Annotated in this window: 50 protein-coding genes (2 of these 50 running past the window's edge); 26 read left to right on the top strand and 24 right to left on the bottom strand. The window is 65.6% G+C overall.

The annotated features are described in order from the left end of the window. The 3 genes in view from pgsA to J2X38_RS10160 are tightly spaced (at most 7 nt apart) and all read left to right on the top strand, a layout consistent with a single transcriptional unit that may run on beyond the window. On the top strand, positions 1-379 hold the 3' portion of the coding sequence (pgsA, locus tag J2X38_RS10170) for a CDP-diacylglycerol--glycerol-3-phosphate 3-phosphatidyltransferase (RefSeq protein ID WP_037515508.1). 194 nt of this gene lie to the left of the window's left edge; only the last 379 of its 573 coding nucleotides appear in the window; its start codon lies beyond the left edge, outside the window; it ends in the stop codon at positions 377-379. Positions 380-386: 7 nt separating this feature from the next. Further along, positions 387-644, top strand: a complete 258-nt coding sequence (gene moaD / locus J2X38_RS10165; protein ID WP_310253717.1) for a molybdopterin converting factor subunit 1 — start codon at positions 387-389, stop codon at positions 642-644. Next, on the top strand, positions 641-1,081 hold the full coding sequence (locus J2X38_RS10160) for a molybdenum cofactor biosynthesis protein MoaE (protein WP_310253715.1): 441 nt from the start codon (positions 641-643) through the stop codon (positions 1,079-1,081). The genes moaD and J2X38_RS10160 overlap by 4 nt, the downstream gene beginning before the upstream one ends. Positions 1,082-1,183: 102 nt before the next feature. Here J2X38_RS10160 and J2X38_RS10155 read toward each other — a convergent pair whose 3' ends face one another. After that, on the bottom strand, positions 1,184-2,089 hold the full coding sequence (locus tag J2X38_RS10155) for a hydrogen peroxide-inducible genes activator (RefSeq protein ID WP_058538474.1): 906 nt from the start codon (positions 2,087-2,089) through the stop codon (positions 1,184-1,186). A 136-nt stretch (positions 2,090-2,225) separates the two neighbouring features. Between J2X38_RS10155 and J2X38_RS10150 the strand changes: the two genes are divergently transcribed. Continuing rightward, a complete protein-coding gene (locus tag J2X38_RS10150; protein WP_310253713.1) occupies positions 2,226-2,693 on the top strand; it encodes a hypothetical protein in 468 nt (155 codons plus the stop codon). On the opposite strand, the gene trmFO is transcribed toward J2X38_RS10150, so the two are convergent. Continuing rightward, on the bottom strand, positions 2,690-4,036 hold the full coding sequence (trmFO, locus tag J2X38_RS10145; protein ID WP_310253711.1) for a methylenetetrahydrofolate--tRNA-(uracil(54)-C(5))-methyltransferase (FADH(2)-oxidizing) TrmFO: 1,347 nt from the start codon (positions 4,034-4,036) through the stop codon (positions 2,690-2,692). The genes J2X38_RS10150 and trmFO overlap by 4 nt on opposite strands. Before the next feature lie 91 nt (positions 4,037-4,127). On the opposite strand from trmFO, the gene J2X38_RS10140 reads away from it, so the two are divergent. Then, complete coding sequence (locus J2X38_RS10140; RefSeq protein WP_310253709.1) at positions 4,128-4,793, top strand: lysoplasmalogenase; 666 nt, start codon at positions 4,128-4,130, stop codon at positions 4,791-4,793. Here J2X38_RS10140 and J2X38_RS10135 read toward each other — a convergent pair whose 3' ends face one another. From J2X38_RS10135 to J2X38_RS10125, 3 genes are read right to left on the bottom strand one after another with little or no spacing between them, the layout of a single operon-like run. Further along, positions 4,794-5,255, bottom strand: coding sequence for a host attachment family protein (locus tag J2X38_RS10135; protein ID WP_058538477.1), 462 nt, complete (start codon positions 5,253-5,255; stop codon positions 4,794-4,796). It lies immediately after the preceding gene. A gap of 51 nt (positions 5,256-5,306) precedes the next feature. After that, on the bottom strand, positions 5,307-6,149 hold the full coding sequence (locus J2X38_RS10130) for a TauD/TfdA family dioxygenase (RefSeq protein WP_310253707.1): 843 nt from the start codon (positions 6,147-6,149) through the stop codon (positions 5,307-5,309). A 31-nt stretch (positions 6,150-6,180) separates the two neighbouring features. Beyond that, positions 6,181-7,965, bottom strand: a complete 1,785-nt coding sequence (locus tag J2X38_RS10125; RefSeq protein ID WP_310253705.1) for a DUF885 domain-containing protein — start codon at positions 7,963-7,965, stop codon at positions 6,181-6,183. A 258-nt stretch (positions 7,966-8,223) separates the two neighbouring features. On the opposite strand from J2X38_RS10125, the gene J2X38_RS10120 reads away from it, so the two are divergent. After that, on the top strand, positions 8,224-8,784 hold the full coding sequence (locus J2X38_RS10120; RefSeq protein ID WP_310253703.1) for a peroxiredoxin: 561 nt from the start codon (positions 8,224-8,226) through the stop codon (positions 8,782-8,784). 31 nt (positions 8,785-8,815) lie between these two features. On the opposite strand, the gene J2X38_RS10115 is transcribed toward J2X38_RS10120, so the two are convergent. The 3 genes from J2X38_RS10115 to gyrA all read right to left on the bottom strand — a co-directional run bounded on the left by J2X38_RS10115 (position 8,816) and on the right by gyrA (position 14,023). Continuing rightward, positions 8,816-10,885 (bottom strand): amidohydrolase family protein, encoded by a 2,070-nt coding sequence (locus J2X38_RS10115; protein WP_310253701.1) that lies wholly within the window; start codon positions 10,883-10,885, stop codon positions 8,816-8,818. A 154-nt stretch (positions 10,886-11,039) separates the two neighbouring features. Next, on the bottom strand, positions 11,040-11,351 hold the full coding sequence (locus tag J2X38_RS10110) for a DUF952 domain-containing protein (RefSeq protein WP_310253699.1): 312 nt from the start codon (positions 11,349-11,351) through the stop codon (positions 11,040-11,042). Next, positions 11,348-14,023, bottom strand: a complete 2,676-nt coding sequence (gyrA, locus tag J2X38_RS10105) for a DNA gyrase subunit A (RefSeq protein WP_310310926.1) — start codon at positions 14,021-14,023, stop codon at positions 11,348-11,350. Before gyrA ends, J2X38_RS10110 begins: the two co-directional genes overlap by 4 nt. 304 nt (positions 14,024-14,327) lie before the next feature. Here gyrA and J2X38_RS10100 point away from each other — a divergent pair, with 304 nt between their 5' ends. The 3 genes from J2X38_RS10100 to J2X38_RS10090 are packed head-to-tail and all read left to right on the top strand — an operon-like array spanning position 14,328 to position 17,861. Further along, on the top strand, positions 14,328-15,542 hold the full coding sequence (locus J2X38_RS10100; RefSeq protein ID WP_310253694.1) for a hypothetical protein: 1,215 nt from the start codon (positions 14,328-14,330) through the stop codon (positions 15,540-15,542). Between the two features lie 59 nt (positions 15,543-15,601). Then, positions 15,602-16,501, top strand: coding sequence for a hypothetical protein (locus tag J2X38_RS10095; protein WP_310253692.1), 900 nt, complete (start codon positions 15,602-15,604; stop codon positions 16,499-16,501). After that, the gene (locus J2X38_RS10090) at positions 16,494-17,861 is read left to right on the top strand and encodes a HAMP domain-containing sensor histidine kinase (protein WP_310253690.1); all 1,368 of its coding nucleotides are present in this window, start codon (positions 16,494-16,496) and stop codon (positions 17,859-17,861) included. Before J2X38_RS10095 ends, J2X38_RS10090 begins: the two co-directional genes overlap by 8 nt. 58 nt (positions 17,862-17,919) lie before the next feature. Here the strand turns inward: J2X38_RS10090 and J2X38_RS10085 are convergent, their stop codons facing one another. Both J2X38_RS10085 and gltX read right to left on the bottom strand, forming a co-directional pair. Further along, the gene (locus J2X38_RS10085; RefSeq protein ID WP_058538486.1) at positions 17,920-19,203 is read right to left on the bottom strand and encodes a citrate synthase; all 1,284 of its coding nucleotides are present in this window, start codon (positions 19,201-19,203) and stop codon (positions 17,920-17,922) included. A gap of 38 nt (positions 19,204-19,241) precedes the next feature. After that, complete coding sequence (gene gltX / locus J2X38_RS10080) at positions 19,242-20,711, bottom strand: glutamate--tRNA ligase (protein WP_405053450.1); 1,470 nt, start codon at positions 20,709-20,711, stop codon at positions 19,242-19,244. A 56-nt stretch (positions 20,712-20,767) separates the two neighbouring features. Between gltX and J2X38_RS10075 the strand changes: the two genes are divergently transcribed. Further along, the gene (locus tag J2X38_RS10075; protein WP_310253684.1) at positions 20,768-22,927 is read left to right on the top strand and encodes a ComEC/Rec2 family competence protein; all 2,160 of its coding nucleotides are present in this window, start codon (positions 20,768-20,770) and stop codon (positions 22,925-22,927) included. Here J2X38_RS10075 and lexA read toward each other — a convergent pair. The 9 genes from lexA to J2X38_RS10030 all read right to left on the bottom strand — a co-directional run bounded on the left by lexA (position 22,881) and on the right by J2X38_RS10030 (position 32,394). Then, positions 22,881-23,561, bottom strand: coding sequence for a transcriptional repressor LexA (gene lexA / locus J2X38_RS10070; protein ID WP_310253681.1), 681 nt, complete (start codon positions 23,559-23,561; stop codon positions 22,881-22,883). The two genes, J2X38_RS10075 and lexA, sit on opposite strands and share 47 nt — an antisense overlap. A gap of 65 nt (positions 23,562-23,626) precedes the next feature. Beyond that, a complete protein-coding gene (glp, locus tag J2X38_RS10065) occupies positions 23,627-24,817 on the bottom strand; it encodes a gephyrin-like molybdotransferase Glp (RefSeq protein ID WP_310253679.1) in 1,191 nt (396 codons plus the stop codon). Next, complete coding sequence (gene moaC, locus J2X38_RS10060; RefSeq protein WP_310253677.1) at positions 24,814-25,284, bottom strand: cyclic pyranopterin monophosphate synthase MoaC; 471 nt, start codon at positions 25,282-25,284, stop codon at positions 24,814-24,816. The genes glp and moaC overlap by 4 nt, the downstream gene beginning before the upstream one ends. Further along, positions 25,281-26,075: an indole-3-glycerol phosphate synthase TrpC gene (gene trpC, locus J2X38_RS10055; protein ID WP_310253675.1), complete on the bottom strand. Its 795-nt coding sequence runs from the start codon at positions 26,073-26,075 to the stop codon at positions 25,281-25,283. The genes moaC and trpC overlap by 4 nt, the downstream gene beginning before the upstream one ends. After that, entirely contained in the window at positions 26,072-27,070 is a 999-nt protein-coding gene (gene trpD / locus J2X38_RS10050) for an anthranilate phosphoribosyltransferase (RefSeq protein WP_310253673.1), read from the bottom strand. Before trpD ends, trpC begins: the two co-directional genes overlap by 4 nt. Beyond that, entirely contained in the window at positions 27,067-27,657 is a 591-nt protein-coding gene (locus tag J2X38_RS10045; RefSeq protein WP_310253671.1) for an aminodeoxychorismate/anthranilate synthase component II, read from the bottom strand. The genes trpD and J2X38_RS10045 overlap by 4 nt, the downstream gene beginning before the upstream one ends. Positions 27,658-27,827: 170 nt before the next feature. Further along, complete coding sequence (locus J2X38_RS10040; RefSeq protein WP_310253669.1) at positions 27,828-28,892, bottom strand: alpha/beta fold hydrolase; 1,065 nt, start codon at positions 28,890-28,892, stop codon at positions 27,828-27,830. 35 nt (positions 28,893-28,927) lie between these two features. Beyond that, entirely contained in the window at positions 28,928-30,445 is a 1,518-nt protein-coding gene (locus tag J2X38_RS10035) for a chorismate-binding protein (protein WP_310253667.1), read from the bottom strand. A gap of 2 nt (positions 30,446-30,447) precedes the next feature. Then, positions 30,448-32,394, bottom strand: coding sequence for a SurA N-terminal domain-containing protein (locus J2X38_RS10030; protein ID WP_310253664.1), 1,947 nt, complete (start codon positions 32,392-32,394; stop codon positions 30,448-30,450). A 182-nt stretch (positions 32,395-32,576) separates the two neighbouring features. Between J2X38_RS10030 and tpiA the strand changes: the two genes are divergently transcribed. From tpiA to J2X38_RS09980, 10 genes are all read left to right on the top strand, one after another. Then, positions 32,577-33,329, top strand: a complete 753-nt coding sequence (tpiA, locus tag J2X38_RS10025; RefSeq protein WP_310253661.1) for a triose-phosphate isomerase — start codon at positions 32,577-32,579, stop codon at positions 33,327-33,329. A gap of 184 nt (positions 33,330-33,513) precedes the next feature. Then, a complete protein-coding gene (gene secG / locus J2X38_RS10020) occupies positions 33,514-33,960 on the top strand; it encodes a preprotein translocase subunit SecG (RefSeq protein ID WP_310253658.1) in 447 nt (148 codons plus the stop codon). Between the two features lie 108 nt (positions 33,961-34,068). Next, positions 34,069-35,700 (top strand): CTP synthase, encoded by a 1,632-nt coding sequence (locus J2X38_RS10015; protein WP_058538500.1) that lies wholly within the window; start codon positions 34,069-34,071, stop codon positions 35,698-35,700. A gap of 25 nt (positions 35,701-35,725) precedes the next feature. Beyond that, positions 35,726-36,409: a Crp/Fnr family transcriptional regulator gene (locus tag J2X38_RS10010; RefSeq protein WP_037515365.1), complete on the top strand. Its 684-nt coding sequence runs from the start codon at positions 35,726-35,728 to the stop codon at positions 36,407-36,409. Positions 36,410-36,859: 450 nt separating this feature from the next. Continuing rightward, the gene (locus tag J2X38_RS10005) at positions 36,860-38,110 is read left to right on the top strand and encodes a lipoprotein-releasing ABC transporter permease subunit (RefSeq protein WP_137888314.1); all 1,251 of its coding nucleotides are present in this window, start codon (positions 36,860-36,862) and stop codon (positions 38,108-38,110) included. Further along, positions 38,103-38,780 carry an ABC transporter ATP-binding protein gene (locus J2X38_RS10000; protein ID WP_310253651.1) on the top strand — a complete coding sequence of 226 codons (678 nt, stop codon included), beginning with the start codon at positions 38,103-38,105 and terminating at the stop codon, positions 38,778-38,780. The genes J2X38_RS10005 and J2X38_RS10000 overlap by 8 nt, the downstream gene beginning before the upstream one ends. 133 nt (positions 38,781-38,913) lie before the next feature. Next, entirely contained in the window at positions 38,914-39,390 is a 477-nt protein-coding gene (locus tag J2X38_RS09995) for a glutathione peroxidase (protein ID WP_310253649.1), read from the top strand. Positions 39,391-39,429: 39 nt separating this feature from the next. After that, complete coding sequence (dnaE, locus tag J2X38_RS09990) at positions 39,430-42,915, top strand: DNA polymerase III subunit alpha (RefSeq protein ID WP_310253646.1); 3,486 nt, start codon at positions 39,430-39,432, stop codon at positions 42,913-42,915. A 58-nt stretch (positions 42,916-42,973) separates the two neighbouring features. Then, complete coding sequence (locus J2X38_RS09985; RefSeq protein ID WP_310253644.1) at positions 42,974-43,381, top strand: GFA family protein; 408 nt, start codon at positions 42,974-42,976, stop codon at positions 43,379-43,381. A 105-nt stretch (positions 43,382-43,486) separates the two neighbouring features. Next, positions 43,487-45,085, top strand: coding sequence for a long-chain fatty acid--CoA ligase (locus J2X38_RS09980; RefSeq protein WP_310254838.1), 1,599 nt, complete (start codon positions 43,487-43,489; stop codon positions 45,083-45,085). Positions 45,086-45,145: 60 nt separating this feature from the next. Here J2X38_RS09980 and J2X38_RS09975 read toward each other — a convergent pair whose 3' ends face one another. From J2X38_RS09975 to J2X38_RS09955, 5 genes are all read right to left on the bottom strand, one after another. After that, positions 45,146-45,451 carry a GIY-YIG nuclease family protein gene (locus J2X38_RS09975; RefSeq protein ID WP_082639760.1) on the bottom strand — a complete coding sequence of 102 codons (306 nt, stop codon included), beginning with the start codon at positions 45,449-45,451 and terminating at the stop codon, positions 45,146-45,148. 44 nt (positions 45,452-45,495) lie between these two features. Next, entirely contained in the window at positions 45,496-46,584 is a 1,089-nt protein-coding gene (locus J2X38_RS09970; protein WP_310253640.1) for a PA0069 family radical SAM protein, read from the bottom strand. A gap of 117 nt (positions 46,585-46,701) precedes the next feature. Continuing rightward, the gene (gene moaB, locus J2X38_RS09965) at positions 46,702-47,226 is read right to left on the bottom strand and encodes a molybdenum cofactor biosynthesis protein B (protein ID WP_056374727.1); all 525 of its coding nucleotides are present in this window, start codon (positions 47,224-47,226) and stop codon (positions 46,702-46,704) included. Next, a complete protein-coding gene (locus tag J2X38_RS09960) occupies positions 47,216-48,973 on the bottom strand; it encodes a lytic transglycosylase domain-containing protein (protein WP_310253638.1) in 1,758 nt (585 codons plus the stop codon). The genes moaB and J2X38_RS09960 overlap by 11 nt, the downstream gene beginning before the upstream one ends. Before the next feature lie 12 nt (positions 48,974-48,985). Then, positions 48,986-49,750, bottom strand: a complete 765-nt coding sequence (locus tag J2X38_RS09955) for a uracil-DNA glycosylase family protein (protein WP_310253636.1) — start codon at positions 49,748-49,750, stop codon at positions 48,986-48,988. Positions 49,751-49,894: 144 nt separating this feature from the next. Here J2X38_RS09955 and J2X38_RS09950 point away from each other — a divergent pair, with 144 nt between their 5' ends. The 6 genes from J2X38_RS09950 to J2X38_RS09925 all read left to right on the top strand — a co-directional run. Further along, complete coding sequence (locus tag J2X38_RS09950) at positions 49,895-51,550, top strand: electron transfer flavoprotein-ubiquinone oxidoreductase (RefSeq protein ID WP_058538621.1); 1,656 nt, start codon at positions 49,895-49,897, stop codon at positions 51,548-51,550. Positions 51,551-51,629: 79 nt separating this feature from the next. Beyond that, positions 51,630-53,204 carry a tetratricopeptide repeat protein gene (locus J2X38_RS09945; RefSeq protein ID WP_310253633.1) on the top strand — a complete coding sequence of 525 codons (1,575 nt, stop codon included), beginning with the start codon at positions 51,630-51,632 and terminating at the stop codon, positions 53,202-53,204. Continuing rightward, positions 53,201-54,049: a 4-(cytidine 5'-diphospho)-2-C-methyl-D-erythritol kinase gene (locus J2X38_RS09940; protein ID WP_310253631.1), complete on the top strand. Its 849-nt coding sequence runs from the start codon at positions 53,201-53,203 to the stop codon at positions 54,047-54,049. Before J2X38_RS09945 ends, J2X38_RS09940 begins: the two co-directional genes overlap by 4 nt. Then, the gene (locus tag J2X38_RS09935) at positions 54,046-54,777 is read left to right on the top strand and encodes an N-formylglutamate amidohydrolase (RefSeq protein WP_310253629.1); all 732 of its coding nucleotides are present in this window, start codon (positions 54,046-54,048) and stop codon (positions 54,775-54,777) included. The genes J2X38_RS09940 and J2X38_RS09935 overlap by 4 nt, the downstream gene beginning before the upstream one ends. A gap of 59 nt (positions 54,778-54,836) precedes the next feature. After that, complete coding sequence (gene ilvD, locus J2X38_RS09930; RefSeq protein WP_310253627.1) at positions 54,837-56,696, top strand: dihydroxy-acid dehydratase; 1,860 nt, start codon at positions 54,837-54,839, stop codon at positions 56,694-56,696. Beyond that, on the top strand, positions 56,693-56,787 hold the beginning of the coding sequence (locus J2X38_RS09925; RefSeq protein WP_310253625.1) for a hypothetical protein. Its footprint extends 295 nt past the window's final position; the window shows 95 of its 390 coding nt (coding positions 1-95); it begins with the start codon at positions 56,693-56,695; its stop codon lies off the right edge, out of view. Before ilvD ends, J2X38_RS09925 begins: the two co-directional genes overlap by 4 nt.

Below are 56,787 nucleotides of genomic sequence, written 5' to 3'. Positions count from 1 at the left end.
CGTGTCGCGGCTGGGGGCTTTTCTTGACCCGATCGCCGACAAGATCATGATCGCGGCGGTGATCCTGCTGCTGGTTTTCACCCGCGACATTTCGGGCTATCATGTCATCGCTGCGCTGATGATCCTGCTGCGCGAAATCATCGTATCGGGCCTTCGCGAATTCCTCGCGACGCTGCAGGTATCGATGCCGGTGACGCAGCTCGCCAAGTGGAAGACGACGTTCCAGCTCGTCGCGTTCGGGGCGCTGATTCTGGCAGGGGCGCTGCCGCAAATGGCGTGGATCAAGACCGTCGGGCTTGCCTCCTTGTGGGGCGCCGCGGTGCTGACGCTGATCACCGGCTGGGACTATCTGCGCGTCGGCCTGAAGCATATGGATTGAGCATCGGATGCCGCTGGAGATCGCCTATTTCGCCTGGGTGCGCGACCGCATGGGAGTGGCCGACGAGACGGTCGACCTCCCCGCTAGCGTAAGCAATGTGAGCAGCCTGGTTGCATGGCTTGCAGCGCGCGATGCGCGCGGGCAAATCGCTTTTGCCGAACCGCAGCGTATCCGCGCCGCAATCGACGGCGTGATGATGGGCCTCGACGCGCCGCTTGCCGGGGCGCGCGAGGTCGCGCTGTTTCCGCCGGTGACGGGCGGATGATCCGCGTGGCGGTCCAACCGGCGGCGATCGACATCGCCGCCGAACTCGACCTGCACGACGCGGGCGGGCATGGCGCGAGCGCCAGTTTTATCGGGCGGGTGCGCGGCGACGGCGACCTGACCGAGCTGTTCCTCGATCATCACCCCGCGATGACCGCGGCGGGGCTGGCCGATCTGGCGCATGCCGCGGCCGACCGCTGGCACCTTTCGGCGTTGACCCTGATCCACCGCGTCGGCGCGATGGTGCCGGGCGAGACGATCGTGTTCATCCTCGCCAGCAGTCCGCACCGCGCCGAGGCGCTGGCGGCGTGCGAGTTTCTGATCGACCGGCTGAAAACCGACGTCATGCTGTGGAAGCGCGAGACCTTTGCCGACGGGCAAGTCCGCTGGGTCGAACCCCGCGAGGGCGACGAGGTTCGCGCGGATCGCTGGGGCTGACTTCAATTTCCGTTCGTGTCGAGCGAAGTCGAGACACCCATCGGATAGCGCGCGGCCGAGGGGCATCTCGACTGCGCTCGATGCGAACGGGTTTGGTTGGTTTTAATCCGCCTGATGTTTGCGAAAAATGTCCGCGAGCATCCGGAATTCCTCGGCGCGCGGGCTTCCCTTGCGCCACACCAGCGCGATCGTACGCCAGTCATGCTCCGAATCGAGCGGGCGGGTGTCGATGTCGGTGTGGTCGAGGATGCCCGCCTCGATAGCCATTTGCGGCAGCATCGTGATGCCAAGGCCGTTGTCGACCATCTGCACCAGCGTGTGGAGCGAGGTTCCCATCATTCGGGCGCCGGCGCGTAGTTCGGGGCGGTTGCACGCGGCGAGGACGTGGTCCTTCAGGCAATGGCCATCCTCGAGCATCAGCATCTGCGCGGGATCGATCTGGTCGGCGCTGACCATCGCGGGCAGGTCCTCCGACTGGTCGCCCGGGAAAGCGACGAACAAAGCGTCGTCGAACAAATTCTCGGCTTCGACGTCCCCGCACGCGTAGGGGAGCGCGAGCAGGACGCAATCCACGGTGCCGTGGTGCAGCGATTCGCACGCCTGCGCGCTCGGTTCTTCGCGGAGGAAAAGCTTGAGCGACGGGCGTTCCTTGCGGAGCCGCGGCAGCAGGCCGGGGAGGAGGAAGGGGGCGATCGTCGGGATGACGCTCATCCTGAGTTCGCCGACGAGCGGCGCGGCGGCGGCGGCGGCCATGTCGGCTAACTCCTCGGCTTCGCGCAGCACGCGGTGCGCCTTTTCGACGATCGCGTTGCCGAGCCCGGTGAAGCGGACGACGCGGCGGGTGCGTTCGACGAGCGTCTGGCCAAGCAGCGTTTCAAGCTCGCGGATGCCCGCCGACAGCGTCGACTGGGTGACGTTGCAGCCGTCGGCGGCGCGGCCGAAATGGCCGTGTTCGTGCAATGCGACGAGATATTGCATCTGTTTCAACGAGGGGAGGTAATTGTGCATTGATCGGATGTAGCAATTATTGAGAGGATTTTGAACAAGTTTACCGATTAAAATTCGTGGCCATAATGGCGGCGTTTATTGTCGTTTTCCGCGCCGCCGTGATAGCAATCCCCGATCAACCGGCGCGGAGGGGCGTATGGCAGTTTCTCGTTTTCTGATCGGCGGCGTAGCGAGCGCGCTGTTGCTGACCGGCGGGCTCTTCATGTGGAAGGGCTATACGCAGATTGCAGAGGAAGAGGTGCTGCCCGATCCGCCGCCCGCCTTGCCGGCGATTCCGGTCGTGGCAGCGGGGGCACCCAAGCGCGGGCCCGCGCCGCCGGCGCTGCCCGCCGCCAAGGAGGCGTCGCGCGAAGAGCGGCGTTTCAACCGCTTCGACCGCGACCGCAACGACCGGATCAGCCGCGTCGAGCTGATGTCGTCGCGCACCGCGGCGTTCCGCAAGCTCGACAAGGACGGCAATAATCTGCTGACCTTCGAGGAATGGGCCGCGGCGACGGGACAGCGCTTCGCCGGGGCCGATGGCGACAGGTCGGGCGATCTGACGCGCGCGGAATTCTCGACGACGGCGCCGAAGCAGGCGACGAAACCGAAGTGTAGTTGCTAGGCAGCGACCCCGTCGGCCTGCTCGATCCACGCCGCGAGTGAAGCACCGGCGCGCGCGGTATAGCCGAGCTTGCGGTCCTTTTTGCGCACATCCTCGGCAAGTGGCGGGAAGAGGCCGAAATTAACGTTCATCGGCTGGTAGCTCGCGGCATCAGCGCCGCCGGTGATGTGCCCGAGCAGCGCGCCGAGCGCGGTTTCGGGCGGCGGCGGCGCGAGGTCGCGTCCCGCAAGCTCGGCGGCAGCAAAGCGCGCGGCGATCAGGCCGATGGCCGCGCTTTCGACATAGCCTTCGCAGCCGGTGATCTGCCCCGCGAAGCGGATGTGCGGCGCCGATTTGAGGCGAAGCTGCGCGTCGAGCAATTCAGGCGAGCGGATGAAGCTGTTGCGGTGGAGCCCGCCGAGGCGCGCGAACTCGGCCTTTTCGAGCCCGGGGATGGTGCGGAACAATTCGACCTGCGCGGCGTGCTTCAGCTTGGTCTGGAAACCGACCATGTTCCACAGCGTGCCGAGCGCATTGTCCTGACGCAGCTGGACGACCGCATAGGGCCAGCGCCCGGTGCGCGGATTGTCGAGACCGACGCCCTTCATCGGGCCGAAGCGCAAGGTTTCGGGGCCGCGTTCGGCCATCACTTCGATCGGCATACAGCCTTCGAAATAGGGGGTGTCCTTTTCCCAATCCTTGAACTCGGTCTTGTCGCCATCGACGAGCCCCTGGACGAAGGCGTAATACTGATCCTTGTCCATCGGGCAGTTGATATAGTCCTTGCCGTCGCCGATCGGGCCGACCTTGTCCCAGCGGCTCGCCATCCACGCGACATCCATGTCGATGCTGTCGCGGTAGACGATCGGCGCGATCGCGTCGAAGAAGGCGAGGGCATCCTTGCCCGTCGCGGTGCCGATACTCGAGGCGAGGCCGGCGGCGGTAAGCGGGCCCGTGGCGACGATCGTCAGGCCTTCTGACGGCAGCGTATCGATGCGTTCGCGTACGATGGTGACGTTCGGGTGATTTTCGAGCGCGTGCGTCACCCCGCCCGAGAAAAGGTCACGATCGACCGCGAGCGCCGATCCTGCGGGCACCTTGTGGACATCGGCCTCGCGCATGATGATCGAGCCGAGCGTGCGCATTTCGCGGTGGAGCAGGCCGACCGCGTTGCTGTCGCCATCGTCGCTGCGAAAGCTGTTCGAGCAGACCATTTCGGCGAGTGCGTCGCCCTGATGCGCCGGGGTCATGTCGCCGCCGCCACGCATCTCCGACAAACGCACGCGAAAACCCGCCTCGGCGAGCTGCCACGCGGCCTCGGATCCGGCGAGGCCGCCGCCGATGATGTGAATGTCGTAGCTCATTTACGCGCTTTCCAATTAACCTTGGCCGTTGACTTGCACTTGATCCGCCGCGCACTAGGCCCGTTGAAGACAAGATGCAAAGGGACGGATGATGAGCGGGGAGCAAGGTTGGGATCGCGCGCGCTGGTTGTGGCTGTTGGCACTGGCCGGCGGGACCAGCTTTTTCGTCGCGGTTTTCTTGCGGCTCGACGGCCCCGCAATCTGGGCCTGGAAGACAAGCGGCGTCGGCTTGCTCGCGGTTTGGGCGGCGGTGAATGCCCGCGAGAAGACAGGCTGGCTTATCGCGGCCGCCCTCGGCTTTGGCGCGCTCGGCGATTATCTGCTCGATGCGAAGGGGCTCGAGACCGGGGCGGTGGCGTTCGTGGTCGGACATATCATCGCGATCACCCTCTATCTGATGAATAGGCGGGTGCAGATGACGCCGTCGCAGCGCCTGCTGGGCTGGCTGACGATGCCCGCGACGCTGGTGATCGTTTGGGCGATGCTGAGCCCCGCGCCGGGTTGGTGGCACGCCGCCGTCTATTCGCTGTTCGTCGCCGCAATGGCGGCGGCCGCATGGACCAGCCGCTTTCCGCGCTATCGCACCGGGATGGGCGCGATGATGTTCCTGGCCAGTGATCTCTTCATCTTTGCGGGCGAGGGCGCGGTGCTGTCCAAGGACGTGACGATGTGGCTCGTCTGGCCGCTCTATTTCGCGGGGCAGGCGTTGATCGCATGGGGCGTGGTGGGCACCCTCGCGAAAGAAGCGCGCGGCTGATCAGGAAGGCGGCGCCGCTTCGCCGACGAGCAGCGCCTCGATGTCCGAAACCGGGCGATCGGTCATGGCCTTGACATGCTCGCCGACGAGGCGGGCGCTCACCTCCTTGTGCCAGAGCGGGCGCAGTTCGCCCATCGTGCGCGCGGGCGCGATCACGACCAGCGCGTCGAACTTGCCCGCGAGCGCCATCGCGTTGATCTTTTCGGCGAGGTCGCGTGCGAAGCGGTCTTCCTCCTGCTGGTGGAAATCGGGTTCGCCCATCGTGCCGCCGCTAAGGCCGGTCCCGGCGGGGGCGGGCGATTGGCCCGAGGCATCGGTCTTGATGTCGCTATCCTTGCGATCGTCGCGTTCCTGATGTGACGTGGTGCGCAGATCGATCTGCCGCGCGTCGCCTTGATTGCGCAGAAACAGGGCTTTTCGGCCATCGGCGACAAGAACGAGGGTGTTGGGGGCGAGAGTCATGATGTTGCTCCTTCTGCGGCAAGCAACGCATGGGCTATCGCCGAAGTTTCTCTATCCGTCCCACGCCGCAATCGTCGTACGGTGGAGCAGGCGGTCGTAGCCGTCGTAGCCCCCGGTCGCGCGGTGGAGGACCGAGCGATTGTCCCACATGATCAGCATGTCGGGTTCCCATATGTGGCTGTACCGAAATTCCTCGCGCCCCTGCCACTGGATCATTTCGTACAGGAGCGGCAGACCTTCGCTATCGTCGAGGCCGTCGAAGCCGATGATATAGCCCGCGCAGCCGAACAGGCCGGGGCGACCCGTTTCCGGATGTGCGCGGACGAACGGGTGAAGCTGCGTATCGAGCGCCTCTTCACCCGAGCGTATGTCCATGCTCCGATCCTTGTCGTTCGCTCCGTACATACCCGAGGGGGCGTAGCCGGCGCGGGCGCTGTGGATCGCCTGCAGCCCCTCGATGCGCGCGCGAAGGTCGGCAGGCATCGCGTCGAGCGCGGCGTGCTGGTTCGAAAATTCGGTGTTGCCGCCGACGGGCGGGATGGTGATGCCGAACAGGCAGGTGCCCGCGGGTGGTCGCGCCTGAAAACTCCAGTCGCTGTGCCAGTTTTCGGCGAAGAGCGGTGCGGTCTCGTCGGCCTTTCGTTTCACCGCGATGATATGCTCGTGGCCCGGGATCGGGCGGATGAACGGATCGTCGCCGAAGCCGCCGAAATAGCCGGTGAAACGCTCAAGATCGTCCTCGCTCATCTTCTGGCCGGGAAAGGCCAGGACATGATGGTCGAGCCACACCGAACGGATTTCGGCAATGGTTTCGGGCGTGAGCGGCTGCGTCAGGTCGACGCCGGTCACGCGCGCGCCGCACGCCTGACCGCTGGGAGTGATGATGAGCGTCATCGTCAGATGCTGCGCCGATCGGGGCGCGGGGTCAATCGGGCGCGGCGATCCAGCGGTCGATCTGCGCTTCGAGCACCGGCAGCGGCACCGAGCCCCGGCCGAGGATGATCTCGTGAAACATGCGCTGGTCGTATCGTGCGCCCAGTGCCTTCCGCGCGCGGTCGCGCAATGCGAGGATGTGCTGCATGCCGACCTTGTACGAGGTCGCCTGACCCGGGGTGACGAAATAGCGGCGAATTTCGGAGCGGATCTTGGCGATCGGCTGCGGCGAATTGGCGGTGTAAAAGGCCAGCGCCTCCGCCTCGCTCCATCCCTTGGCGTGGATTCCGGTGTCGACCACCAGGCGTATGGCGCGCCAGATCTCGCGACCCAGCCGTCCGAAATCGCTGTAGGGATCGGTGTAGAAACCCATCTCCTTCGAAAGCCGTTCGACATAGAGCGCCCAGCCCTCGCCATAGGCGCCGTAAAAATAATTCTTCCGGAACTCGGGCGTGCCCGTCATTTCCTGCGCGAGCGCGATCTGCATATGATGGCCGGGGTGGCCTTCGTGGTAGACGGTGCCTTCGATTTCATAGGTCGGCGTCGCGCGCGTGTCGGCGAGATGGACATAGAAGATGCCCGGCCGTGACCCGTCGAGCGCCGCGGGCGAATAATGCGCCGCGCCGCCCGGTTCCTCGCGAAACGCCTCGACGCGCTTGACGATCAGGTCGGCCTTGGGCAGCCGTCCGAATTGTTCGGGCAGCCGCGCGCGCATGCTGGCGAGATAATCCTCGGACTTCTTGAGATAGATCGCGCGGCCCGCGTCGTCATTCGCGACATAGAAGCGGTCGTCGCTGCGCAGGAAGACGAAGAAATCCTCGAGCTTTCCTTCAAATCCGATCTTCGCCTTCAGCGCCTCCATCTCGGCGCGGATGCGCGCGACTTCGGACAGGCCGAGCGCGTGGATTTCGTCGGCAGTCATGTCGGTCGTCGTCTGCAGGCGCAGCATCGCGTTATAATAAGCCACGCCATCAGGGAGCGACCCCGCGCCGCGCGGCTCGGCCGACGCCTTGGACCGGTCGGCGGTGAGCCATGCGCGCAGCCGGTCGTAAGCAGGCTTCATCGACCCGGTCATCGCCGCGGCCGCCTGCGCGATGTAGCGCTCGGCCGCGGCGGTGTCGATCTTTCCGGCGGTCACGAGGCCCGTCGCCTTCGTCTTGGCATCGGCGAACAGCGCATTGTCCGCACCAGCGCCGAACGGCGCCCCGGCGATAAGACGCCCGACGAGTTCGATCGACTGGTCATAGGCGAAGCCGGGCATGCGCACGCCCTTCGCCGCCGAGGCCTTGGCGCGTTCGAGATAGGCGTCGAGCGTCGGGCCGAGCGCAGTGACCCGCGCGATATAGGCCTCCATATCGGCCGCCGTGTCGACGCGGTGCTGGTTGATCAGGAAATTGGGCAGACCGGTATGCGGCCCGTTGCGGTCGAAGATGTAATTATGCCCGCGCCATTTCGTCGACGCCTCGGCGCGCTCGAGCTCGAGCACCCACATGTCGTAGGAGACCCGCGCGTCCTCGCCGAGTTTCGCGCGATCGAATTGCCGCTTCATCGCGGCAACATTATCCCGGCGCCACTTGAGCCGCGCCGCCGCCGCCGCATCGCTGGGGTCGGTGAGCCGGTCCTGCTGTTCCTTGCGGCCGAGCTGGGTCAGCTGTTCGGGATCGAGCGCCAGCTCGGCCTCGAAGGCGGCGTCGAGAAAGGCGGTGAGCGCCGCGTCGCCCGTACCGCTCTGGATCGCCGCGCGTGCCGCCGGTGCCGCAACCAGGCTGGCCCCCAACGCCCATGAGAATTCCCGTCGTGATAGCCGCACCGGACCCCTTTCTCTGTTATTTTCAGAATCATCGGTAACGCGATTGGCGTCGCACGGCCAAGGCTAAAATTGCCAGTCGCGGGCAGGCCGCTTATGGTGCGGTCGCGCAGCGCGGACGATCGATGTAGACGCCGCCACTTTTTTCATCATCTTGATCCAGCGCCGCGATCTTGCCCCATGCCGGCGAATATGGACATGCGCCATGTCCAAGCTGGAGAACCGCAGATGAAAACCGTGATGAAGATTGCGATGTCGTTTGGCCTTGGCCTGTCGCTCGCGGCTATTCCGGCGCAGGGCATTGCTGCCCTCAAGCAGGGCGCGACGGCGCCCGACTTCACCCTGAACGCTGCGCAGGGCGGCAAACCCTTCGTCCTGTCATTGAAGCAGGCGCTGAAGAAGGGACCCGTCGTGCTCTATTTCTTCCCTGCGGCCTTTACGCCGGGTTGTACGATGGAAGCGCACCTGTTTGCCGAATCGAGCGACGACTTCAACCGGCTGGGCGCCCGCGTCGTTGGCGTCACCGCCGGTAACATCGAGCGCGTCGCGGAATTTTCCAAATCCGAATGCCGCGACAAATTTGCCGTCGCCGCCGACCCGGGTGCGAAGATCGCCGCGAAATATGATTCAACGATGCGGCGCCCCGACGGCACGACGCTTTCCAACCGGACATCCTATGTCATCGCGCCGAACGGAACGATCCTGCTGAGCTACACCGACAACAAACCGCAGGCGCATGTCGAAAAGACGATGGCGGCGGTTCGCGCGTGGAAGGCCCGGCAGCGCTGATTTGGGTTCGGGCGTCGATAGCGGTCAGCCGCTACTTTGGGGTGCCGCTGTAACCCGCGGCTTTCCGCAGTTCGTTTGCGTCCATCACATAGCCGTCGCTCACGACCGTCACCACGCGGCGGAGCGCGCCGAGGTCGGTCGAGGGGTCGCCGTCGACTAAAACCAGGTCGGCTTCCTTGCCCACCGCGATCGAGCCCGTGCGCTTGTCGGCGCCGACGACGCGCGCGGGGACGATGGTGGCGCTCTGGATGGCTTCGGCGGGGCTGAAGCCGGCCTGCTGGTAGATTTCGAGTTCGCGGATGAGCTCGATCCCCCAGCCGTCGGTGCCCGCGACGATCGGCACGCCCGCCTTGTGCAGCCGGCCGACGAGCTCGACCATTTTCGCATAGCTCTTGCGGTAATCGTCGCGCGTCAGCCCTTCGACCAGCGGATAGCCGCCGGCGGTGAACGTCGAGCGTTCGAGGACGGGCGAGATGATGCCCATATAGGGTGTGTAGGCGGGTTGGGGTTTCCCGCCGTCCTGCGTGAGCATGCCCTCGAAAATGACGATTGTCGGATCGACGAGCGTTTTCTTGGCCGCAAGGTCGGCCACGAAACGCGACATCACGGGTCCGTCGAGATCGACATCCTTGAAATATCGCGCAGGCCCTTCGACGCGTTGCCGCGTGTTCGCCTTGTCGATCACTTCGCGCGGCATCGCCTCCATCACCACGAAATTGAGGTGCGTGAGTTCATCATAGCCCGCGGCGACGGCTTCGCTGGGCTTCATCGTGGCGGGGACATGGCCGTGGACATGCAGGCCAAGGCGGTGCGCCTCCGCCGCGGCGGGCGCGATCCACGCCGGATTCATCGAGGTATAGAATTTGACGCCCCACAGGCCGGCGGCCTTGACGCGCCGCACCGCGGCGACGGCTTCGTCGGCGCTGCTGACCACCTCGGCGCCCTGTGCGGCGAGCGGATCCTTCTTGTCGATGATGACCGAGATGAAGGGCTCGCCCATCAGCAGGCTGCCGTCGGCGCGGCGCTTGGTCGCCTCGACCGCGCGGTCGAAGGTCGTCCCGGGGCTGCGGAAGCTGGTGATCCCGTTGGCCATGTTCGAGAGCACGTCCCAATCGTCGCCGATGTGGAGGTGGCTGTCCCATATGCCCGGAACCAGCGTCTTGCCGCGGCCGTCGATGACCTGCGCTCCCGCCGGTACCTCTAATGATCCAGCGGCGCCGATGGCGGCAATCTTGCCGCCCTGCGCGAGCACCGCGCGAGCGGGAAGAAACACGCCCTTGTCGGCGTCGAACAACTGGACATTGTCGAACAGCACGGGGGCTTTCGCGGCGGGCGACAGGAAGCGTTTGGCGATGCCCGAAACCGCTTCGGCGGTCGCCGCTTCCTGCGCGTTGCGTAGCTGCTTCAGCGCGCCTTCATATCCCGCCGGGATCACCGAGATATAGCTGATGTCGGCGAAATAGCGTTTGTTCTCGTCGAGCCAGACGGGAAGCGGCGAGGGCAGGATGCCGCTGACGAAGGCGAGCTGGACCTTCTTGGGGCCGCCGGGCCCCTGGATCACCTGTGTCGGGCCGAAGGTCATCCGCCCCTTGCCGCTCGGCAGGAAATTCAGCCCGGCGTCGCCCGCCGCGGCGAGCGCGTCGATCAGCGGGGCATTCGCGATGCCGACCCCGCCGGCGGGGATGTACCAGCCACCGGCAGTCGCTTCGCCCGAGTCATTCGCCGTTTTCCAGGTTGCGCGGCCATTCGCGATGCGAAATTCCTCGGCGGCGTCGCCCGACGTCGTGACGCCGCGGACGGTGAGTGCCTCGATCGCGCCGCCGGGGCCGAAGGTCGTCACCTGATCCATCTCGGTGATCCAGCCGCGCAGTTCCTGCGACCAGCGATAGGCGGTGCGGCCGTCGGGGAGCTGCCACTGCCACTGGCTGCCGTGCTGGCCGGCTTCGGACACGACCACATATCGCACCGCGTCGGCGGGCGGCTTCAGCAACTCTTCCTTGGGGACGGGTTTCGATTGTGCAGCGGGGGCGGCCGTCTCGTGCGCGGTCGCTGGGATCGATGCGGCCGAGGCCAGCAGGGCGGCAATCAAAACGAGGCGCATCTTCTATCTCCCCCATGCACGGACGGTGCAAAGCCCGACACTGGTAGGAGTTTTTCGGTGCGCGAAGCAAGATGCGACCAACGCCGACGAGCGTTCGATCAAAAGAGTTCCGCTCGCGTTCTAGCCGTCTCCCTCTTTCAAAAGGGGGCAACGATTATTGGTCGCGTTTCTGCAACCCCACCACCGCATGTATCGGCAGCTCTGCATAGATATGCGGGAACAGTTCGCCGCCGCGGGCCGGCTCCCAGCGGATCGCGTCGCCGAGGCAGATCAGGTCCACCTCGGCGATCATCAGGCAGCTTTGCCCCGCGAAATATTTGGCGATCGTCGCCTCGAGCTGCTCGGCGGTCGACAGGTGGATATAGCCATCGGCGATATCCACCGGTGCGCCGCGAAACACGCGTTCGCGCTCGAAATCGGCCCATTGCTGCTGGGTCAGCACCTTGAAGGCCGTCGCAGCGGTCATTCGGGCGCCGTCTCGGTCGGGGTCTCGGCCTCGGGCGTTGCTTCGCCTTCGGTGCCTTCGACCTCTTCCTCGTCGCTTTCCTCGATGAGCGCCGCCGAGACGACATGCTCGTCCTTGGCGACGTCGAACAGGCGTACGCCCGCCGACCCGCGGCCGATGACGCGCATCGAATCGAGGCCCATACGGATCAGCTTCGCCTGATCGGTCACCAGCATCAGCTGATGCACCTTGGTTGCGGGGAAGCTGGCGACGACAAGGCCGTTGCGCGCGATATTATCGATATTGGTGATGCCCTGACCGCCGCGGCCCGTGCGCCGATATTCATAGGCGGACGAGAGCTTGCCATAGCCGTTGGCACAGATGGTCAGGATGAACTGTTCGCGCGCGGCCAGCTCGGCCATGCGCTCGCCATCGAGCGTCGGTTCATTTTCATTATCTTTCCACGGTGCGGCGCGCAGATAGGCTTCGCGCTCGTCGCCGGTGGTGCCGACGCGGTGCAGGATCGAGAGCGAGATCACCTCGTCGCCCTCGGCGAGGCGCATGCCGCGCACACCGGTCGAATTGCGGCTCTGGAATTCGCGCACGTCGTCGCCGGCGAAGCGTATCGCCTTGCCCTGGCGCGTCGCGAGCAGCACATCGTCGCTTTCGTCGAGCAGCGCGACGCCGATCAGGTGGTCGTCCTCATCCTCGCCCTCGAACTTCATCGCGATCTTGCCGTTCGAGGGCACGTTGGTGAAAGCGTCCATGCTGTTACGACGCACGCTGCCCTTCGCGGTTGCGAACATGACGTGCAGCTTGCCCCATTCGGCCTCGTCCTCGGGCAGCGGCAGCACGGTCGAGATCGTCTCGCCCTGCGCGAGCGGCAGCAGGTTGATCATCGGACGGCCGCGCGTCGCGGGTCCGCCTTCGGGCAGGCGCCACACCTTCATGCGGTACACCTTGCCCGCGGTCGAGAAGAAGAGCACCGGCGTGTGCGTCGAGGTGACGAACAGCTCGGTGACGACATCCTCATCCTTCGTCGCCATGCCGGCGCGGCCTTTGCCGCCGCGGCGCTGGGCGCGGAAGGTGTCGAGCGGCGTGCGCTTGATATAGCCGTCGAGGGTGACGGTGACGACCATCTCCTCGCGCTCGATCAGATCCTCGTCGTCGATGCCGTCGGCTGCGGGCGCGAGCAGCGTGCGGCGCGGGGTCGCGAATTCCTCGCGCACCGCGACCAGTTCCTCGCGCATCACGCCATAAAGTTTGACGCGGTCGGCGAGAATCGAAAGCAATTCCTCAATCTCGGTCGCCAACTCACCGAGTTCCTTACCGATTTCGTCGCGGCCGAGCGCGGTCAGGCGGTGGAGGCGCAGGTCGAGGATCGCCTTCACCTGTACTTCGGACAGGCGATAAGTGGCGCTTTCCTCCATCTCGCCCTCGATCGCTTCGACGAGGCGGATGTAGGGGGCGATTTCGCCGATCGGCCATTCGCGCAAGAGCAGCGCTTCGCGGGCGGCGGCGGGCGAGTTCGAGCCGCGGATGATGCGGACGACTTCGTCGAGATTGCTGACCGCGACGACGAGGCCAAGCAAGATGTGCGCGCGGTCGCGCGCCTTGGCGAGTTCGAACTTGCAGCGGCGGGTGATCACTTCCTCGCGGAAGGTGATGAAGGCCGACAATATGTCCTTCAGCCCCATCATTTCGGGGCGGCCGCCGCGGATCGCGAGCATGTTCGCGGGGAAGCTCGACTGCGCCGGGGTGTGGCGCCAGAGCTGATTGAGCACGACCTCGGCGGTCGCGTCGCGCTTCAGCTCGATGACGACGCGCACGCCCTCGCGGTTCGATTCGTCGCGGATGTCGGCGACGCCCTCGATGCGCTTGTCGCGCGCCGCTTCGGCGATCTTCTCGACGAGGCCGGACTTGCCGACCTGGAAAGGAATCGACGTCAGAACAATCGATTGGCGGTCGTTCCGGCCCTCCTCGATGATATGCGTCGCGCGCATCATGATCGAACCACGGCCCGTGGCATAGGCGTTGCGCGCGCCGCCCTGGCCGAGCATCATCGCGCCGGTCGGGAAATCGGGACCGGGGACGATCGCCATCAATTCCTCGAGCGTGACGGGTTCACCACCTTCGAGCTGGCGGTCGATTATCGCGAGCGTCGCGTCGATGATTTCGCCGAGGTTATGCGGGGGGATGTTGGTCGCCATGCCGACCGCGATGCCGCCGGCGCCGTTGACGAGCAGGTTCGGGAAGCGCGCCGGAAGCACGGTGGGCTCCTCGCGGCTGGCGTCATAGTTGGGCTGGAAGTCGACCGTATCCTTGTCGAGATCGTTCAGCAGCACCATCGCGGTCTTGGCGAGGCGCGCTTCGGTGTAACGCATCGATGCTGGCGGATCGGGGTCCATCGAGCCGAAATTGCCCTGACCGTCGATCAGCGGCACGCGCAGCGACCAGTCCTGCGTCATGCGCGCGAGCGCGTCGTAGATCGCGCTGTCGCCGTGCGGGTGATAGTTACCCATCACGTCGCCGACGATCTTCGCCGATTTCTTGTACGGGCGGCCCGGGATGAAGCCGCCTTCCTGCGCCGCGTAAAGGATGCGGCGATGCACCGGCTTCAGCCCGTCGCGCACGTCGGGGAGCGCGCGGCTGACGATCACGCTCATCGCGTAATCGAGGTATGACGTCTTCATTTCGTCGACGATGTTGATCGGCGAAACGCCATCCTCGGACGGCGGCGTAGGCGTATTTTCTTCGGTCAAGACCCGGCCTTTTTTCTGCTTTTCGGGAGATGATTTTTTCCTAGCCGATGGTGGGTGGAAAGGCCAGCGATTCGGTCATTTTTCCGCTATTTTTTTGCGCGCAGAAATGGCGCGTAAAGTGCGGGAAAACGGGGTGAAGGCGTGACGTCATCGGGCCCTATCGCGGGGCTTGCCAATCGCTTCGTCGTCCCTAAAGCTGCGCGCCGATGACCGCTGTTATATACCCCCGGCACCGATGGCCCTGATTGCGCTGGTCGGCGCCAGCGAAACGCTGGCCGACGGGTCGCTCCGCGCGCTCGTCACTGTGGCGGGCGAGACGCTGATCGAGCGGCAGGCGGCGCGTCTTTCCGACGTCGGCGTGACGCATATCGCGGTAGCGGTCGGCGCGGTCCCCGCCGAATTGCTGACGACGTGCGACCGTATCCGCCGCCGCGGACTGAAGGTGACCGCGGTCCGCGCCGCCGCAGACCTGATGGGGCTGGTCGAGCCCGACGATCGTATCATCCTGGTCGCCGACGGCCTGCGTGCGGGCGGGACGCACTATGCGGCGATCGCCCGGCCCGGATCGCCGGCGATCCTCGTGACCGGCGATACGCCGCTGACGCAGGGGTTCGAGCGCATCGACGCGACCCGCCGCTGGGGCGGACTTGCGTGCATTTCGGAGCCGATGGTCGCCGAACTCGCCGCGATGCCCGGCGAATGGGACATGATGCTGACGCTGCTGCGGCTCGCGGTGCAATCGGGCGCGCGGCGGCTCTATTGCGAGCCCGCGCTGTTCGAACAGGGCGAGATCGCGATCGTCGCCGATCGCCCCACCGCGGCGCTGATCGAGCAGTCGAGCCTGCAACAGGTCGAATATGGCGGCATGGGGCTCGGCCGTTCGGCGATCATGATGCCGCTCATCCGGCTTGTCGGACCCTTGCTGGTCAAATCGCCCGCCACCGCGCGCTATCTGCCCTATGTCACCGCGTTGCTGTGGGTGATCGTTGGGTTGCTGGCGGCGACCGGGCTTGCCGCCGCAGGCGCTTTGGTGGCGATCTTCGGCGGGCTTGGCCTGGCCGCGATGCGTTTCCTGTCGGCGTTTCGCGCCGAAAGCGCGGCGCAGGACCGGACCCGCGAGGTGATCCGCACCTTTGCCTGGGTGCTGCTCGCCATTTTCCCGTGGCTCCTGTCGCTCGCCGGTCCGGAGCACAAAATGCCGCTGTTTTCGGTGGCCGCGATGGCGCCGTGCCTCGCCGCGACGATCCTGCTCGCGCGCTGGCTTTACGAGGATTCGGGCGAGCGCCGGCGATTCCACTGGCTGCTTCCCGACGCCGATCAGGCGTGGATCATGCTCGCCCCCGCGCTGTTGTTCGGCTTCGCACCGCTGATGTTTGCGATCCTGCCTCTGCTCGCGCTGTTCCAGATCCTGCTCTGGCTGCGCCTCGCGCGGCGCCCGGAAACACGTTAAAACATATGCGTTTGAAGGTTTAACGCCTATTAACGCTATGCTGTTATTGGCGGATACGCATGAGTGAATCCGCCTCCTCTCCCGGCATCGACCCGCCGTCGCCGACGCTGTCGGCGCGCCTGCGCGAGCTGGCGGGCTATCTGGCCGCGCCGGCTGCCGGGCGGCTCACCGAGGAGCAGCGCGCGCTGTCCTTGGGCGTCGCGCGCCGACTGGTCGTCGATGTCGCGGCAAGGCTCGATCCCCGTATCGATCCGGGTCTCCTGTGGAACGAGTGGCTTCGCGGCGGATTGCCGTGTGCGGCGCGGCTGGCGGGCGTTTGTTTCGCGCGCGCCGAGGAGCATCGCTGGCGCGAGCAATCGGGGCAACGAACCAGCCCGCCGCCGGTTCTGTCCGAACCCGAAACAACCCACGCCGATGCGCCAGCGGAGAGCGTGCCGCTGTCCGATATCGATCGCGCCTATCTCGCGCTGCAGATCGCCGACCGCCGCCGCTTCGACGCGCTGGGCAATCCCGCGCTTGCGATCGCCGATCTCGACGGCGAAACCTTCCGCGCGCTGTTGCTCGATATCGCCGCGTGGCGGCTGGCCGAGGTGAGCGGCGACAAGCGACGTGCCGCCGATCTGGGCGATGCGGTCCGCATCGCGATCGAACGGCAGGCCGACGAAACCGGTATGGCGGACGCCGGACATGCCTATTACGAGGTTTTGGGTGCTGCATTGCCCGCCGCGGCGGCCGCGGCGATCGCACGCCACAATTGGCCGACGCTGATCGCTCTCGCCGCTGCAGCGCACCGCCGCGCCTATGACGACATGGCGATCACGCTCCTGACGGCCGAAACCGCCGCGCTGCCATCGCTGCTCGCGCCGCTGCGCCTCGATCACGCGGCTCTGGCGCCACTCGAGGCGTCGCTGGTTATGCTGCCCGCGCGCGCGGTGAGCGATGTGAACGACGGTGAGTGAGCGCATCATCCGGGGCCGGGTCGACCGGTCGGGGGCGCTGGTCAGCGCCGATACGCCGTTGTTGCGTCTGCAGCAGCGTGCGGGCGCGGGGCTCGATAAGCCGCTCGCGCTGCCGCACCTCGCGCGGCTCGTCGCGCTGGCGCAGCGGCTTCACCGCGACATCAGCCGGCCCCTATACGCCGCCGACGACCATAGCGACATCCACGCGCTCGTCCGCATCACGCCCGATGCCGACGGCGCGAGTCTCGAGATCAGCGACTGGCGTACACGCCCGGTGATGCAGCCGCAGGTGCCTGTGATTGCCGACAGCGCCGCCGTACCGCAAAGCTGGACGTGGGAATGCGACCAACAGCTGCGCCTGGTAGCGCTGCACGCCGCGCCCGATGCGCCCGCCATTCCGGGCGGTTGGGAAGGCCGCTCGCTGTCGGAACTGTTCGAACTCCAGCCCGACGAAGACGGGCGCTTTCCTGTCTTGCGTGCGCTGGCGCGCCAGTCGCGCTTTGAAAGCCAGCGCGTGCAGGCGGCGGGTATCGCGATGACTTTGTCGGGCGAAGCCTTGTTCGACGCCACGGGGCGTTTCACGGGGTTTCGCGGGCTTGCGGTCGTTGCCGAAGATCAGGTGCCCGCCGAACCGAAGGGGGGCGGGGCGCTCATCGATCCGGCGTTCGGATCGCTCCCGCTGTCCGATCCGCAGTTCGGCCGCCGCATCGATGGCGCGCTGCGCGGCCCGCTGAGCCGCATCATCGCGACGGCGGAGACGATTTCGGGGCAGTTCGACGGCCCGATCCGCGCCGATTATGCGCGCTATGCCGGCGATATTGCGCATGCGGGGCGGCACCTTCTCGGCCTCGTCGACGATCTGGCCGATCTTCAGAATATCGAGCGGCCCGGGTTCAAGGCAGCGCGCGACGAAATCGACCTTGGGGATCTCGCGCGCCGCGCGGTCGGCCTGCTCGGCATGAAGGCCGAGGAAAAGGGAATCCGCATCGATGCGCCGCGCACCGACGACCGGGCGCCGGCCACCGGCGAGTTCCGCCGCGTTTTGCAGGTGCTGCTCAACCTGCTCGGCAATGCCATCCGCTATTCACCCGACAACTCGCAAATCTGGATCCGCGTCGACCGCGAAGGCGACCGCGCGATGGTTACCGTCGCCGACCAGGGGCAGGGGATCGACGCCGAGCAGCAGGCCGTGGTGTTCGAGAAGTTCGAGCGGCTCGGCCGCACCGACAGCGGCGGTTCGGGCCTCGGCCTCTATATCGCCCGCCGCCTGGCGCGCGCGATGGACGGCGAACTGACCGTCGATAGTGCGCCGGGCCAGGGCGCGCGCTTTACGCTGAGCCTGCCGGCGCGCGACGCCTGAATCGAAACGGCGGCACAGTCGCCTGCGCCGCCGCTCGAAATTTCCGATCTTTGAGCGCTTAACGCTTGTCCACCGGGACGAACGGACGATGCGCCGCGCCAGTGTAGAGCTGACGCGGGCGGCCGATCTTCTGCGCGGGGTCCGAAATCATTTCGTTCCACTGCGCAACCCAGCCGACGGTGCGGGCGAGCGCGAAGAGCGCGGTGAACATCGTCGTCGGGAAACCGATCGCCGACAGGATCACGCCCGAATAGAAATCGACGTTCGGGAAAAGCTTCTTCTCGATGAAATAGGGATCGTTGAGCGCCATTTCCTCAAGCTGCAACGCGACTTCGAAGACGGGGTCGTTGACCTTGAGCGCTTCGAACACTTCGCGCACCGTCTTCTGCATCACGGTCGCGCGCGGATCGTAGTTTTTATAGACGCGGTGACCGAAGCCCATCAGGCGGAACGGATCGTCCTTGTCCTTCGCGCGCGCGATATATTCGGGAATGCGTTCCGGGCGGCCGATTTCGCGCAGCATGTTGAGCGCGGCTTCGTTTGCACCGCCATGCGCGGGGCCCCACAGGCAGGCGATGCCCGCGGCGATGCACGCGAAGGGATTGGCGCCCGACGAACCCGCGAGGCGGACGGTCGAGGTCGACGCATTCTGTTCGTGATCGGCATGGAGGATGAAGATACGGTCGAGCGCGCGTTCGACGACCGGGTTCACCTCATAGGGCTCCGCGGGCACGCCGAAGGTCATGCGCAGGAAATTGCCGGTGTAGCTCAGCGAATTGTCGGGATAGACGAAGGGCTGGCCGACCGAATATTTATACGCCATCGCGGCGATCGTCGGCATTTTTGCGATCAGGCGGTGGCTGGCGATCATCCGCTGGTGCGGATCGTGGATCTCGGTCGAGTCGTGATAAAAAGCGCTGAGCGCGCCGACGACGCCGCACATGACGGCCATCGGGTGCGCGTCGCGGCGGAAACCGCGATAGAAGGTCGCGAGCTGTTCGTGCAGCATCGTGTGACGCGTGATCGTCGTGTCGAAATCGGCCAGTTCCTGCGCATTCGGCAGTTCGCCGTTGAGCAGCAGGTAACAGGTTTCCATGAAGCTCGAATGTTCGGCGAGATCGCCGATCGCATAACCGCGGTGCAGCAGCACGCCCTCGTCGCCATCGATATAGGTGATCTGCGATTCGCAGCTCGCGGTCGAGGTGAAGCCGGGATCGTAAGTGAAGGCGCCGGTCTGGGCGTAGAATTTGCGGATATCGACGACGTCGGGGCCGACGGTGCCCGACAGGACAGGGCTGTCGACGGTCGTGTCGCCCAGCGTGATTTTCGCGGTGTCGGTCATATTTTATTCCCTGTACTGACAGCGGGGAGAGAGAGTGGCTACGCCCCTGCCGGATAATGTTGCGCTGCGTCAAGTCGGGCCAGACTGACATCTCGTCCGAGCAACAGCAGCACGTCGAAAATTCCTGGGGAAATGGTTCGGCCGGTTAGTGCAGCGCGTAGGGGTTGCGCGAGTTTTCCGAGCCCCAGTTCGGCGGCTTCGGCTTCGGCGCGCACGGCCGCATCCAGCTCTTCTATCGTCCAGTCGTTCAGCCCGCGCAGCCGCTCTGTCACTGCGGCAAGCAGGCCTTCGGGCGAGGCCCTTAGCACCTCGGCCGCCTTTTCGTCCACCGGCAACGGGTCGGGCTGGAACAGGAAAATTGCGCCATCGGCGATTTCGTCGAGCGTCTTGGCGCGGGGTTTCAGCGACTCCATTGCGCGCGTCAGCAGTTCGCGATCGGCGCCGTCCAGCGCGCGGCCGACCAGTTTTTCGACCCGCGGCGCCACCAGATCGGCGAGCCGGGCATCGCCAGCCTCACGGAGATAATGGCCGTTTAGATTCTCGAGCTTTTTGAAATCGAAACGCGACGGCGAGCGGCCGACATGCGCGAGGTCGAACCATTCGGTCGCCTGCGCGCGGCTGATGATTTCATTGTCGCCATGTCCCCAGCCGAGGCGGAGGAGGTAATTGTTCACCGCTTCGGGCAGATAGCCCATTTCATCGCGATACGCGTCGACCCCGAGCGCCCCATGGCGTTTCGACAGCTTCGCGCCGTCGGCGCCGTGAATAAGCGGAACATGCGCATAGACCGGCTCGCGCCAGTTCATCGACCGGATCAGCGCGAGTTGGCGGAACGCGTTGTTGAGATGGTCGTCGCCGCGAATGACGTGCGTCACGCCCATATCATTATCGTCGACGACGACGCTGAGCATATAAGTCGGGGTTCCATCGCTGCGCAGCAGGACAAAATCGTCGAGTTCGGCGTTCTGGACGGTGACATCGCCCTGAACCTTGTCGGCGATGGTTGCCGCGCCATCCTGCGGCGCGCGCAGGCGGATGACATGCGGCACCGACGGATCGCCGTCGTTCCGATCACGCCACTGGCTGCGGACGCGGAAGGGCAGGCGCTTTTCCTGCGCCTCGGCGCGCATCGCGGCGAGTTCGTCCTGCGTCAGGTAGCAGCGATAGGCTTCGCCTTTCGCGAGCAGTTCCGCCGCAACTTCGGCATGGCGCGGCGCGCGCGCGAACTGGAACACGGTCTCGCCATCCCAGTCGAGGTCGAGCCACTGCATTCCGTCGAGGATCGCATCGATCGCCGCGTCGGTCGAACGTGCACGGTCGGTATCTTCGATCCGCAGCAGGAATTTCCCGCCATGATGCCGCGCGAACAGCCAGTTGAACAAGGCGGTACGCGCGCCGCCGATGTGCAGGAAACCGGTCGGCGAGGGGGCAAAGCGCGTCACCACGTCGGCGCCGCTTGCCTCGGGATTCGCTTCTGCCACTTTGGTTTGGTTTTCGGTTGCCACCATGGCCTCTTTCACTCAATTTGCCGCCATTCTGGGCGGGGATCGGGGGAGCCCCTAGCATGGCGACAAGGCAGCTTCAAACGCCCATTGCCGCACGCTGGACAAGTATCCGGCGCGGCGCGGGTGACGCGCTCGAAACGCGGCTGGAGGCGGAGCGCGAGCGGATCGGGCTCTGGCTGCCGGTCGCGCTCGGCGCCGGTATTGCTGCCTGGTTTGCGCTACCCGCCAAGGCGCACTGGATCGGGTTGTTGCTCTTGCTCGCGGGCGGCTTGTGCGGGGGGCTGCTGATCGGCTGGCAAGGCCGCCTCGGACGGGTTGTTGTCGTGGGATGCAGCGTCATGGCGGCGGGCGTGCTGCTCATCTGGACACGCGCCGTTTGGGTCGCGGCGCCGGTTCTGGCGGGACCGGTGGTGACCGAATTTTCCGCGATCGTCGAGCGCGCCGAGCCGCTGCCCGCCAAGGGCCAAATTCGCATTCTCGCCTTGCCACAGAACCGTCCCGACTTGCCACCGCGCGTGCGACTGACGTTGCGCAGCGAACAGGCGGCGACGCTTACCGACGGCGAAACGATCGGGGTCAGGGCGCGTCTGATGCCGCCACCGACCGCGAGCCTGCCGGGCGGATATGATTTTGCGCAGCGAGCTTGGTTCGACCGGATCGGGGCCGTCGGGACAGTGCTGGGCGAAGTTTCGCGCGTACCGGCGAAAGGCGCCGTAACCCCGCCGCTGCGCGCGCGGCTCAGCGCGCATATCCACGGGCAGGTCGACGGGTCTCCAGGAGGCATTGCTGCGGCGCTGGTGACAGGCGATCGCGGCGCTATCAGCGAAGCGGACGAGGAGGCGATGCGCCGCAGCGGGCTGGCGCATCTCCTGTCGATCAGCGGGTTGCATGTGACCGCCGTGGTCGGTTTTGCGATGTTGCTCACGATGCGGCTCCTCGCGCTCAGCCAGAGGCTCGCACTGGCGGGCTATGTCCTGCCCCTCGCGGCAGCGGCCGGGGCGCTCGCCGGCGGCGGGTATACGTTGCTCGCCGGGGCCGAGGTACCGACCCTGCGCTCGTTCATCGCCGCGCTGCTCGTGCTCATCGCTTTTCTTATGGGCCGTGAGGCGCTGACGCTGCGGCTGGTGGCCGCGGGCGCGTTGATCGTATTGATCTGGCGCCCCGAGTCGCTCGCCGGGCCAAGCTTCCAGCTGAGCTTTGCAGCGGTCACCGCGATCATTGCGCTGCATGAAAGTCGGCCGATGCACGCCTTCCTCGCCCGGCGGGATGAGGCAATGGTGATCCGCTTGGGACGCGGCGTGGCGGGATTGCTCCTTACCGGCCTTGTCGTCGAAATCGCGCTCGCGCCGATCGCGCTGTTCCATTTCCACAAGGCGGGGCTGTACGGCGCGCTCGCCAATGTGGTCGCGATACCGCTGACAACCTTTGTCATCATGCCCGCCGAGGCGCTCGCCTTGCTGTTCGACAGCGTGGGGCTCGGCGCGCCCTTCTGGTGGATTACCGAACAGGCTCTGCTCGCACTGATCGGGCTGGCGCACGGTGTTGCCGATGCGCCGGGTGCGGTCGCCATGATGCCGAGCTTTCCGCGCTGGGGTTTTGCCTTGGCGGTATTCGGAGGGCTTTGGTTGCTGCTTTGGAAGACAGGGTGGCGCCGCATCGGCGCGGTGCCGCTGGCGATCGGCATGGCGGCGCTGCTTGTCCAGCCGCGCCCCGACCTGCTTGTCACCGGCGACGGCCGCCATATCGCCGCCGCGATGCCCGATGGCAGCTACGCGCTGCTCCGCGACAAGGCGGGCGACTATGTGCGCGACAGCATGGCCGAGGCCGCCGGGGTCGATGCTCCGCTCGCCGCCCTCACCGAACTCGATCATGTCGAGTGCAATCGCGATTTCTGCCGCTGGAGCCAAGGCGAGGGCGCTGCGCGGCGCATCATCCTCGCCTCGCGTGGCCGCGACCGGATCGAGGGTGCGGAAATGGCGGCGGCCTGCGCCGCCGCCGACGTCGTGATCAGCGACCGCTGGTTACCGCACGAGTGCGCGGGGCGCTGGATGACGATCGATCGCGACAGCCTCGCGACAAGCGGCGGGCTGGCGCTCTATCTGGGCGAAAAGCCCGAAGCCGTCGCCACGCTCAAAGCGGGCGACGGGCATCCTTGGCGCTTGCCGCAGCAGCTTAGTGGTAACGACGAAGCAATCCCGACAGGCGCCCCTGCACGATGACGCGGTCGGCGGGGTAGCGCTGCGGTTCATAGGCAGCGTTCGCCGGGTCGAGGCGGATCATCTGCCCTTCGCGGCGGAAATATTTGAGCGTCGCATCCTGCCCGTCGACCAGCGCGACGACGATATCGCCTTCGCGCGCGGTACTGGCTTTCTGGATCAGCGCATAATCGCCGTCGAAAATGCCCGCCTCGACCATCGAGTCGCCCGACACTTCGAGCGCATAATGTTCGCCCGAACCGAGCAACGCGGCGGGAACAGCGAGATTGTTGTGATCCTCGAACGCCTCGATCGGGACGCCGGCTGCGATCTTGCCGTGCAGCGGAACCTCGATGATGTCGTTGGCCGCGATCGGCTTGAGTGCCGGGGGCGCCTTGCGGAGCGGGACGACATTTTCACGTCCCGGCGTCGTGGCTTTCGCGGCCTCGGGCACCTTGAGCACTTCCAGCGCGCGTGCACGGTTGGGCAGGCGGCGGAGAAAGCCCCTTTCTTCCAAGGCGCTTATCAGGCGATGTATGCCCGATTTCGACTTCAGGCCCAGCGCCTCCTTCATCTCCTCGAACGAGGGCGAGATGCCGCTCGTGTCGAGACGTTCCTGGATGAAGTGGAGCAGCTCATGCTGCTTTGCGGTCAACATCGGTCGTTCTCCATGATGCCAGTTCCGGACATATTGAGAACGATAGTGGAACAAAGCGGAACTTGTCAAGCGATGACGATATAGTCCGCCATGTCGCCTGCCGCGCGCGCCGCCGCGCCAATGTCGCGGATCAACAAGGCATTGGCCGATGCAAGCGGCAGCGTGAGCCCGCTTTCCTGCCCGAAGCGCGGAGTGAGCTGCCCGCCCTCGAGTCGCGCGCGAAGATAGTCGCGGCGCGTCCCACCCTCGGCCAGCGCCGCGGCGAGCGGCGCCCGGTGCACGGCGGGAAAAGGATCGCGCGCGCCGGCAAGGTGGCGGACGAGCGGGAGAAGGAACAATGTCGCGGTGACATAGGCCGACGACGGATTGCCGGGCAAGCCGAGCAGGATCGCATCGCCGATCGTGCCGGCGATCAGTGGTTTGCCCGGGCGCATCGCGATTTTCCAGAAATCGAGCTGGCCGCCGGCGTCTTCGAGAGCGCCGCGGACATGGTCGTGATCGCCGACCGAGGCGCCGCCGACGGTGACGATGACGTCGTGACGCCGCGCCAACTCCTTGAGAATTTTTGCAAGTGTCGCGCGGTCGTCGCGGAGATGGTGCGGCAGGATCGTTTCGGCAACCTCGCCGACGAGCATCGCGGCGAGCATCGCGCCGTTGCTGTCGGGAATCTGGCCGGGGGCGAGCGGGTGTCCCGGCTGGACGAGTTCGTCGCCGGTGGTGAGGATCGCGACGCGCGGACGGCGGCCGACGGCAAGCTGGCCGGCACCGCTCATCGCCGCCGCGGCGATGGCGCCCGGGGTCAGGCGCGTGCCCGCCGGCAGCAGGCAATCGCCCGCGGCGAAATCGGCGGCGCGCGCGCGAATGTGGCGGCCGCGCGTGCCGGGACCATCGCCCCTCAGGGTTAGCCGCGCGCCGTCGCGGGTGACGTCTTCCTGGACGATCACCGTGTCGGCGCCGTCAGGAAGCATCGCGCCGGTGAAAATCCGCATCGCCTCGCCGGCTTTCACAATGCGGTCGGGTGCGGCCCCGGCGGCCGCCTCGCCGATGACCGACCATGGCCCGGGCAGATCGTCGAAACGGATCGCATAGCCGTCCATCGCCGACAGCGGCGCGGCGGGCTGGTCGCGCACAGCGATGACATCGCTTGAAAGATAACGGCCAAGCGATTCGGAAAAGGCGATATTTTCGCTGGTGAGTGGTGCGCGCAGCGCGAGCAGCCGGGCCTGCGCTTCCTCGACGGGAAGCAGCCCGCTCATTCGGCGCGCCAGTCGCCCGAGCGCCCGCCGCTCTTTTCGAGCAGGCGGATGTCGCCGACGATCATCGCGCGGTCGAGCGCCTTTGCCATGTCGTAGAGCGTGAGCAGCGCGACCGACGCCGCGGTGAGCGCTTCCATCTCGACCCCGGTCTGGCCCGTCGTCTGCGCGGTAGCAATGACCGATATGCCGCTGTCTTCCCACGCGAAATCGATGCCGACCTTGGTCAACGCGAGCGGATGGCAAAGCGGGATGAGGTCGGCGGTGCGTTTTGCGGCCATGATCCCGGCGATGCGTGCGGTCGAGAGTATGTCGCCCTTCGGCGCATTGCCGCTGCGGATTGCGTCGAGCGCGGACGGCGACATGGTGATCCGCCCACCGGCGACCGCGCGACGCTGCGTCGCCGGTTTAGCGCCGACATCGACCATCGACGCAGCCCCGCTTTCGTCGAGGTGCGTCGGCCGCGTCACGCCGCGGCGCCCGTGAGCAGCTGGCGCGTTGCCGCCGTGACGTCATCCTGGCGCATCAGGCTTTCGCCAACGAGGAAGGCACGGACGCCGCTCTCCGCCAATCTTTCGCAGTCGGCATGGCTCGCGATGCCGCTTTCGCCGACGAGCAGGGTGCCCGGCGGGACCAGCTTTGCAAGGCGTTCGGTAACGGCGAGGTCGGTTTCGAAGGTACGGAGATCGCGGTTGTTGACGCCGATCAGTCGCGACTGGAGCCGGGCCAGCGCGCGGTCGAGTTCGGCCTCGTCATGCACCTCGACGAGCACGTCCATCCCGCGCTCGATCGCTGCGGCCTCGATCTCGCGCATCGCGCCGTCGTCGAGCGCGGCGACGATGATCAGGATCGCGTCGGCGCCGATCGCGCGCGCTTCGGCGACCTGCCAGGGATCGACCATAAAATCCTTGCGGAGCGCGGGGAGCGGACAGGCAGCGCGCGCTGCGATCAGATAATCCTCATGTCCCTGAAAATAAGGGGCGTCGGTGAGGACGGAGAGGCACGCCGCCCCACCCGCCACATACGCGCGCGCATGATTGGCAGGGTCAAAATCCTCCCTTATCAGTCCCTTGGAAGGCGAAGCCTTCTTCACTTCGGCGATTAGGCCGAAGTCGCCCGCATCGATCTTTGCCTGCAATGCGGCGGCGAAGCCGCGCACCGGGCCTGCGTCGATCGCATCGAGGTCGGCCAAGGAGCGCGCGGCGCGGCGCTCGGCGACTTCGTCGGCCTTGGTAGCAAGAATTTGGGTCAGCTTGTTCATTTATAGGCGATCCAGCAATTGAGCAGCGCGTTGGCAAGACCTTTGTCGATCGCCTCGGCGGCTTCCTCGACGCCTTCGAGCTGTGTGTCGGCCACACCCGCGACGATGAGCGCTTCGGCGGCGTTATAAAGCACCGCGTCGCGATAGGCGCCGGGCTCGCCTTCGAGCAGGCGGCGCAGCGCCTTGGCATTATATTCGGCGTCGCCGCCGCGGATTTCGGCGAGCGAACGCGTCGGAAGTCCCGCATCGGCGGCCACGCTGCGCTGCATGCGCACGCCCTCGGGCAAGACCACCGCGACCTCGTTGCCGCCCGCGAGCGAGAGTTCGTCGAGCCCCTCGTCGCCCGAAATAACGCGTGAATGCGCGGTGCCGAGCCGGTGCAGCGCCTCGGCATAGACGGGGACATAGGCGGGGCGTGCAATGCCGACGAGCTGGCGCGTGACGCGCGCGGGATTGGCGAGGGGCCCCATCAGGTTGAAGATCGTCCGGCGTCCGATCGCCTTGCGGATCGGCATGATGCGCTTCATCGCCGGATGCCGCGTTCCGGCAAAGAGGAAGCAGATGCCGAGGTCGGCGAGCTGTTCCTCGGCCTGCCTGTCGGCGCGCTCCATATCGAGCCCGAGCGCCTCCAGCGTATCGGCCGCGCCCGACTTTGAGGAAGCCGCACGATTTCCGTGCTTTGCGACCGGAACCTCGCACGCCGCTACGACGATCGACACGGCAGTCGAGACGTTGAGCGTATGATGGCCGTCACCGCCGGTGCCGCAGACGTCGATCGCGCCGGCAGGAGCATCGATCGGAATCAGCCGGTCGCGCATCGCCTGCGCGGCGGCGGCGATTTCGACCATCGTTTCGCCGCGGTCGGAGAGCGCGGTGAGGAATTCGACAATATTCTCGTCGCTGGCACCGCCGTCGAGCATCGTCGCAAAGGCATCGGCTGCCTCGTCATGTTCGAGCAGCCCGGCGGGATCGGGAAACGGACCGAAACGGCTCATGCGGCTTTCCGTTCGCCGACCGGCAACCCCGCAATTTTCAGGAAATTGGCGAGCATCGCATGGCCATGTTCGGTCGCGATGCTTTCGGGGTGGAACTGGACGCCGTGGATCGGGAGGTCGACATGGCGGAAGCCCATGACCGCGCCGTCGTCGCTGGTCGCGTTGATCACGAGGCTTGTGGGAATGTCGACGACCTCGAGGCTGTGGTAGCGTGTGGCCTGAAACGGCGAGGGCAGGCCCGCGTAGAGCCCGCTGTTGTCGTGACAGACAGGCGAGGTCTTGCCGTGCATCAAATGGCCGCGCTGGACGGTGCCGCCGAAATGCTGGCCGATCGCTTGGTGGCCGAGGCACACGCCGAGCAGCGGGCGACGCGCTTCGGCACAGGCCGCGACGAGGTCGAGGCTGATTCCCGCTTCGTTCGGCGTGCAGGGACCGGGCGATATCAGGATCGCGTCGGCGCCGGTGGCGAGCGCTTGCGACGCGGTCAGCGCGTCGTTGCGTTCGACGCGCACGTCGACCCCCAACTCGATCAGATAGTGAACGAGGTTGAAGGTGAAGCTGTCATAATTGTCGATGACGAGGATCATGGGTCGGGCCGTAACGATTTTGGAGCGGTGGGGAAAGAACAAGAAGCTTTTGACGGTTCAACTCTTCCTTCGTCATTCCCGCGAAGGCGGGAATCCCGCTTCCTTCCCGGCTTCGTCCGCGCATCAATAGCGGGATCCCCGCCTTCGCGGGGATGACGGAAAAAAGGGACCTATTGGGCCATCAGTTTCGCCAGATCGTCCTTCCAGAATTTCGCCCAGGTGTGGGTGCTGTGGCCCTTGGTTTCGGGGGTTGCCGCGATCAGGATGAACTTCGTCGTCTTCAGCCGCGCGGCCGCCTTTTCGGTGATGCCATAGGCGGGTGGGTTGATGAAATCGTCGGCCGAATTGATCCAGAGTACCGGCACCTTGATCTTTTCGAGGTTCGGCCAGGGGTTGTAGGTCCGCGAACTGTCGAGCTGATAGATCGTATCGTTCGCATCGTTGCGGCCATAGGTGCGGGCGAACGCCTCATCCTTGTATTTCTCGGCCGCTTCGCGCGTCGGATATTGCGCCTGCAGCGCGTAGGGATTGGCGCCCGCGATCATGCTGAGCGAGGCCGCGGTGCGCAGGCCCGCTGCGGGCGGATCGGTGTAATTGCCGTCCTTCCACAGCGGATCGGCCTTGATCGCGTCGATCGACAGCGTGCGCCACATGCGGTTCTGGCCCGCGATCTCGACGGGCAGGCACGCGAAGGGCGCGAGCTTTTCGGCAAAATCGGGCCAGGTCTCGCCCCAAACAAAGCCGTGCATGCAGCCCATCGAGGTGCCGAGGATGAGCTTCAGCTTTTTCACGCCGAGCTTTTCGGTGAGCATCCGGTGCTGGGCGCTGACCATATCATTATAGTCGTAGCGCGGGAATTTCATGCGCATCCCGTCGCTCGGCTTCGACGAGCCGCCGTGGCCGATATTGTCGGGCAGGATGACGTAATATTTCGTCGTGTCGAGCGGCTGGCCGGGGCCGAAAAGCTCGCTTGCGAACTGCGGCTGGAAGAATTGCTTTCCTGTGCCGCCGGTGCCGTGGAGGATCATCACGGCGTTGGTGACATCGCCCTTGGCATCGCGCTGCGGCGTGCCGAGCGTCGTATAATGGATCTTGAGCTCGGGCAGCTTTTCGCCGTTGGCGAAGGCGAAATCCTTGAGAATTGCATCGCCTTCGACAGCACCCTCGACGGCCTGGGCGTGAGCGGGGACAGGGCCGACGAGCAGCAGGGCGAGCGGGGCAAGATATTTATGCATGGCCGGACGCTAGCGTCCGCTCGGCACCCGTCAAGCTATTGCCCGTACCCCGGCGTACCCGCCAGCTTCACCGCCTCGCGCGCCGCCGCGAACAGCGCACCCGCCTTCGCCTCGCACTCGCGCTGTTCATAGGCGGGATCGCTGTCGGCGACGATGCCTGCTCCCGCCTGCACATGCATTTCGCCGTCCTTGACGATTGCGGTGCGCAGCACGATGCAGCTGTCCATATTGCCGTCGGGCGCGAAATAACCGACGCCGCCCGCGTAAGGCCCGCGTGCATCGGCCTCGAGTTCGGCGATGATCTGGCACGCGCGGACCTTGGGCGCGCCGCTGACGGTGCCCGCGGGAAAACCCGCGAACAGCGCGTCGATCGCGTCCTTGTCGGGCGCGATGCGGCCGATGACGTTCGAGACGATGTGCATGACGTGGCTGTAGAATTCGACGGTGTAGCTGTCGGTTACGGTGACGGTCCCGCCGATCGCGGCGCGGCCGACATCGTTGCGGCCGAGGTCGAGCAGCATCAGATGCTCGGCGCGTTCCTTGGGGTCGGCGAGCAGACTCTCGCGGTTCTCGGCGTCCTCGGCGCTGGTGCGTCCGCGCGGGCGGGTGCCCGCGATCGGGCGGATGGTGATTTCGCCGTCCCTCACTCGCACGAGAATCTCGGGCGACGAACCGATCAGCGCGAAGCCGGGCAGGTCGAGGAAATAGAGGAAGGGCGAGGGGTTGATCCGGCGGAGCGCGCGATAGAGATCGAAGGGCGGCAGGTCGAACGGCGTCGAGAAACGCTGCGACAGCACGACCTGAAAGATATCGCCCGCGGCGATATAGTCCTTCGCGGTCGCGACCATTTTGGCAAAATGCGCAGGCGTGGTCGCGGGGTTCGCGGCGATATCGGTCGGCAGCGCGTCGGTCGACGCGCGGTCGGTGTGCGCGCTGACGCTCGACAGCCGCGCGGCGATGGTGTCGAGCCGGTCCTGCGCCGCCTCGATCATCCGGTCGATCGGCGCACCGTCGTCGGGCCAGATCGGCGCGATCAGGAAGAGTTCGTCGGCGAGGCGATCGAACACGAGGATCGTCGTCGGGCGCACGAAGACCATGTCGGGCAAGCCGAGACCCGGCCCCGGCGCGCGCGGGATGCGCTCGACGAGGCCGATCGTTTCATAGGCGAAGAAGCCGACAAGCGTCGCGAGCGCCTTGGGCAGCCTGTCGGGCACGTCGAAGCGGCATTCGGCGACGAGGTCGCGCAGCGCCTGGAGCGCCGGAGTTTCCAGCGGCTGGAACGCATCGCGGTCACGGCGCCAGTCGCGGTTGATCCGCGCCGCGTCGCCGGTGACCTCGAACATCAGGTCGGGGTCGAGGCCGAGCAGGCTGTAGCGCCCGCGCGTCTCGCCGCTCTCGACCGATTCGAGTACCCAGTCGCCGCGCCCCGGCTCGATCAGCTTGAGCGCCGCCGAAACCGGCGTTTCGATGTCGGCGATCAGCCGCTGCCAGACGACCGCGCCGCGGCCCTGCGCCAGCGCTTCGAGCGCGGCGGCTCTTCCCTCGAGACTCACCCTTATTCGGAGACCGGCGCGGTGCCGGTCAGCTCGGCACGCAGCTGGTTCACGAGATCCTTGTTAATCGTCACGCCGACGCGGCGCTTGGCTTCGGCGGCGAGCTGCTCGATCAGCTCGTTGCCGAAGGCGGGTGCGAGCGGCTGCGCGATCGCGGCGACGCGTGCGGGTTCGATCGACTTCGGATCGGGCCGCTGAACGTCGTTGAGCGCGATCACCATCCAGCCGCGGTTGCCGGGGATTTCGAGCGTCTTGACGCTGTTCTTCGCCATCGAGAAGAGCAGCGCGAGTTCGGGCGGAACGGGCTTGCCGCCAGCACCGAGTTCGGCACGGCGACCACCGATCGTCTGGACATTGCCGATGTTGGGGCCGGCGGCGACGACGGCTTCGTTCAGGCTCTTGCCGGCTTCGACCGCCTTGACGATCGCGCGCGCCTTGCCGCGGGCAACCTTCTGCCCCTCGGCAAAACGCCATTCGCTGAGCAGGTCGGCGCGGATCTGCGCGAACGGCGGCGGCGCGGCGGCGGTGATCGACTTCACCGCATAGACCGCGAATTTCTCGTTCTCGACGAGCGTCGCGATATGGCCTTCACCTTCGCCGGCGGCCTGGAAAGCCTGCGCGACGAGCGGCGCCAGTTCGGGCGCGGGGACGAAAGCGGGCTGGGCGGGGGCGCGGCCGCTGGGCAGGATCGCGGGCGTTTCGACCAGCTGAAGCTTGCGGTCGGCGGCGATTTCCTCGACCGACGCGCCGCCGTTCACGGCATCCTGGATCGCGTTATAATAATCGACGATCGCCTCGTTCGCCTTGTTCTTGGCAAGCTCGGTGCGAATCTCGGCGCTGGCGTCGGCGAGGCTGCGCGCGGGCTTCGCGGTCACATCCTCGACGCGCGCGACGGTCCAGCCGAGGCCGGTCTGCGTCGGGCCGATCAGGTCGCCGGGCTTGGCGGCGAAGGCAGCCTTGGCCGCCGCGGCGCTGCTCGTTGCGGCATAGGCCGACTGGGTGAGGTCGCCGGTGGTCGAAGCCGAGAGGCCCGCCGCCTGCGCCGCGGCAGCGAGCGGGGTGCCGCCGCGAACCTTGGCGGCCAGCGCGGTCGCCGCCGCCTGATCGGGCACGATCACCTGCGCAAAGCGGCGCGTCTCGCTCGCGGTATATTGCGCGGCATTGTCCTTATAGACCTTGGCGATTTCGGCGTCGGTGACCGCGGGAACCGGCACCGCGGCGCGATCGAACAGCGCGTACTGGACCACGCGGCGTTCGGGGACGGTGAACTTGGCGGTGTTCTGCGACAGGAACGTCTTCAGCGCGGCGTCGCCGGGATCGGCGGTCGGCGCGAAGGGGCTCGCCGGAATGAAGGTCGCTTGCCCGCGCCGCTGTTCCATCAAAAGCGCGGCATAGGGCTGCGCCATGCCGGGCGCGATCCGCGGCATCATGGCGATCGGTGCGGCGAGCTGTTCGATCAGGAGCTGCTGGCGCAGGTCGCGGCGAAGCTGGGTTTCGGTGAGGCCGTTCTGGCGCAGGAAATTCTCGAAGACCTTCTGGTCGAACTTGCCCGACACGCCGGCAAAGGCGGGCAGATCGGCGATGCGGCCGTCGATCAGCCGCTTGCTGACGCTGAACCCCATGCCGGTTGCGAACTGGTCGAACGCGCTGCCTTCGACGAGTTGATCGAGCACCTGGTCGAGCCCGCCGCCTTCGACGAACGCTGCCATCGTCAACCCAGGCTGGCGCTGGCGCGCCTGGTCATAAGCCTGACGCGCCCGGTCGCGCAGTTCGCCGACGCCGATCTGTTCGCTGCCGACCTTGGCGACGTTGGCGCCGCCGAGCCCGCCGAAACTCGAATTGCCCGTCACATCGCCCAGCGCGAAGGCGAGGCCGACGAGGACGACGAAGCCGAGGGCAAGGAATTTGCCGATCGTCGAGGCAAACATGGCGCGGATAGCGGTAATCATGGAGCGGGCATTCTTTCCGGCAGGGCGCGGGTCACGCGCGATTGCGCGCTGCTTTAGGCGGGAGGCGGGGCCGCATCAAGGCCGGAAAGGGGCTTTATCGCCTGTGCGCGACGCGGCTTGCCTATCGCGCCTATGCGCCGCTAGGGCGAGGGCAAGGTTCGAATAGAGGGAGACGCAGACAAATGACGCGGCGCAAATATGTGGTCGGCAACTGGAAGATGAACGGGCTTTCGGCGGCAATCGGCGAAGCGCAGGCGATCTTCGCCGCGGCGGACGAGCATGCCGTCGTCGATGTAGCGATCTGCCCGCCCTTCACGCTGATCGGCGCGCTGGTCGCCGCGGCGCCGGGCAAGGCGGTCGGCGGACAGGATTGCCATAGCGCCACATCGGGCGCCTTCACCGGATCGGTCGCCGCGGCGATGCTCGCCGACATCGGCGCGAGCGTCGTGATCGTCGGGCACAGCGAGCGCCGCGAAGGTTTTGCCGAGAGCGACGCCGATGTGCGCGGCAAGGCCGAAGCCGGCCTTGCCGCCGGCCTGTCGGTGATCCTGTGCGTCGGCGAACCGCGCGAGGTCCGCGAATCGGGCGGCGCGATCGACTATGTCCTCGCGCAGATCGCTGGATCGGTGCCGGAAAGCTTCGATCCGCACCGGCTGGCCATCGCTTATGAACCGATCTGGGCGATCGGGACCGGGCTTGTGCCGACGGTCGCCGATGTCGCGGCGATGCACGGCGCGATCCGCGGCGCGCTCGCGGCGCGGTTCGGCGGTGCGGCGGGTGATATGCGCATTCTTTACGGCGGGTCGGTCAATGGCGAGAACGCCGCCGAACTGCTCGATGCCGGCGACGTTGATGGCGCGCTGGTTGGTGGGGCGAGCCTGACTGCGGCCAAGTTCGTGCCGATCGTCGCGGCGGCGGCGACAATCCCGGGTTGACCATTATTCGTCGCCCCCGCGAAGGCGGGGCCGCTGGCAACCTTGCTCAAGGCCGATGGCGGCCCCCGCCTTCGCGGGGGCGACGGATTATTTCTGAGGCGACGTATGGGTTGAAGCGAAGCCGCTTCGTCTCTATGTGCGCCGCGGGCGCGGTCCGTTTGAGGTCGCGCAAGTTCGGGAAAATATGATGTCCAGTCTCTTCACCTTCATCCTCGTCCTGCAGGCGCTCGTCGCTGCGGTGATGATCGGCGTCATATTGATGCAGAAGTCGGAAGGTGGCGGTCTGGGCGTCGGCGGCAGCCCCGCGGGCCTGCTTTCGGCGCGCGGTGCGGCGGATTTCATGACCCGTGCGACGACGGTCCTTGCGACGGCGTTTGTCGCGCTGTCGATCGTGCTGGCGGCGATGGCCTCGGTTGGTCGCAGCGGCTCGACGATCGACACCTCGCTGTCGAAAACGGCGCAGACGAGCGGCGCGGCTCCGGCTTCGTCACTGACCGGCCCGGTGCAGCCTGCCCCCGCTGGAACGGCGCCCGCGGTTGCGAGTGACGATCCGCTGGCGGCCGCAGCTGCAGCAGCATCGAGCCAGGAAGCCGCACCGGCACCGGCGCAGGCACCACCCGCCAAGAAATAACCGGCGGCTTCGGCCTCCACCTGTAACCCGCCCGGCGGAAAATATTTCCGCCGGATGCGATTCGACGGCTTGCGCCGTCCCCCTCCCGTTGAGTAAGTCTTTCCTCCCATGGCGCGGTTCATTTTTATCACCGGCGGCGTGGTCTCCTCGCTTGGCAAAGGTTTGATGGCGGCTAGCCTCGCGGCCTTGTTGCAAGCGCGCGGCTATCGCGTCCGTATCCGGAAATTCGATCCCTATCTGAACGTCGATCCCGGCACGATGTCGCCCTATCAGCACGGCGAGGTCTATGTGACCGACGACGGCGCCGAAACCGACCTCGATCTGGGGCATTATGAACGCTTTACCGGCGTTGCCGCGCGGCAGAGCGACAATGTCACCTCGGGCCGCATCTATCAGGGTATCATCGCCAAGGAGCGCCGCGGCGACTATCTGGGCGCGACGGTGCAAGTCGTTCCGCACGTCACCGACGCGATCAAGGAATTTGCGCGCGCCGAGATCGACGACCTCGATTTCGTGCTGTGCGAGATCGGCGGGACGGTCGGCGATATCGAATCGCTGCCCTTCATCGAGGCGATCCGCCAGCTCAAGAATGAAGAGGGACGCGAAAACGCGATCTCGGTCCATGTCACGCTGGTGCCGTACATCGCGGCCGCGGGCGAACTCAAGACCAAGCCGACGCAGCACAGCGTGCGCGAACTGGCGTCGCTGGGCGTCCAGCCCGACATCCTGCTCTGTCGCTGCGAAAAGCCGCTGCCCGAGAGCGAACGCGCGAAAATCGCGCTCTTCTGCAACGTCCGCAAGGAAGCGGTGATCCCGGCGCTCGACGCCGACAGCATCTATTCGGTCCCGGTCCAGTACCATGGCGAAGGGCTGGACACTGAGGTTTTGCGCGCGTTCGGCATCCACGACGCGCCCGCGCCCGATCTGTCGCGCTGGTACGACATCATGGACCGCAAGCAGCACCCCGAAGGCGAAGTCACGATCGGCGTCGTCGGCAAATATGTGTCGCTGCCCGATGCGTACAAGTCGCTGAACGAGGCACTGGTCCACGGTGGCATGGCGCACCGCGTCAAGGTCAACATCCGCTGGCTCGACGCCGAAATGTTCGAGCGCGACGAGGATCTCGCCGCGAATCTCGAACCGATGCACGGCATTCTCGTCCCCGGCGGCTTCGGCGAGCGCGGGTCCGAAGGCAAGATTTCGAGCGTCCGCTTCGCGCGCGAACGCAATGTGCCCTTCTTCGGCATCTGCCTCGGCATGCAGATGGCGTGCATCGAGGGCGCGCGAAACACGAGCGGCATCGCCGACGCGTCGAGCACCGAATTCGGCCCGACCGACGAGCCCGTCGTCGGGATGATCACCGAATGGATGAGCGACGAAGGCTTGCAGAAGCGCGGCGCCGACACCGACCTCGGCGGCACGATGCGGCTGGGCGCCTATGAGGCGAAACTGTCGCCGAACAGCCATGTCGCGAGCGTCTATGGCGCGAACGACATCAGCGAGCGCCATCGCCACCGCTACGAGGTCAATAACGCCTATCGCGAAAGCCTGGAGAAGGGCGGTCTCGTCTTTTCGGGCATGTCGCCCGACGGCATGTTGCCGGAAATCGTTGAGCGCCCGGACCATCCGTGGTTTATCGGGGTGCAGTTCCATCCGGAACTCAAGTCGAAGCCGTTCGATCCGCATCCCTTGTTCGCGGGTTTCATCGAAGCGGCGGTGAAGCAGAGCCGGCTGGTCTAGCGCCGGGAAAAAGGGGTGTAGGGGCATGGATCACGCGAGACTCGCCGAGTTGCAGGGCCCCGACAGCATCTTTTCCGGGCTCTCGGTCGAAGATTGGGCCGAGATCGCCAGCCGCGCGGTGCAGGTCAATTTCGTCAAGGGCAAGGAATTGCTCGTCCAGGGCGACCCGGGCGACATGATGCTGATCCTGACCGAAGGCACCGCGCGCGTGTCGATGCTGACCTCGGGCGGGCGCGAAATCGTGCTCGCCTATGCCGAACCCGGCGCGATATTGGGCGAGATCGCACTGCTCGACGGCGGCGAGCGCACCGCATCGGTGACCGCGACGAGCGCCGGCAGCGCGCTCCAGCTCGGGCGTAATGCGCTCAAGGATTTCGCCGCGAGCCATCCCGAATTCGCCTGGTCGCTGATGCAGCAGCTCGCACGGCGCCTGCGCACCGCCGATCAGACGATCGAAAGCGACCGGGCTTACGCGTCGGGGCCGCGGCTTGCGCGTTACCTCAAGCGCCTGATTCGCAAGGATGTTGAGGCGTCGCAGCGCGTCGAACTCAGCCAGACCGAACTCGGCAATTTTGCGGGGATGAGCCGCGAGCATATCAACCGCCAGCTCAAGAGCTGGGAGGAATCGGGGGTGATTTCGCTCGAACAAGGGCGCGTGCGCGTGCTCGATGCCGATATGCTGGAGGATATCAGCGAGAGCGAGGGGTAACAAACGCTCGTCATTCCCGCGAAAGCGGGAACCTAGCGAGCCAGCGTCACAACTGGGTTCCCGCTTTCGCGGGAATGACGATGTTGGAGCTCGTTATGATCGGCCCGGAATCACAACGCCCGGGCCTCGCTTTGCGAAACCCGGGCGCCTGTGACGAACACTCGCCATCCCCCTTTGTTGCAGGCCTGGCGAAAGGCCTGCACTCCCTGGAGCCGGGCCTTTGGGCCGCGTTGAACCAGAAGCAGCGTGGGTAGGTCCGCAGGGGGGCTTTGTCACTCTCTGACGGGCAGCTGGCCCTGCTTTTGCCGGGCGCTGTGACCTATCGGCAACACATTCAGCAAATCATTTGCGGTTTGACGCCATGCCGGCGACCATTGCCAGCGGTGGCAGGGCTGCCTAAAGCGGCGCTATGCGTGTCATTCCTCATGCGCCGCAAAGGCACATCGCTCCATGATCCTGCGTCCGTACGAACGCACCATCTTCAAACGCTATATGCTTCCGCAGCGCGGCGAAGGGTTCATCTTCGTCGCGGCGGCGTTCAGCTTCACAGCCGTCATGCTCGGCGTCGCAGCGCTGGTGATCGTGATGAGCGTGATGAACGGCGTGCGCAGCGACCTGTTCGACAAGATCGTCGGCCTCAACGGTCATGCGGTGGTGCAGGGCTTCGGCGGGCGGCTCGACGACTGGCAGGACGTGCTGAAGCAGGCAAAAGCGACGCCGGGCGTCGTTTCGGCGACGCCGCTGATCGAGCAGCCCCTGCTCGGAAGCTTCAGCGGGCGCGTCGAAGGGATATTGGTGCGCGGCATGCTGGTGCCCGACATCCGCAACAACGAAACACTGAATGGTAAGGTGCTGCAAGGCAGTCTCGATACGCTGACCCCCGGTTCGGGCAATATCGCAATCGGCAGCGAACTGGCGCGCAATCTGGGCGCGACGGTTGGATCGAACCTGACGATCATCAATCCGCAAGGGCGCTCGACCCCTTTCGGCACCGTGCCACGCGAGATCAGCTATCGGATTACCGCGATTTTCGAGATCGGCGTCTATGATTTCGACAAGGCCTATGTCGTCATGCCGATGGAAGATGCCCAATTGCTTCTGCTAACCGGCGACCAGGTCGGCATGATCGAGGTGAAGACCAGCGATCCCGACAAGGTCGGCGAAATATTGCGGCCGCTCGCCGAAAAGGTCGCGGCGCAGGCGGTCGTGTCCGACTGGCGTTCGATGAACGCGAGCCTGTTCGAGGCGCTGTCGATCGAGCGCGTCGCGATGTTCGTTATCCTGTCGCTGATCATCCTCGTCGCCGCATTCAACATCGTCTCGTCGCTGATCATGCTCGTGCGCGCAAAGACGCGTGACATGGCGATATTGCGCACGATGGGCGCGCCGCGCGACGCGGTGATGCGTATCTTCATGGCGATAGGGCTTTCGATCGGTGTTGCGGGAACGATCGCCGGGATGATCGTCGGTTTCTCGCTGCTCTATTTCCGCCAGGGCGTGCTGCGCGGGGTCGAGTTCCTGACCGGCCAGCCGCTGTGGGATCCGTCGATCCGTTTCCTTACCGAACTGCCGTCGAAGCCCGATCCGTTCGAGATTACAGCGATCGTCATCATGGTGATCGTCTTCAGCTTCCTCGCGACGCTCTATCCTGCATATAAAGCCGCCAATACCGACCCCGTGCAGGTGCTGCGTTATGAGTGACAAGGTTCTGGAGCTTCACGCACTGAAGCGCAGCTTCACGCAGGGCGACGTCACCATCGACGTGCTGCGCGGGGTCGATGCCCATCTGAAACGCGGCGAAATCGTCGCGCTGCTCGGGCCGTCGGGGTCGGGCAAGTCAACGATGCTGCAAGCCGTTGGCCTGCTCGAAGGCGGGTTCGACGGGACGATCAGCATCGATGGCCATGATGTCACGCGATACGATCAGGGCGAGCGAACGAAGACGCGGCGCGAAAAGATCGGCTTCGTCTATCAATTCCATCACCTGCTCCCCGATTTCAACGCGATCGAGAATGTGATCCTGCCGCAGTTGATCCGCGGCGCGGGGCAGGCCGAGGCCGAGGAACGCGCGGCGGACCTGCTCGGGCGGCTGGGACTGGGCGAGCGCTTGCAGCACAAACCAAGCAAGCTGTCAGGCGGCGAGCAGCAGCGCGTCGCGGTGGCGCGTGCGCTGGCCAACCGGCCCCTGCTGGTGCTCGCCGACGAGCCGACGGGCAATCTCGACGAGGCGACGGCCGATCGAGTGTTCGACCAGTTCGTCAAGCTCGTGCGCGACCATGGCTCGGCGGCGCTGGTCGCGACGCACAACGAGCGGCTCGCGGCGCGGATGGACCGCGTGCTGCGCTTGCACGATGGGCGGATCGAGGCGTAGGCTCGCCAGAGCTATTACAGACCCAGTTTCCGTTCGCATCGAGCGAAGTCGAGATGCCCATCGATCAAGCGCCAAGCTGAGGGGTGTCTCGACTTCGCTCGACACGAACGGATTGGTCAGAAGGGGACGGACTATGGCATTCTACGATCTTTCGGCGAAGCTGCCCGGCGGCGGCACGCAATCGCTGGCGGACTATCGCGGCAAGGTGCTGCTGATCGTCAACACCGCGTCGAAATGCGGCTTCACCCCGCAATATGAGGGGCTGGAAGAGCTCTACCGCGACTATAAGGACCGCGGGCTCGAGATCCTCGCTTTCCCGTGCAACCAGTTCGGCGCGCAGGAGCCCGGCGATGCGGCGGAAATCGCGAATTTCTGTTCGCTGACCTATGATGTCAGCTTCCCGCTGATGGCCAAGATCGACGTCAACGGCGACGACGCCGATCCGATCTTCAAGCATCTGAAGAAGGAAAAGACCGGTCTCCTCGGCAGCGGGATCAAGTGGAATTTCACCAAATTCCTGGTTGGTCGCGATGGCAAGACGGTGTCGCGCCACGCGCCGACGACGAAGCCCGAACAATTGCGCAAAGAGATTGAGGAACTGTTGGGTTAACCCTTGGCAGAATCGGTGCTGTCATTGTAGCGTCATTCGATGGCCTTCAGCCCCTTTGTCCCCCTTCGCGTCTTTTCCAGCTACACGATGCTCGAAGGGGCGATCGAGCCCAAGTTGATCGCCAAGGCGGCCCGCGAGCGCGGGTTTCCGGCGATCGCGGTCGCCGATCGCAACGGGCTTTACGGCGTCATGGCATTTGGCGAGGCGTGCAAGGCGGCGGGGGTGCAGCCGATCGTCGGCACGCTGCTGAGCGTCGCACGCCCCGGACAGCGCCTCGCGAACGGCGCTCCGATCATCGACTGGCTCGCGCTCTATGCGCAGGACAATGCCGGATATGACAATCTATGCGCGCTCGTGTCGGCGGCGCATCTCGGCCGTCCGGTCGAGCAGGACCCGCATGTGCTGCTGTCCGACATCGCGGGCAGGACCGATGGGCTGATCTGCCTCACCGGCGGCGGCGAGGGTGCGCTCGCGCGATTGCTCGCGGGCGAGCAGAAGAGCGCGGCCGAGGATTATGTCGAGCAATTGGAAGCGCTGTTCGGCGGGCGGCTCTATATCGAATTGTCGCGGCGCGGCGATGCGACCGAGGTCGCGGCCGAAGCGGCGCTGATCGATCTGGCCTATGCGCGCGCGCTGCCGATCGTTGCGACGAACCCGGCGAATTTCGTCGAACCGAACTTCCATCCCGCGCACGACGCGATGCTGTGTATCGCGCAGTCGGCCTATGTCGAGAGCGAGGACCGGCGCGTTTCGAGCCCTGAAGCCTGGCTGAAACCCGCCGAAGCGATGGAAGACGCCTTTTCGGACCTGCCTGAGGCAATCCGCAACAGTTTGGTCCTCGCGCAGCGCTGCGCGTTCATGGCGCCGAAGCGCGCACCGATCCTGCCCAGCCTCGCGGGCGACCGCGAGGGCGAGGCGGCGCAGCTCAAAGCCGACGCGCACGCCGGGCTGACAGCGCGGCTCGCGCACTATCCTGAACTGACCGACGAGGAACGCGAAGCCTATGTCACGCGCCTCGATTTCGAAGTCGATGTCATCGTTCAGATGGGCTTCCCCGGCTACTTCCTGATCGTTGCCGACTTCATCAAATGGGCGAAAAATCACGACATTCCGGTGGGGCCGGGGCGTGGCTCGGGCGCGGGCAGCGTCGTCGCCTGGGCGCTGACGATCACCGACCTCGATCCGCTCAAGCTCGGCCTGCTCTTCGAACGCTTCCTCAATCCCGAACGCGTGTCGATGCCCGACTTCGACATCGACTTCTGCGAAACGCGGCGGGGCGAAGTGATCCGCTATGTGCAGGAGAAATATGGCCGGGACACGGTGGCGCAGATCATCACCTTCGGTAAGCTGAAGGCGCGCGCGGTGCTCAAGGACACCGGGCGCGTGCTCCAGATGAGCTATGGCCAGGTCGACCGGCTCGCGAAGCTGGTCCCGAACCATCCGACCGACCCGTGGACACTCGAACGCGCGCTGAACGGCGTCGCCGAGCTGATGACGGAATATAAGCAGGACGACGGGGTGCGGCGCCTGTTCGATATGGCGCGCCAATTGGAAGGCCTGCCGCGGCACAGCTCTACCCATGCCGCGGGTGTGGTGATCGGCGACCGCCCGCTCGACCAGCTCGTCCCGCTCTATCGCGATCCGCGTTCGGACATGCCGGTGACACAGTTCGACATGAAATATGTCGAGAGCGCGGGGCTGGTAAAATTCGACTTCCTCGGGCTCAAGACTTTGTCGGTGCTCAAGGAGGCGCGACGCCTGCTCGCGCTGCGCGGGATCGACGTCGATCTCGACACGCTGGCGTGGGACGATACCGCGGTTTACGAGCTGCTCCAGCGCGGCGAGACGGTCGGGGTGTTCCAGCTGGAATCCGAAGGCATGCGGCGCACGCTGTCGGCGGTGAAACCGACCAATTTCGGCGACATCATCGCGCTCGTCGCGCTCTATCGCCCGGGGCCAATGGACAATATCCCGCTGTTCGGCGCGCGTAAGAACGGGCGCGAGGCGATCGCCTATCCGCACCCGCTGCTCGAAGGCATCCTTGCCGAAACCTATGGCATTTTCGTCTATCAGGAACAGGTGATGCAGGCGGCGCAGATCCTGGCGGGCTACAGTCTCGGCGGCGCCGACCTCCTCCGCCGCGCGATGGGCAAGAAGGTCCAGGCCGAAATGGACGCGCAGCGCGAGACCTTTGTGAAGGGCTGCGGCGAGCATAACCAGATCGCTCCCAAAGCGGCGAACGAGCTGTTCGACTTGATCGACAAGTTCGCGGGCTATGGTTTCAACAAGAGCCACGCCGCCGCCTATGCGCTGCTGTCGTACCAGACCGCGTGGCTGAAGGCGCATTATCCGCACGAATTCTTCGCGGCATCGATGTCGTTCGATAGCCATCAGACCGACAAATTGTCGATCTTCATCGACGATATGCGGCGCCTCGACGTCGGAATCGCGCCGCCGTCGGTCAACGACAGCGAGGCGGATTTCTCGGTCGGCCGCAACGACGATGGGCTGACGGTCCGTTACGCGCTCGGCGCGCTCAAGGGCGTCGGCGAAAAGGCGATGGAAGCGCTGGTCGCCGAGCGCGCCAAGGGCGATTTTGCGTCGCTCGACGATTTCGCGAGCCGCATCGATCCCAAGCTGCTCAACCGGCGCCAGATCGAGGCGCTGGCGGGGGCGGGGGCGTTCGACCCCATCGAGCCAGATCGTCCGCGCGCCTTTGCCGGCGCCGAAAGCCTGCTCGCCTGCGCGAACAGCTCGGCGCACGAACGCTCGACGGGTCAGGGCGGCCTGTTCGGCGGCGATATCGCGATCGCCCCGGCGTTGCAGCTGCCCGCCGCCGAGCCGTGGACGCTCGCCGAACGCATGACGCGCGAGAAGGACGCCTTCGGCTTCTATTTCTCGTCGCATCCAGTCGAGCAATATGAGGCGATCGTCGCGGCGCGCGGCGCGCGGTCCTATGGCGACATCTGCGCCAATGTCGAAATGACGCCGGGTACGCGCATTCCGATGACGATGGCGGGCATGGTCGAAAGCGCGCGGCCGCGCGTGTCGCAGCGCGGCAATCGTTTCCTCAACCTGACGCTTTCCGACCGCAGCGGGCAATTCCAGTCGAGTTGTTTCGACGAACAGGCCGGCAAGATATTGGAAGCTCTCGCGGCCGACGGCGGCTGCGCGATCCTGTCGGTCGAGCTCGACCTGCTCGAGGGCGAAGAAACGCCGCGCGTCACGGTACGCGGCGCGCAGCCGCTGGCCGAAATGGCGGCGATCGCGGCGCTGGAACTGACATGCCGCGTCGCATTGCCCGATGCGATCGCGGAGATGGCGCGCCTGCTCGAGCGGCGCGACGATGCGCGCGGCCGCGTGTTCGTTCTGACCGAGGATCCCGACACCGGCGACGAACTTCGCATCAACCTCGGCCGCGGTTTCGCGCTGGGTCCTGATCTCGTCGCGCGGTTCGAAACGGTCGCGGGTGTCAGCGACGTGACGCTGTCGCTGTTCACTCCCAAGGATTTTCGGGCGCGTTAGCGATCCACGGTCGCCGCGCTCCTTCGGTAACCATCCAGCATGAAACAGGAGGTACGGAATGACCCGAACGATTGCCGGCGCATGTCTTTGCGGTGCGGTCAGTTTCGAGATTGTCGGCGAATTTCACGCCTTCTATCTTTGCCATTGTTCGCGATGTCGCAAGGGCAGCGGGTCGGCGCATGGCGCAAACCTATTCTCGGCAACGGCAAAGCTCAGCTGGTTGTCGGGAGAGGACAAGGTGAAATCCTATCACCTTCCCGCGACCCGCCATCAAAGAGACTTCTGCACCGACTGCGGGTCGGGACTGCCGCGCGAAGTGATGCAGGGAGCGATGCTCGTCGTCCCGGCCGGAAGCATCGACAGCGCGATCGATATCCGGCCGACCGCGCATATCTGTTGTGACAGCCGCGCCGGATGGGACGCCGATCTGGAAACGGTTCCAAAGATCGGCGGGCTTCCCGGCTGATCGCGTCGCAGTTTTCGCGCCGGCCGATCCGTTGACGCTTGCGTAAACCGCATTCCTCGCCTTATCCCTAGGGCAAAGAAATGAGAGGAATGCCTGATGTCCGGAATGCAGAGCCAGCCGCTGCTGGTCACCAGCCTGATCGACCATGCCGCGCGCGAACATGCGAACCGCGAGATCGTGTCGCGCTGGGCCGATGGCAGCGTGACTCGCACGACGTGGGGCGAGGTCGGGACGGATGCGCGCCGTTTCGCCGCGGCGATGACGCGGTTGGGGATGAGCAAGGGCGACCGCATCGCGACGCTGGCGATGAACCATGGCCATCATCTCGTCAGCTGGTACGGCAGCGCGGGGATGGGCGGGGTGCTTCATACAGTGAACCCCCGGCTGTTCGACGAGCAGCTCGTCTATATCGTCAACCATGCCGACGACCGCGTGCTGTTGTTCGATGCGATGTTCCTGCCGATCGTCGAGCGGCTGCGCCCGCAGTTGCCAACCGTCGAGCATTTCATCCTGTTCGACGCGCCGGCGCGCGAAGGCTATCTCTCGTACCGCGACCTGATCGACGCCGAGGACGGCAGCTTCGAATGGGTGAAGCTCGACGAGCGCGATCCGGTCGGGCTTTGCTATACGAGCGGCACCACCGGCAATCCCAAGGGCGTGCTCTACGAACATCGCTCGAACGTCATCCATGCGATCACCGAGATCCAGCCCGACGTCTTCGGCCTTTCGAACCGCAGCGTGATTCTGCCGATTGTGCCGATGTTCCATGCCAACAGCTGGGGCGTGCCCTTTGCCGCTGCGACGGTCGGGGCCAAGCTGGTGTTCTCGGCGACCAATGATGCGCAGGTGCTGTGCGACCTGATGCACGACGAGGGGGTTACCCACAGCGCCGGTGTGCCGACGGTGTGGATCGCGATGTTCGCGCATATGGATGCGACCGGCATCGGTTACGGCAAGCTCGAACGCGTGATCATCGGCGGATCGGCGGCGCCGCGCGCGATGATCGAACGCTTCATGCGGGCGGGGATCGCGGTCGGTCATGCGTGGGGGATGACCGAAACCAGCCCGATCGGAACGATGGGCAAGCGGCCGTGGAACTGGGACGAGCTGAGCTTCGATGAACAGGTCGACATCGTGTGCCGCCAGGGCTGCCCGCCGTTCGGGGTCGAGCTGCGCATCGTCGATGACGAGGACAAGGACTTGCCGCGCGACGGAGTGACCAGCGGGCGGCTGCAATGCCGTGGGCCGTGGATCATCCAGCGCTATTTCAAGGCCGATGTTGACGCCGCCGATGGCGACGGCTGGTTCGACACCGGCGATGTCGCGGTGCTGCACCCCGACGGCGTCATGCAGATCACCGACCGCGCCAAGGATGTGATCAAGTCGGGCGGCGAGTGGATCAGCTCGATCGAGCTGGAAAATGCTGCGGTGGGTGCGCCCGGGGTGCAGGAGGCAGCTGCGGTCGGCGTCTATCACCCGAAATGGGACGAACGGCCGATCCTGTTGATCGTCAAAAAGCCGGGGTCCGAGGTGAGCGAGGCGGCGATCGTCGAATACCTCAAGGACAAGGTCGCCAAATGGTGGCTGCCCGACGAGATCGTCTTTGTCGATGAACTGCCGCACACCGCGACGGGCAAGATCTTGAAGCGCCAGATCCGCGACGATTACAAGGATTACAAGCTTAAGTCGCTGGTGGGGGCATGATCCAGCGCGCGACGTAAAAGGCGTCGCCCCTGCGAAGGCAGGGGCCGCTGTCGGCATCGCTCAGCCGTTGATGTGTTCAAAAAGGTCGGCCCATTCGGGATTGGCCTCCGAGATCAGCCGGAGCTTCCATCCGCGTTTCCACTTCTTCAGGGCTTTTTCGCGGACGATAGCTTCGTCGATCCGACCGAATGGCTCGGCATAGACCAAGCGCGTCAGATCCCATTTCTTGCAAAAATCCGAGCCGGTCCCTGATCGATGCATAAAGATGCGGGCAGGGAGATCGGCTGTTACGCCGATATAGAGGATGCCCATCGGCTTATTGGTCATGATGTAGACATAGGCGCGTCCCATCAAAATCAGCTCCATGATCACAGCGGCCCCTGCCTTCGCAGGGGCGACGATTGTTTCTGCTAGAACAACTCCATCTGCCCGTCGCGCTCGGGTGGCCTGAACAGGTCGCTTCGGATCGGCGGGAAACTGCGGTCCATGCCATGTTCGCGGGCGGCGCGTTTGACGCGGGTGCGGATGAGCTGCGCCCAGACGCCGTGGCCCCGCATGCGCGTGAAGAATTCGGGGTCATTGTCGCGGCCGCCGCGGATGTCCTGTACCATATGCATCACCTTGTCGGCGCGGTCGGGATAGTGCGCCGCGAGCCAGGCGCGGAACAAGGGCGCAACCTCGAAGGGCAGGCGCATCAATATATAGGACACACGGATCGCGCCTGCTTCGGCGGCGGCCTTCATAATGGCCTCAATCTCGTGGTCGGTGATCGCGGGGATGATCGGCGAGATATTGACCTGCGTCGGCACGCCCGCATCGATCAGCTTGCGGATCGCGGCAAGGCGGCGGCGCGGGTGCGGTGCGCGGGGTTCGAGCGTGCGCGCGATGGCAGGGTCGAGCGTCGTCACCGACACTGCCACGCCGACCAGATTGTCGCGCGCCATGTCGGCGAGCAGGTCGATATCGCGAAGGACGCGGTCGGACTTGGTGGTGATGATCAGCGGGTGGCGCGTTTCGGCAAGAACTTCGACGATCGAACGGGTGATGCCCCAGTCGCGCTCGATCGGCTGGTAGCCGTCGGTGTTGGTGCCGATCGCCAGCGGCGCCGGCGTATAGCCGCGCTTTGCCAGTTCGGCGCGCAGCAGCTTTGCGGCGTCGGGTTTGGCGAAGAGTTTGCTTTCGAAATCGAGCCCGGGGGACAGGTCGTGGAAGGCGTGCGTCGGGCGCGCGAAGCAATAGATGCAGCCATGTTCGCAGCCGCGATAGGGATTGATCGAGCGGTCGAAGCCGATGTCGGGCGACTTGTTGCGCGAAATGATCGTTTTCGGGTGCTCGACCGTGACCGTCGTGCGCAGCCGCGGGGCTTCGCCGTCGATGTCCTCCGCCGCGTCGAGCCAGTCGCCGTCGAGGACGCGCTCGGCCGATCCGGTGCGCTTCGGGCGCAGATTTGTCGGTGCGCCGCGGCCCGCGATCGGGGGGAGGGGTTTGGGCGATTCCATCGGGCCAAACTACGCGCCCAGTGAGAACAAATAAAGAACATTATCGTCACCCCCGCGAAGGACGGGGCCGCTATCGGCCTTGCGCTGCGTCGCCAGCGGCCTTCGCGGGGGCGACGGTTACTCGGTCAGCCGCGGCATCAGTTCGACAAAATTGCAGGGCTTGTGGCGGCTGTCGAGCTGCGTCGACAAAATGCCTTCCCATGCGTCGGTCACCGCGCCGGTCGAACCGGGGAGCGCGAAGATATAAGTGCCGCGCGCGACGACGGCGCAGGCGCGCGATTGGATCGTCGAAGTGCCGATCGTCTGATAGCTGAGCCAGCGGAACAGCTCGCCGAATCCGGGAATGTCCTTGCCGTCTAGCCGGTGCAGCGCCTCGGGCGTCACGTCGCGTCCTGTCAGCCCTGTGCCGCCGGTGGTGATTACGACATCGACCTGCGTGTCGTCGATCCAGTTATGGAGGCGCGAGACGATCAGGTCGGTTTCGTCCTTGATGATCGCGCGCGCGGCCAGAATATGCCCCGCGCCGGTCAGCAATTCCTCAAGCTTGTCGCCCGACCGGTCATCCGCGGCGCTGCGGCTGTCCGAGATCGTCAGCAGCGCGATCCGGACGGGTTTGAAGACGAGGCTCTCGTCAATCGGCATTCGTAAGATCGCCGGCATAGCTCAGGCGCGTGCGGTCCTTACTATCGGGGAAACGCGGCCATTTGCCCTGCGCGAGCGCGGCGCGGCTGACCGACGGCTTGCCCTGCTGCGCCTCGTACATCCAGTAATTGCGCAGCACGATGCCGACATAGCCGCGCGTCTCCCAATAGGGGATCGATTCCATGTAGAGCAGCGGGTCGCCGTTATCGCGGATTTCGGTCTGCCAACGCGCGACGGGCGCGGGACCGGCGTTATAGGCGGCGATAACCTTGGGCAGTTGGCCGCCCGTCGCAGGATCGCGGCTGAGATATTGCAGATAACGCTGGCCGAGATCCATGTTCACCGCGGGCGTCTTGAGGTCGCCCAGTGCAGCGACCGCGCCTTCCCAACGCACGATATCGCGCGCAGTGCCGGGGCGCACCTGCATCAACCCGGTAGCGCCCGCCGGGCTCACGACGCCGCGTTGGAAGCGTGATTCCTGGAGCGTGTGGGCAAAGACCAGCGCCGGATCGACGCGCCAGCCGCCGTTCGGCTCCCATTTCGGCTGCGGATAGCGGGCTTGGGCGGCAGGCTTGCGGCCCTGCGGCGTGTTGTGCGCAAGATAGAGCTGCGTCTCGGGCAAGCTGAGCGCGCCCGCCATCGCGAGCAATTGTTCATGCTGCCGCACGTCGCCGATCAGCGCCTGATGGCGGAGCAGCGCCCCGGCATATTTATCCTCACCAATCTCGGCGAATGCCATTGCGGCGCGGACATTGGGCAGATCTTCGAGTGCGCGCCAGGCGCTGCGGTCGGCGCGGACATTCTCGCGCTGGCGGTTCACTTCGACGCCCAGCGTTTCGACCGCGAGCAGACCGTAGAAGGTCTCCTCGTTGGCAGCAGCAGCGCGGAGGCGCGACTGGACCGACGCGGGTTCGCCCGCGGCGACGGCAGCACGCGCGGCCCAATAATAGGCCGCGGCGCGCAGTTCGCTGTCGGGCGCCTCCTTCGCGACGCGGTCGAACGCGGTCAGCGCGGTCCGATAGTCGCGGGTGCGCCACGCAGCGAGTCCTTTGACCCACGCGCCTTGCGTCGACCAGGCGCCCTGACCCTCGCTGCACTCGCTGGCGAGGCGGAGCGCGTTGGCGTCGTCATTCTCGATATAATAGGACCAGGCGACCTTCTGCCGCCATTCGTTGCGCGCCTCGGGGCTCAGTTGGTCGCCGACGGCGTTGAGCAGCGCTTCGGCGCCCGCGGGATCGTCATTTTTGATCCGGTCCGGAATCGAGCGGGCGAGCGCGGCCGCCGCGGGGTCACCGCTGATCGCATCGGCGCCAAGACGGCGCGGGGCGCTGCCTGACCAGGCGAGCCGCGACTGCGACGGTAGCGCCGGAAGGTCGGTTGCACCGCGCCGCGTCGCCAGCCGGCCAAGCTGTTCGGCCTGCGGCAGGAAAGGCGATCGCGAAAGGATCGGCATGATGTCGCTGACTTCGGCGCGCGGGCTGTTCGCCGCGGTGAGTAGCTCGGCGCGCAGGAAATCACCCAGCGGGCCATTGTCCGCGCCATCGAGCAGCGATTTGGCTTCCGCCCAGCGCTCGCTGCGGATCGCGGTAAGCACCTGCGTGTAGAGCTGCTTCTGTTTCGACGACAAGATGTCGGGCACCGTCTGCGGCGCCGACGCGAGATCGCGATTGCCGGCATCGGCGGCGAACGCCGGTGCGGAGCCAAGGGAGATCGCCAGAACGGCGCATGAAATCAGGGTTTTGGTCATATTCTGCATCCGTCAACGTCCCCGGTTGAACAGTTTCAGGCTATCCCATGCCGCCGCTTTCTGCGCGGGCCGAGCCAGCAACATCGCGGGATGGGCGACTGCTACGGCCTCCATCTTGCCGCCATCTTGGTTAATATTGAGTAACTTTCCGCGCGCATCGGGCAGGGGCAGGCCGACCGCCATGCGGACGATGTCGCCGCCGATCAGCAGCAAACGTCCCGGTTTCGCGAGCCGTAGGTGATGCCAGAGCAGCCGGTCGAGCTCGGCCGCCTCCTCGCCGTCGCAGCGCCCGCCGGCGGGGCGCGTCACCGCGAGGCTGGCGACATAACAATCGCCGCGCGCCCTGCCGATCGCCTGCAGCATCGCGTCGAGCAACTTGCCAGCCGGCCCCGCGAAGAGCGTGCCGTCGCGCTGATCGTCGATTTCGGGCCAGGCGGTGAGCAGCATCAGCGGTGCGCCTGCGTCGCCGGCGGGAAGCACGCGGCGCGCGTCCCACTGGCTGCCCGGCACATCGTCGCTCGTCGCAAGCCAGCTTTGAAATTCGTCCCAATCCTCCGGGAACACGACCGGACCCTTGGCTTCGGCCACCTCGGGCGCTTCCTGTCGTTGGAGCGCGGCGGGGAGCGGGGGCAGTTCGGGTTCGGCGTTGACGACGCGTTTCGGCTTGGCCGCCGCGGCGTCATTTGCCGGCGGCATGGCAAGCCAGCCCGCCGGTTCCTCGCCGACAAGCATGTCGACGCCTGCCAGCGACCACCAGTCGCTATAGCTTTCCGCCATCAAGGCTGAATTTTGCCCACCCATGAATTTGTTTCAAACAGGCAGTTGACGGACGCGTCAATTGGCGGGCATCGCATTTCGTGACAGAATGAGCGCGGGACACGATGAATGATCCCGCGCGGGGACGGCAGAAAGGTATTTGCGGTGAGCGAACGGGAATCGATGCCCTATGACGTGGTCATCGTCGGCGCAGGGCCGGCGGGGCTTTCGGCGGCGATCCGCCTCAAACAATTGGCGAATGACGCGGGCAGCGAATTGTCGGTGTGCATCCTCGAAAAGGGGTCCGAGGTCGGCGCGCACATCCTCTCGGGGGCGGTGATCGATCCCAAATCGCTCGACGAACTGCTTCCCGAATGGCGCACGCAGGGCTGTCCGCTTGCCGAAGTTCCCGTGAACGACAACCAGCATTGGGTGCTGACGAAGGCGAAAAAATTCGCGCTTCCCGAATTCATCTCGCCCGGCTTCATGCACAACAAGGGCACCTATACCGGCAGCCTCGGCAATCTTTGCCGCTGGCTCGCCGAACAAGCCGAAGGTCTTGGCGTCGAAATCTTCCCCGGCTTCCCCGCCGCCGAGATCCTCTACAATGAGGATGGTTCGGTCAAAGGCGTCGCGACAGGCGACATGGGCGTTGCGCGCGACGGCAGCCATAAGGGCGATTATGCCCCCGGCCTCGAACTCCATGCAAAATACACCTTCTTCGCCGAGGGCGTGCGCGGCCATCTGACCAAGATGATCAAGCCGCAGTTCGCGCTCGACGCCGATTGCGAGCCGCAGGTCTATGGCCTTGGCGTCAAGGAACTCTGGGACATCAAGCCCGAGAACCACGCCGAGGGCCGCGTGATCCACACGCAGGGCTGGCCGCTCGACGAAAACGCCAATGGCGGCGGTTTCCTCTATCATCAGGCGAACGGACAGGTCGCACTCGGTTTCGTGACCTGGCTCAACTATCGCAATCCGCATATCTCCCCGTTCCAGGAGATGCAGAAGTGGAAGACGCACCCCGAGATCGCGAAAATCCTGAAGGGCGGCAAGCGCGTCTCCTATGGCGCGCGCGCGATCAGCGATGGCGGGCTGCAGTCGGTGCCCAAGCTTGCCTTCCCGGGCGGCGCTTTGATCGGCGACACCGCGGGCTTCCTCAACGTCCCGCGCATCAAGGGGACGCACACCGCGATGAAGTCGGGCATGATGGCGGCCGAGGCGGCGTTCGCCGCAGTAAACGCGGGTCGCAGCAGCGACACGCTCGACGCCTATCAGGCCGCCTTCGACGACAGCTGGGTGAAGAAAGAGCTCAGTGTCGTCCGCAACGTATTGCCGCTCGTCGAAAAATATGGCGATTTGGCGGGGACGCTCCTGTCGGGTATCACGATGTGGCTCGAAACGCTGAAGATCAAAGTCCCCTTCACGATGAAGCATCATCCGGACAATGAGAGCCTGTACCGGGCCGACATCATGCCGAAACCCGATTATCCCAAACCCGACGGCGTGCTGACTTTCGACCGCCTGTCTTCGGTGTTCGTCTCGAACACCAACCATGAGGAAGACCAGCCGGTCCACCTCCAGCTCAAGGATCCGTCGATCCCGGTCGCGTACAACCTGCCGCTCTATGACGAGCCTGCGCAGCGTTATTGCCCGGCGGGGGTTTACGAGATCGTCGGCGAAGCCGAGGGCGATCCCAAATTCGTGATCAACGCGCAGAATTGCGTCCATTGCAAGACGTGCGATATCAAGGACCCGACCCAGAATATCAACTGGGTCACCCCCGAAGGCGGCGGAGGCCCCAATTACCCGAACATGTAAGCCCGCGCGCTTCTTTCTGATCGCCGCCGCGATTGCGGCGGCGGTTCCGGCGCATGCCGTCGACGACAATGGCGCGGCCTTGAACGCGCTGGTGCGGGCGCGGCTCGCGGAGGAAGGCGGCGAGCCCGCTGCCGCGCTGTCGGCGCTGACCGCGGTTTCGAGCGTCGCGCCCGACCTGCCGGGCCTGCGCGGACGGATGCTCGAACAGGCGATCGAGGCGGGCGATTTGGAGGCAGCACGCGCCGCGGCGCTGCGCCTATGGACGGCGGGCGACCGCCGCTTCGACGCACAGCTCGTGCTGATGGTCGACGCGATGCGCCGGTCGGACTGGAAGGCCGCGCGCGATTATGCGGCGGGCCGGATCGACAAGGCGGGGGCCGACACGATCGGGCGGTTGATCCTGCCCACGGTGAACGCCTGGATCGATGTCGGTTCCCGCGAAAAAATGCCTGAACAGCATTTGCTTGCAGTGAACAGCCGCACGCGTCCCGAACCGGCGCTGACGCTGCAGGTCGCGCTCGTCCAGATCGCGACCAAGCGGGTCGGCGAGGCGGCGACGCTGACCGACCGCATAACCTTGACCGACCGGACCAGCCAACTCGTCGGGCTGCGCGTGGCGGCAACGCTCGACAAGGCGGGGCAACAGGATACGGCGCAGCGGCTGCGCGGGCGGATCGCGCTCGCGTCGGGACAGCGCGAGGACCCGATGCTGTTGCTACCCGATCAGCCCGTCTCGACGCCGCAGGCGGGTGTAGCGCAATGGCTTGGCCTGCTCGCCGATGGTCTGGCCCGCACGCCGGGGGGCAGCGCCAAGCTGCCGCTGCTGTTCGCGCGCGCCGCCTATTGGCTCAACGCGGAGGATCTGGCGGTGCGGACGACGCTCGTCGAGGCGCTCGATCGCAATGGCCAGCGGGGCGATGCCATGGCGCTGCTCGAAACCGTGCGAGCGCCGCTCCCGCCGGTTCTCGCAATGCGGCGCGCCGAATTGATGGCCGATGCCGGCGACCTGCCCGGTGCGGCCAAGCTGGCCGAGGCCGCTGCGAAGGATAATGACGCGCGCAGCATGCTCGTCCGTCTTGCCGATATCGCGCGCCGATCGGGCGATCCGGCGGCGGCGGCACGCGCCTATGAGCGCCTCGAAGCTTCGCTGGGGAACAGCGGGGGCGACAATATGCTCCGTGGCACGTTGCTGATCGCACGCGCCGAACTGTTGCTGCAAGCGGGGCGGTGGGATGCGGCGGCGCCTTTGATGGAAAAGGCGGTCGCACTGCGGCCCGATGATGCCTCGATCCTCAATTTCGCGGGTTATTCGGCGCTGGAACGGCGCAAGGATGTGAAGCAGTCGCTCGCGCGGATCGAGGCGGCGTGGGCGCAGGAGCCGCAGAATGCGAGCATCGCCGACTCACTCGGCTGGGCCTATTTCCTGACCGGTCGTACCGACGATGCGGTGAAGCTGCTCGAAAAGGCACAACTCGGCGAACCCGGGAATGCCGTGATCGTCGAGCATTTGGGTGACGCCTATTGGAAGGCAGGGCAGAAGTTTCAGGCGCGCTACAATTGGCGCGCCGCCGCGCTGCTCGCCGAAGCCGAAATGGCGACGCGACTGGAGGCGAAGCTGCGCGACGGGCTGACCCCCGCAACCACCGCACCGTGACCGCGTTTCGCGAGACGGGCTGGGCCAAGATCAACCTCGCGCTCCACGTCCGTGGGCGCCGGGCCGATGGCTACCATGCGATCGAGACCTTGTTCGCCTTTGTGGGCGACGGCGACGCGATCGCCGCCGAGTTCGCCGATAGTGATGCGCTGACGATCGACGGTGAATTCGCCGAGGGATTGAGCACGGGCGGCGACAATCTGGTGATGCAGGTGCTGGCGTTGCTGCGCGAACGCTATGGTGCGGAGCGGGTGCCGCAGCTTGCGGTGACGTTGACCAAGAAACTGCCGGTCGCGGCGGGGATCGGCGGCGGGTCGGCGGACGCTGCGGCGATGGCGCGGCTGATCCGGACGCATTTCCTGCCCGAGCTGGGCGATACGGCGCTGGCGCGGCTCGTCGGCCCGCTCGGCGCCGATATCGCCGCCTGTGTCGCGAGCACGACCTGTCTGGGTGTCGGCGTCGGGGAAGAATTGAGCGCCGTGCCCGAGTTGCGGCTTGGCGGAACGCCGGTGCTGCTGGTCAATCCGCGCCAGCCCGTCGCGACGGGGCCGGTTTTTGCAGCGTGGGACGGGATCGATCGCGGACCGCTGTTCACCGGTGCGGACCTGCGCGCCGGGTTGCTCGGCGCGCGCAACGATCTGCAGCGTCCGGCGATTGCGCAGTGCCCGGCGATTGCCGACATCTTGCTCGAACTTGGCGGACTGCGCCCATGGCTGACGCGCATGTCGGGGTCGGGCGCGACCTGTTTTGCGCTGTTCGAAGCGGCGGCCGCGCGCGATACCGCAGCCGCCATACTGGCAGAACGGCATCCGGGCTGGTGGTCGATGGCGGGGACATTGCGATGAGCGAAGCATGGCGGCAGATCGGCGAAGCGCGCGCGGACGGCATCCTGCTGATCGCCGACCATGCCTCGGCCTTTGTGCCGGGCGACGTCGACCTCGGCATCGATCACGCGCTGCTGACCAATCATATCGCGATCGACATCGGCGTCGCCGAGGTTGCAGCGCTCCTCGTCGAGAGCCGCGCGGTCGATGCGGCGATCCTCGGCGGCGTGTCGCGGCTCGTCGTCGACTGCAATCGCGAAGAGGATGCGCCCGGGGTGCTTCCGATCGCCAGCGACGGGCATGCGGTGCCGGGCAATGCGCTGGACGATGCGGGCCGCGAGGCGCGGCTGGCGCGTTTTTTCCGCCCCTATCATGCGCATATCGCCGCGGCGATCGCCGCACAGCGCCCGGCGATGATCCTCTCGCTGCACAGCTTCACCCCGTCGCTCGCGGCGCATCCCGATCAGGCGCGGCCGTGGCACGTCGGGGTGCTCTATAATGAGGACGACCGGCTCGCGGCGGCGGCGATTGCGGCCTTGGAAGCCGAAGACATGATCGTCGGCGACCAGCAGCCCTATTCGGGCAAGCTGCTCAACGCGACGATGAACCGCCATGCCGAGGGCAATGGGATTCCCTATGTTGGGATCGAGATGCGGCAGGATCTGGTTGGTGATGCGGCTGGGCAGGCGCTGTTTGCCGAGCGGCTTTCTCGCATGTGCAGCAAAGTTGCATTGAATCTGGCCAAATAGGCGTGTAGAGGCGCGTCTCTTCGCTTATTTTTGAAATAAAATTATCAGGACTGTTTGAAATGCCTTCATATCGTTCGCGCACCACCACCCACGGCCGCAATATGGCCGGTGCCCGCGGCCTCTGGCGCGCGACGGGGATGAAGGACAGCGACTTCGGCAAGCCGATCATCGCGGTGGTCAACAGCTTCACGCAGTTTGTGCCCGGCCACGTCCACCTGAAAGATCTCGGTCAGATGGTCGCGCGTGAGATCGAGGCGTCGGGCGGGGTTGCCAAGGAATTCAACACGATCGCGGTCGATGACGGCATCGCGATGGGGCATGACGGCATGCTCTATTCGCTGCCGTCGCGCGACCTGATTGCGGATTCGGTCGAATATATGGTCAACGCGCATTGCGCCGACGCGATGGTGTGCATTTCGAACTGCGACAAGATCACGCCGGGCATGCTGATGGCGGCCCTCAGGATCAATATTCCCGTGGTGTTCGTGTCGGGCGGGCCGATGGAGGCGGGCAAGGTCGTAATCAAGGGCAAGGAGGTCGCGCTCGACCTGGTCGATGCGATGGTCGCCGCTGCCGACGAGAAATATACCGATGCCGAGGTCGACGAGATCGAGCGCGCGGCGTGTCCGACGTGCGGCTCATGCTCGGGGATGTTTACCGCCAATTCGATGAATTGCCTGACCGAAGCGTTGGGGCTGTCGCTGCCGGGCAATGGTTCGACGCTCGCGACGCATGCCGACCGCAAGGAGCTGTTCTTGCGCGCCGGGCGCATCGTCGTCGAGATGTGCAAGCGCCATTATGAGCAGGACGATGACAGCGTGCTGCCGCGCAATATCGCGACCTTCGAGGCGTTCGAGAATGCGATGAGCCTCGACATCGCGATGGGCGGATCGACTAACACGGTGCTCCACCTGCTCGCCGCCGCGTTCGAGGCGGGGGTCGATTTCACGATGGACGACATCGACCGGCTGTCGCGCCGCGTGCCGTGCCTGTCGAAAGTCGCACCCGCCAAGTCCGACGTGCATATGGAGGACGTCCACCGCGCCGGCGGGATCATGGCGATCCTCGGCCAGCTCGAGCGCGCGGGGCTGCTCCACGCCCATCTGCCGACGGTGCACAGCGCGACGCTGGGCGATGCGCTCAACAAATGGGACATCTCGCGCACCAACGACCCCGAGGTGCAGAAATTCTTCATGGCTGCGCCCGGCGGCGTGCCGACGCAGGTCGCGTTCAGCCAGAGCCGGCGCTGGGACGATCTCGACCTCGACCGTGAGGCGGGTGTGATCCGCTCGGCCGAGCATGCGTTCAGCCAGGACGGCGGTCTCGCGGTGCTGTCGGGCAATATCGCGCTCGACGGCTGCATCGTGAAGACCGCGGGGGTCGACGAGAGCATCCTGAAATTCACGGGCCCGGCGAAGGTTTATGAAAGCCAGGACGCGGCGGTTGCGGGCATCCTGACGGGGCAAGTCGAGGCGGGCGACGTCGTCGTGATCCGCTACGAAGGACCCAAGGGCGGGCCGGGTATGCAGGAAATGCTGTATCCGACGAGCTATCTGAAATCGAAGGGACTGGGCGCTGCGTGCGCGCTGGTCACCGACGGACGTTTTTCGGGCGGCACGTCGGGGCTGTCGATCGGCCATGCTTCGCCCGAAGCCGCCGAGGGCGGGACGATCGGGCTGGTCGAAAATGGCGACCTGATCGAGATCGACATTCCGAAGCGCACGATCAACCTGATGGTCGCCGACAATGTGCTCGCCGAGCGCCGCGCGGCGATGGAAGCGAAGGGCGATGCCGCCTGGCAGCCCGCCAAGCCGCGCCCGCGCAAGGTTTCTGTAGCACTTCAAGCCTATGCCGCGATGACGACGAGTGCCGCGCGCGGCGCGGTGCGCGACCTGTCGCAGCTGAAGGGCAAGGGATGAGAAAACTCGGGGGGGCATTGCTGGCACTGGTTGCCCTCACGGGCTGCAATCGCACGTCGGACAACAGCGATCTTGCCGAAGCCGAAGCGCG

This window comes from Sphingopyxis sp. BE235, assembly GCF_031457175.1.
GTDB lineage: Bacteria > Pseudomonadota > Alphaproteobacteria > Sphingomonadales > Sphingomonadaceae > Sphingopyxis.
This window is presented reverse-complemented; position numbering and strand designations above follow the sequence as displayed.

What these genes read in the sequence shown, in the direction of transcription:
- moaD (WP_310253717.1), top strand. Translation starts at nt 387, where the DNA reads ATGCCGCTGGAGATCGCCTATTTCGCCTGGGTGCGCGACCGCATGGGA.
- J2X38_RS10160 (WP_310253715.1), top strand. Translation starts at nt 641, where the DNA reads ATGATCCGCGTGGCGGTCCAACCGGCGGCGATCGACATCGCCGCCGAA.
- J2X38_RS10155 (WP_058538474.1), bottom strand. Translation starts at nt 2,089, where the DNA reads ATGCACAATTACCTCCCCTCGTTGAAACAGATGCAATATCTCGTCGCA.
- J2X38_RS10150 (WP_310253713.1), top strand. Translation starts at nt 2,226, where the DNA reads ATGGCAGTTTCTCGTTTTCTGATCGGCGGCGTAGCGAGCGCGCTGTTG.
- trmFO (WP_310253711.1), bottom strand. Translation starts at nt 4,036, where the DNA reads ATGAGCTACGACATTCACATCATCGGCGGCGGCCTCGCCGGATCCGAG.
- J2X38_RS10140 (WP_310253709.1), top strand. Translation starts at nt 4,128, where the DNA reads ATGAGCGGGGAGCAAGGTTGGGATCGCGCGCGCTGGTTGTGGCTGTTG.
- J2X38_RS10135 (WP_058538477.1), bottom strand. Translation starts at nt 5,255, where the DNA reads ATGACTCTCGCCCCCAACACCCTCGTTCTTGTCGCCGATGGCCGAAAA.
- J2X38_RS10130 (WP_310253707.1), bottom strand. Translation starts at nt 6,149, where the DNA reads ATGACGCTCATCATCACTCCCAGCGGTCAGGCGTGCGGCGCGCGCGTG.
- J2X38_RS10120 (WP_310253703.1), top strand. Translation starts at nt 8,224, where the DNA reads ATGAAAACCGTGATGAAGATTGCGATGTCGTTTGGCCTTGGCCTGTCG.
- J2X38_RS10115 (WP_310253701.1), bottom strand. Translation starts at nt 10,885, where the DNA reads ATGCGCCTCGTTTTGATTGCCGCCCTGCTGGCCTCGGCCGCATCGATC.
- J2X38_RS10110 (WP_310253699.1), bottom strand. Translation starts at nt 11,351, where the DNA reads ATGACCGCTGCGACGGCCTTCAAGGTGCTGACCCAGCAGCAATGGGCC.
- gyrA (WP_310310926.1), bottom strand. Translation starts at nt 14,023, where the DNA reads ATGAAGACGTCATACCTCGATTACGCGATGAGCGTGATCGTCAGCCGC.
- J2X38_RS10100 (WP_310253694.1), top strand. Translation starts at nt 14,328, where the DNA reads ATGGCCCTGATTGCGCTGGTCGGCGCCAGCGAAACGCTGGCCGACGGG.
- J2X38_RS10095 (WP_310253692.1), top strand. Translation starts at nt 15,602, where the DNA reads ATGAGTGAATCCGCCTCCTCTCCCGGCATCGACCCGCCGTCGCCGACG.
- J2X38_RS10085 (WP_058538486.1), bottom strand. Translation starts at nt 19,203, where the DNA reads ATGACCGACACCGCGAAAATCACGCTGGGCGACACGACCGTCGACAGC.
- gltX (WP_405053450.1), bottom strand. Translation starts at nt 20,711, where the DNA reads ATGGTGGCAACCGAAAACCAAACCAAAGTGGCAGAAGCGAATCCCGAG.
- J2X38_RS10075 (WP_310253684.1), top strand. Translation starts at nt 20,768, where the DNA reads ATGGCGACAAGGCAGCTTCAAACGCCCATTGCCGCACGCTGGACAAGT.
- lexA (WP_310253681.1), bottom strand. Translation starts at nt 23,561, where the DNA reads ATGTTGACCGCAAAGCAGCATGAGCTGCTCCACTTCATCCAGGAACGT.
- glp (WP_310253679.1), bottom strand. Translation starts at nt 24,817, where the DNA reads ATGAGCGGGCTGCTTCCCGTCGAGGAAGCGCAGGCCCGGCTGCTCGCG.
- trpC (WP_310253675.1), bottom strand. Translation starts at nt 26,075, where the DNA reads ATGAACAAGCTGACCCAAATTCTTGCTACCAAGGCCGACGAAGTCGCC.
- trpD (WP_310253673.1), bottom strand. Translation starts at nt 27,070, where the DNA reads ATGAGCCGTTTCGGTCCGTTTCCCGATCCCGCCGGGCTGCTCGAACAT.
- J2X38_RS10045 (WP_310253671.1), bottom strand. Translation starts at nt 27,657, where the DNA reads ATGATCCTCGTCATCGACAATTATGACAGCTTCACCTTCAACCTCGTT.
- J2X38_RS10040 (WP_310253669.1), bottom strand. Translation starts at nt 28,892, where the DNA reads ATGCATAAATATCTTGCCCCGCTCGCCCTGCTGCTCGTCGGCCCTGTC.
- J2X38_RS10030 (WP_310253664.1), bottom strand. Translation starts at nt 32,394, where the DNA reads ATGATTACCGCTATCCGCGCCATGTTTGCCTCGACGATCGGCAAATTC.
- tpiA (WP_310253661.1), top strand. Translation starts at nt 32,577, where the DNA reads ATGACGCGGCGCAAATATGTGGTCGGCAACTGGAAGATGAACGGGCTT.
- secG (WP_310253658.1), top strand. Translation starts at nt 33,514, where the DNA reads ATGATGTCCAGTCTCTTCACCTTCATCCTCGTCCTGCAGGCGCTCGTC.
- J2X38_RS10015 (WP_058538500.1), top strand. Translation starts at nt 34,069, where the DNA reads ATGGCGCGGTTCATTTTTATCACCGGCGGCGTGGTCTCCTCGCTTGGC.
- J2X38_RS10010 (WP_037515365.1), top strand. Translation starts at nt 35,726, where the DNA reads ATGGATCACGCGAGACTCGCCGAGTTGCAGGGCCCCGACAGCATCTTT.
- J2X38_RS10005 (WP_137888314.1), top strand. Translation starts at nt 36,860, where the DNA reads ATGATCCTGCGTCCGTACGAACGCACCATCTTCAAACGCTATATGCTT.
- J2X38_RS10000 (WP_310253651.1), top strand. Translation starts at nt 38,103, where the DNA reads ATGAGTGACAAGGTTCTGGAGCTTCACGCACTGAAGCGCAGCTTCACG.
- J2X38_RS09995 (WP_310253649.1), top strand. Translation starts at nt 38,914, where the DNA reads ATGGCATTCTACGATCTTTCGGCGAAGCTGCCCGGCGGCGGCACGCAA.
- dnaE (WP_310253646.1), top strand. Translation starts at nt 39,430, where the DNA reads ATGGCCTTCAGCCCCTTTGTCCCCCTTCGCGTCTTTTCCAGCTACACG.
- J2X38_RS09985 (WP_310253644.1), top strand. Translation starts at nt 42,974, where the DNA reads ATGACCCGAACGATTGCCGGCGCATGTCTTTGCGGTGCGGTCAGTTTC.
- J2X38_RS09980 (WP_310254838.1), top strand. Translation starts at nt 43,487, where the DNA reads ATGCAGAGCCAGCCGCTGCTGGTCACCAGCCTGATCGACCATGCCGCG.
- J2X38_RS09975 (WP_082639760.1), bottom strand. Translation starts at nt 45,451, where the DNA reads ATGGAGCTGATTTTGATGGGACGCGCCTATGTCTACATCATGACCAAT.
- J2X38_RS09970 (WP_310253640.1), bottom strand. Translation starts at nt 46,584, where the DNA reads ATGGAATCGCCCAAACCCCTCCCCCCGATCGCGGGCCGCGGCGCACCG.
- moaB (WP_056374727.1), bottom strand. Translation starts at nt 47,226, where the DNA reads ATGCCGATTGACGAGAGCCTCGTCTTCAAACCCGTCCGGATCGCGCTG.
- J2X38_RS09960 (WP_310253638.1), bottom strand. Translation starts at nt 48,973, where the DNA reads ATGACCAAAACCCTGATTTCATGCGCCGTTCTGGCGATCTCCCTTGGC.
- J2X38_RS09955 (WP_310253636.1), bottom strand. Translation starts at nt 49,750, where the DNA reads ATGGCGGAAAGCTATAGCGACTGGTGGTCGCTGGCAGGCGTCGACATG.
- J2X38_RS09935 (WP_310253629.1), top strand. Translation starts at nt 54,046, where the DNA reads ATGAGCGAAGCATGGCGGCAGATCGGCGAAGCGCGCGCGGACGGCATC.
- ilvD (WP_310253627.1), top strand. Translation starts at nt 54,837, where the DNA reads ATGCCTTCATATCGTTCGCGCACCACCACCCACGGCCGCAATATGGCC.